The sequence below is a fragment of the Streptomyces sp. NPDC047453 genome (assembly GCF_040643155.1).
Lineage (GTDB): Bacteria > Actinomycetota > Actinomycetes > Streptomycetales > Streptomycetaceae > Streptomyces.
Genome location: NZ_JBEYTS010000015.1, coordinates 60,231 through 116,618, shown reverse-complemented (window position 1 = coordinate 116,618; position 56,388 = coordinate 60,231). Strand labels below are relative to the sequence as shown.

The following is a 56,388-nucleotide window of genomic DNA, read 5'->3' as shown; positions in this document are numbered from 1 at the left end:
CAACCTGCTCAGATGGCGCGGCGAGCTGTGGCTCATCGACCACGGCGCCACGATGATCTGGCACCACAACTGGCCCGGTGCGCAGGCCTCGGCCAGCCGGCCGTACGACGCCTCGGACCACGCCCTCGCGCCCTTCGGCCCGGACGTCGCCGCCGCCGCCCGACGGCTGGCTCCCCTGGTCACCGAGGACCTGCTCGCCGAGGTGACCGCCGAGATCCCGGACGCCTGGCTGACCGGCGAGCCCGGCTTCGACACGCCCGACGAGCTGCGACGGGCCTACGCACGACCGCTGCTCGCACGGGCCGCCGTGATCCACGAGCGCATCCACGGCATCGAGGAGGCCCAATGAGCGAGCGTCACCTCGCCGGAGGCGGCCGGGCGGGCGACCGCCACATCGTCCGGGCCGGCCGGACGGACGACCGCGACGTCTTCGAGTACGCCCTGCTGCGCGTCGTCCCGCGCGTCGAGCGCGGCGAGTGCATCAACGCGGGCGTCCTCGTCTACAGCCGCGCCCGGGCCTACGTCGGCGCCCGCACCCACCTGGACGAGTCCCGGCTGCTCGCCCTGGACCCGGACGCGGACGTCGCGGGCGTCCGCGCCGCGCTCGCCGCGATAGAGAGCGTGTGCGCCGGGGGAGCGGGGGCCGGGCAGGCCGCGGGCGACGACGCCGGGCGGCGCTTCCGCTGGCTGGTCGCGCCCCGCTCCACCGTCGTCCAGCCCGGTCCGGTGCACACCGGACTGACCACCGACCCGGCCGCGGAGCCGGAGCGGTTGCTGGACCTCCTGGTGAGGTAATGGATCACATGCACCCGGTGCGCCGTTGACACCGGGTGCCACGGCTTCTAGCGTCGCACCCACCAAAGGTACTAAGCGGTCGCTCACCGTAGATCAGGTTCTCTCAAGGGCGAGGAGAAGCAGCAATGTCCACCACTGAGCAGCGGGTCGCCGTCGTCACCGGTGCCGCGCGCGGCATCGGCGCCGCCACCGCCGTACGACTGGCCGCCGAGGGGCGTGCGGTCGCAGTGATCGACCTCGACGAGTCCGCCTGCAAGGACACCGTGGAGAAGATCACCGCGGCCGGCGGCAAGGCCATCGCGGTCGGCGCCGACGTCTCGGACGAGGCACAGGTCGAGGCGGCGATCGCGCGTGTCGTCGAGGAACTCGGCGCGCCCACCATCCTGGTCAACAACGCGGGCGTGCTCCGCGACAACCTGCTGTTCAAGATGAGCGTCTCGGACTGGGACACCGTCATGAACGTCCACCTGCGCGGCTCCTTCCTGATGAGCCGTGCCTGCCAGAAGCACATGGTGGACGCCGGCTTCGGCCGGATCGTCAACCTCTCCTCGTCCTCGGCGCTCGGCAACCGCGGCCAGGCCAACTACTCGGCCGCCAAGGCCGGTCTGCAGGGCTTCACCAAGACCCTCGCCAAGGAACTCGGCAAGTTCGGCATCACCGCCAACTCCGTGGCCCCGGGCTTCATCGCCACCGAGATGACCAAGGCCACCGCGGAACGCGTCGGCATGGGCTTCGAGGACTTCAAGGCCGTGGCCGCCACCCAGATCCCGGTGCAGCGCGTCGGCGAACCCGAGGACATCGCCAACGCCATCGCCTTCTTCACCGGTGACGCGGCCGGTTTCGTCTCCGGCCAGGTGCTGTACGTCGCCGGCGGGCCGCTCGACTAGGGATCACGGACATGACTGAACTTTCCGGCAAGGTAGCCCTTGTCACCGGCGCGAGCCGCGGCATCGGATACGGCATCGCCGAGGCGCTGGTCGCCCGGGGCGACCGGGTGTGCATCACCGGCCGCAACGAGGAGGCCCTGAAGGAGGCCGTGGAGAAGCTCGGCTCCGACCGGGTCGTCGCGGTCGCGGGCAAGGCCCACGACGAGGCCCACCGGGCCGAGGCCGTCGAGCGCGTCATGGAGGCGTTCGGCCGCGTGGACTTCCTGATCAACAACGCCGGTACCAACCCGGTGTTCGGACCGATCGCCGACCTCGACCTGAACGTGGCGCGCAAGGTCTTCGAGACCAACGTCGTCTCAGCGCTCGGCTTCGCCCAGCGCACCTGGCACGCCTGGCAGAAGGGCAACGGCGGCGCGATCGTGAACATCGCCTCGGTCGCGGGCCTGTCGGCCTCGCCGTTCGTCGGCGCCTACGGCGTCAGCAAGGCGGCCATGATCAACCTGACGCAGCAACTGGCGCACGAGTTCGCGCCGAAGGTGCGGGTCAACGCGATCGCGCCGGCCGTGGTGAAGACCAAGTTCGCCAAGGCGCTGTACGAGGGCCGGGAGGAGGAGGCGGCCGCCTCCTATCCGCTGGGTCGGCTCGGCGTGCCCTCCGACATCGGCGGCGCGGCGGCGTTCCTCACCTCCGCGCAGTCCGACTGGGTCACGGGACAGACGCTCGTCGTCGACGGCGGCATCTTCCTCAACGCCGGGGTGGGCTGACCCGCCGGCGGAACCCGGGCGCCGATACCGTCTCTTCGTCTCTTCGTCGACATACGGCTTCGTCGACGTTCAGTAGGCGGAATCGGCGCCCGCGCCGAAGGCCCGCGCACGCTCGGCGAGATGACAACGTCGTCATGTTCCGAACTGATCAAGAGCCCCTTCCGAAGCAGGTTCAACGGGCGGGGCTCTGCGGTATGGTCTGCCGACCCCTTGGTATGGCAGATCGAGGAGCGTGCGCGTGTTCAACCGGAACCGATGCCTGCGGCCGGCAGTCGCGACCGCGGCCCTGTCCCTGGTGGCCGGCTGCGGCGTCTTTTCCCATGGTGACTCGAATGGCAAGGGACCGATTCTCGTCGGGACCACGAGCGCCCCCAGCACTCTGGACCCGGCCGCTTCCTGGGACGGTTCCTGGGAGCTCTTCCGGAACATCTACCAGACCCTGCTGGCCTACCCGAACGGCGCGACCACGCCCCAGCCGGACGCCGCGGAGAGCTGCAAGTTCACCGACAACAGCTACCAGACCTACCGCTGCGAGCTGCGCCCGGACATGAAGTTCGCCGACGGGCACGTGCTGGACGCGCGTGCCGTCAAGTACTCGATCGACCGGATCAGGACCATCAACGTGGCCGGCGGTCCGGCGGGACTGCTCGGCAGCCTGGACCAGGTGCAGGTGGACGGTGACAGGGCCGTGGTCTTCAAGCTGAACAAGCCCGACGCCACCTTCCCGTTCGTGCTCGCCACGCCGGCCATGTCGATCGTGGACCCCGAGGACTACCCCGAGCGCTCGCTGCGCAAGGACAACAAGGTCGACGGGTCCGGACCGTACTCCCTGAAGACGTACGAGGAGGGGAAGAAGGCGGAACTGGTCGGGAACGACCACTACAAGGGGTTCGCCGATCGCAGAAACGACGCGGTGACCATACGCTACTTCCAGGACTCGGCCGCCATGGTCAAGGCGCTGCGGGACAAGCAGATCGACGTGACCTACCGAGGTCTGGGCGCCGACGACATCATCTCCCTCCAGCGCAGGGACACCAAGGACCTCCAGCTCGTCGAGGGCGCCGGCACCGACATCAGCTACCTGGTGTTCAACCCGAAGGACCCCTGGTCCGCCAAGCTGGCCGTGCGCCAGGCCATCGCCCAGGTCGTCGACCGCGCCGCCATCGCGCACAACGTCTACAAGGACACGGTCGACCCGCTGTACTCCATGGTCCCCAAGGGCCTCACCGGCCACACCACCGGATTCTTCGACGACTTCGGCGACCCCAGCGTCGCCAAGGCCCGCAAGATCCTCACCGACGCGGGCATCACCGGGAAGGTCCCGCTCACCTTCTGGTACACCACCGACCGCTACGGCTCGGAGACGGCCAAGGAGTTCGAGGAGCTCAAGCGGCAGCTCGACGACTCGGGCCTGTTCACGATCACCCTGAAGAGCCGGCCCTGGAAGACGTACGTCGTGGGCTACCAGAAGGGCGAGTACCCGGTCTTCGGGCGCGGCTGGTTCCCGGACTTCCCCGACGCCGACAACTTCATCGCCCCGTTCGTGGGCGAGCAGAACGCGCTCGGCACGCCCTACCCGGAGAAGCAGATCACCAAGGTGCTGTCCGAGTCGCGCCGCGAGGCCGACCGCGCGAACGTGGTCACGCAGTTCCAGCAGGCGCAGCAGATCCTGGTGGACGACGCGCGGCTGCTGCCGCTGTGGCAGGGCAAGGTGTACGTGGGCGCCAACGACGACATCTCCGGCGGTGAGCGGGCGCTCGACCCGTCGACGATCATGATGATGTGGGAGCTGTCCCGGAAGACCAGCTGGTAGGCGGGGCGTTCTTCGGGCCGTGAGCCCGTTGTCAGTGGTCGCCTGTAGGTTCTGAGACCTGGAAGTGACCGCACATCGTGAGGACGTTGACGTGACCGACATCGCCATGCTGCCCGAGTCCTGGCGCGGGGTTCTGGGTGACGAACTGCAGCAGCCCTACTTCAAGGAGCTGACCGAGTTCGTCGAGGAGGAGCGGGCGAAGGGCCCCGTCCACCCGCCGCGCGAGGAGGTCTTCGCGGCGCTGGACGCCACGCCGTACGACAAGGTGAAGGTCCTGATCCTCGGTCAGGACCCCTACCACGGCGAGGGCCAGGGCCACGGCCTGTGCTTCTCGGTCCGCCCCGGGGTGAAGGTCCCGCCGTCGCTGCGCAACATCTACAAGGAGATGCACGAGGAGCTGGGCACGCCGGTGCCGGACAACGGCTACCTGATGCCGTGGGCCCGGCAGGGCGTGCTCCTGCTGAACGCGGTGCTCACGGTGCGCGGTGGCGAGGCCAACTCCCACAAGGGCCGCGGCTGGGAGCGGTTCACCGACGCGGTGATCCGCTCGGTGGCCCGCCGGCCCGACCCCGCGGTCTTCGTCCTGTGGGGCAACTACGCGCAGAAGAAGCTCCCGCTGATCGACGACACCCGGCACGTGGTGATCAAGGGGGCGCACCCGTCGCCGCTGTCGGCGAAGAAGTTCTTCGGCTCCCGTCCGTTCACGCAGATCAACGAGGCGGTGGCGCGGCAGGGGCACGAGCCGATCGACTGGGCGATCCCGAACCTGGGGTGACGTGGGCGCGGGGGCGCCCGATCGGCGGTTGTCACGGTTAGCGTCGTAGGCGTCGGTCGGGACGGTCCTGGAGGGCGTGCGGTGGTGGAGCGACAGGAGCAGGCGTCGTCGGACGCCGTGCTGACGCGGATCGGGCAGGGTGTCCTGCTGCATCACGCCGGGGACCGCGAGGAGGCCCGGGGGCGCTTCCTGGCCCTGTGGGCGGAGATCGGCGAGGACGGCGATCCGCTGCACCGCTGCACGCTGGCCCACTACATGGCCGACACCCAGGACGACCCCGCGGACGAGCTGGCCTGGGATCTCAGGGCGCTCTCGGCGGCCCAGGAGCTCACGGGGGACCGGCTCGCCGGGCGCGAGGGCGCGCCCGCGGTCCGCGCCCTGTACCCGTCCCTGCATCTCAACCTGGCCGCCGACTACGCGAAACTCGACCACCGCGCGGCCGCCCGGGACCACCTACACCACGCCCGCACCGCGGCGGACGCCCTGGGCCCCGACCACTACGGCGACGGCGTCCGCTCGGCCATCCAGCGCCTCGCGCTGCGGCTGGGGGAGGGCGGCCCCGGCCCGGAGCCGGGGGGCCCGCCGCGGCAGCGGTCGTAGGACGGGCCACGGGCCCGCCGGGGCCGAGGTCGGGGAGGCGGGCGCGGGGAACAACAACCGCCCGGACGCTGTGCTCGCCGCGAGGTCAACGGCTCACTGCCCGCGCGGTGCCGTGCCGGTGACCCCGCGCGTGGTGCCGCGAGGCCGCACTCGTCGGCGATCGACGGGGGCGGGCGCCTCACCGGCCGCACCTCCGCCAGTGTGTGGTTCCTGCCGGGCCGGCGGCGTTGCTTCCGGGCTGCCGGCAGTTCGACGTCGTACCGCGCCGCACGCGGACGCCGGAGGCTGCGCCCGTGCGGGCTCCGCGCCGTGCCCATGGCGCAGGCCTGTCGTGTCTCAGCGGTTGTACGTCTGGCGGCAGATCCTGCTCTCCGGGCTGTCCGGTTTCCAGCCGCCGTAGTGCCTGCCGAGGGCGCAGACATCCGCGTTCGGTGGCAGGGCGTGCTTGGTGCCGGGGAGCTGGGCGCGCGGCGGGGACGCGGGCCGTGGGTGCCGGGGAGCCGCGTGCGCCGGTGCCCGGCCGGGGGAGTGCGCCGGTGCCGGGGGCTGCCGCTCGCCGGGCGGAGCTTCCGCGGACGGCGCCTGGGCCGGTCCGGCGGGGGTGGCGGAGTGGTTCGGATTCCCGACACGCTCGAGGGCCTCGCGGGCGGGGGCCTGCACGGCCGGGTGCCCGGCGCTGCCGTCCGGGCGCGGGACCGAGAGCGGGGTGGTGGCCGCCGCCGGGCCTGACGCCGGCGGCCGCTCGACCGTGACACAGCCGGAGAGGGCCGAGACGGCCACGGAGACCAGGAGCGTTGCGGTGGTCGTCGTACGATGCACCCGCGCAACTCTGCTGGGTACGGGCCATGATCGGAACCGCGGTCGGGCGGAGGATGCCACGGACGGGTGATCCTGGGCCCCGTAAGGGGTGTGCCACCGCGCCCGCGGTGACACGGGTGCCGCGGGCCGGCTTCAGTCTCCGGTCGTTCCGTCGATCCGCTCGCGGAGCAGGTCGGCGTGCCCGTTGTGCCGGGCGTACTCCTCGATCATGTGGGTGTAGATCCACCGCAGGTTGAACGGTTCGTCGGTGCGCCTGCTCTTGCGCTGCGACAGTTCGTCCAGGCCGAGACCCGCGGCGTTGCGGCGGGCGGTCTCGATCTCGGACTGCCAGGTGGCGTACGCCTCCGCCCAGGTGTCCGCCTCGGTGACGTGGAAGTCGCCGTCCGGGTCCTGCTCGTCGTAGTAGATCGGTCCGGGGTCGTCCATCACGAGCACATTGCGGAACCAGTGCCTCTCCACCTCGGCCATGTGCCGCACCAGACCCATCAGGGTCAGCTCGGACGGCGCCGCGGACGCGATCCGCAACTGCTCGTCGGTCAGGCCCTCGCACTTCTGCGCCAGCGTCTGCCGGTGGTACTCCAACCAGCCTTCCAGCATGGCGCGTTCGGAGGCGTTCTGGGCGGGCTCTTGTCGTCGCTCGGTCGTCATGCCCCGATCCTCGCCCACACCCGGCCCGTCACACCAAGGGTTTTCCGGCGCCGAACATCCCCTCCAGCAGTTCCCGCAATCCCGCCCGCAACTCCTCCAGTTCCGGCACCCGGTCATGGAACGATCCCGCCACGCAGGAGTACATGAGTCCGTCAGCCCAGGCGACCAGCGACAGCACGTGCCGCTCCGGGGCGGTCGAGCCCATCGCCGTGACCAGCGCGCCGAGTTGGTCACGGAAGCGGGCGCCCGCCGCGTCGAAGTAGGAGCGCAGTTCAGGGCGGCGGGTGGCCTCCAGGGCCAGTTCGTAGCGGGCGAGGGTCAGGGCCCGGTTGCGGGTCAGCGCGCGGTGGGTGGCCAGCGCCAGTCCCTCCACCAGCGAGTCGAGACCCCCGGTTCGCGGATCCGGCATCTCGTGCAGCGCCAGCACCCGTGCCTCCCGCTCGGCCAGCCGCCGCACCGCCAGTTCCAGCAGGGCCTGCCGGGTGCGGGCGAGGTTCGACGTCGAGCCCTGCGGCAACCCGGCCCTCTCGTCGACCGCCCGGTGCGTCAGACCGCGCATCCCGCGCTCGGCGAGCAGAGCGAGCGCGGTGTCGGCGACGAGATCGGCGCGCTGAGCGCTCTCGGGACGTGCGGACATGGAGATCAACCTACCCGGCGACTACACCCGTAGTGCGGCGCACTGCATCCGTAGTATCGTCGAGCCGCGTGTTCACTACAGATGTAGTCTCACTGTGCAGGAGGAGCCATGCCCCAGCAGCCACGCGCCGTCGTCATCGGCGGCGGCATCGCAGGACTCACCGCGGCCGCGGCCCTGCACCTCGGCGGCCGGCAGGTCACCGTGCTGGAACGGGCCCCCTCCCTGGAGCCCGTCGGCGCCGCCATCTCGCTCTCCCCGAACGCCCTGCGCGCCCTGGACGTCCTCGGCATCGGCGACCGGATCCGCGATCTCGCCGCCTGGCAGGGCGAGGGCGGACTGCGCAGCCCGTCCGGCCGCTGGATCACCAGGACGGACGCCGCCGCGGCGGCCGAGCGGTTCGGCGGTCCCCTCGTCCTGCTGCACCGCGCCACCCTGATCGACAGCCTGGCCGCCCTCCTCCCGCCCGGCACCGTCCGCACGGCCGCCGACGCGCGCCTCGCCGACCCGGGGGACGACCAGCGTCCGGCCCGCGTGAGCATCCCCGACGGTGAACTGGAGGCCGACCTGGTGGTGGCCGCCGACGGTGTCCACTCCGCCGTGCGCCGCACGCTGTTCCCGGCCCATCCCGGGGCCGTCTACGCCGGATTCACCACCTGGCGGGTCGTGATTCCCGTGCCCGGTGCCGAGTTCGCGTCCCACGAGACCTGGGGCAGAGGATGCCTGTGGGGCACGCATCCGCTCAAGGACGGCAGGGTCTACGCGTACGCCGCCGCCGTCACGCCTCCCGGACAGCGCGCGGCCGACGACGAGAAGGCCGAACTCCTGCGCCGCTTCGGCCACTGGCACGACCCGATCCCCGCCGTCATCGCCGCCGCCCGCCCCGAGGACGTGCTGCGCCACGACGTCCACCACATCGCGCAGCCGCTGCCCGCCCACCACCGCGGCCGGACCGTGCTCATCGGCGACGCCGCCCACGCCATGCCGCCGAACCTCGGGCAGGGCGGCAACCAGGCCATCGAGGACGCCATCGTCCTCGCCCACCACGCCGACGACCTCGCCGCCCACACCGCGGCCCGGCTGCCCCGCACGACCGCGATCGCCCGCCAGGCCGTCCGGACCGCGCGGCTCGACATGATGCGCAACCGCGCCGGGATCGCCCTGCGCGACAACGCGATCGCCGCGCTGTCCAGGATCAGCCCGAACCTGCTCCTGCGCGGATTCGACGGCATCGCCGACTGGCGTCCCCCGCAGCCCCCGTATGCTGCCGTGCAGTCAGGCACGGCGGAGCGGTGAAGGAGCTTACGTGAAGGTCGGCTGCATCGGACTCGGCGACATCGCGCAGAAGGCGTACCTGCCGGTGCTCGGCACCCAACCCGGAGTCGACCTGCACCTGCAGACCCGGACGCCCGAAACGCTCCAGCGGGTCGCGGACAGCCTGCACCTGCCCGCGGAGCGGCGCCACGCCGACCTGGACTCCCTGCTCTCCCAGGGCCTCGACGCCGCCTTCGTGCACGCCCCCACCGCCGTCCACCCGCAGATCGTCACCCGGCTCCTGGAAGCGGGCGTGTCGACGTACGTCGACAAGCCGCTCGCCTACGAACTCGCCGACTCCGCGCGCCTGGTCGGGCTCGCCGAGGAGCGGAACGTCTCGCTCATGGTCGGCTTCAACCGGCGCCACGCACCCGGCTACGTGCAGTGCGCCGACCACCCCCGCGAGCTGATCCTGATGCAGAAGAACCGCATCGGACTGCCCGAGGACCCGCGCACGATGATCCTCGACGACTTCATCCACGTCGTGGACACCCTGCGGTTCCTGGTCCCGGGCGAGGTCGACGACGTCACCGTACGCGCGCGTGTGCGTGACGGCCTGTTGCACCATGTCGTGCTGCAACTCGCCGGGGACGGATTCACCGCGCTCGGCGTGATGAACCGGCTCAGCGGTTCGACGGAGGAGGTCCTCGAGGTCTCCGGGCAGGACACCAAGCGGCAGGTGGTCAACCTCGCCGAGACCGTCGACCACAAGGGCCAGCCGACCGTGCGCCGGCGCGGCGACTGGGTGCCCGTCGCCCGGCAGCGCGGTATCGAACAGGCCGTGCTGTCCTTCCTCGACGCCGTACGCGCCGGGAAGGTGCTCAGCGCCCGTGACGCGCTGGAGACCCACGAACTGTGCGAACGGGTGGTACGGACGGTTCTGGAGCGTTCCGGCGCCGCCTGAGCGCCCGCAGCCCCTCCGTCGCGCCCAGCACGGCCAGCACCAGCAGCGCGCCGTGTGTCGGCCAGTCGCCGAAGCGGACGTACAGGGTGACGCCGTGCGCGGTCGGCACGTCGTACACGCGCGCGGTGCCGGTGCCCGTGCCCAGCCAGGAGCCGACGCGCTGCCCGCGCGGGCCGTACACGGCGGACACACCCGTCAGCGTGGCGTGCACCATCGGCCGCCCGGTCTCGGCGGCACGCAGCGCGGCCAGCGAGGCATGCTGCTCGGGGGCCCAGCTCTGCTGGAAGGTCGACGTCGAGGACTGCGCGAGCAGCACCTGCGCGCCGTCCTGCGCGAGATGCCGGCTCATGTCGGGGAACGCCGTCTCGAAGCAGATCATCGGGCCGACGCGCAGGCCGTGGCCGACGTTCATCACCTCCTGCTCGGTGCCCCGCCTGCGGTCCTCACCCGCGGCCCGGCCGACGGAGGTCGCCCAGCCGAGCACCGAGCGGGCCGGGATGTACTCGCCGAACGGGACGAGCCGCATCTTGTCGTAGCGCTCGCTGGTCGGGCCGTCCGGACCGACGAGGACCGAGCTCTTGTATATGCCGGGCTGGTCGGAGCGCCGGGCGTCCACGTTGACCAGCACGTCGGCGCCGGTCGCGCGGGACAGCGCCGCGATCCGCCGCGCCAGGTCCGGCCGGTGGCTCAGGTCGAAGCCGACGCTGCTCTCGCCCCAGACGATCAGGTCGGGGTGCTGCCCCACCAGCCGGCGGGTCAGCTGCTCCTCCAGGTCGAACCGTCGCTGCCCGCTCTCGATGCCGGCCACGACACCCGGCTGCACGACGGCGATCCGGACGTGGCCGTCGACGTCGGGGCGCGGCGCCCACATCCACACCGCCGAGGTCGCCGCGGCCGTGGCCACCAGCCCGGCCACCGCCGGTACCCGGGACGTGCGGACCGCGACGAGCAGCGCGACGGCGACATTGACGGCCATCACCAGGAAGCTCAGCAGCCACACCCCGCCCACGGAGGCCAGCCGCAGCGCCGGGGCGACCTGCCACTGGCTGGAGCCCAGCATGCCCCACGGCCCGCCCAGCCCCTGCCAGGACCGGACGAGCTCGACCACCAGCCACGCCGACGGCAGCACGACCAGCGCGGCCGCGGCCCGCCCCGGTGAGGGCGTCCCCGTCAGGAACCGCCGTACCAGCCAGCCCCAGGGCGCCCACAGCAGGCCCATGAGCGCGGCGAGCACGACGGTGAACACGTGCAGGTTCGGCAGCAGCCAGTGGAAGACGGCCAGCATGAAGCCCAGCCCGCCGAACCAGCCGTCGTACGCCGCCCGCTTCCCGGTCGGGGCGGAGCGGACCAGCAGGATCCACGGGACCAGGGCGACGTAGGCGAACCACCACAGCGACGGGGCGGGAAACGCGAACACGAACAGGGCACCCGCGAGCGCGGCGAGCACCGAACGCCGCCACGGGGAGGTGAGCCACCGGCCGAACGTCTTCATACGGTGCCCTCCTACCCCCACGGATGGCTCCAGTGTGCGCGCCCCGGAAGATCCCGCCCAGAGGGCCTTGGAGGGGCTCGGAATTCCCGCCTCCGCGCGCGGGCGGCCGGGGTCCTAGGATGATCACATGGGGTGTGGTCGCTCGGGGCTGCGGAGGTCCGAATGAAACGTCTCGTGACAGTCGTCACCGGCGGTGGCCGGGGCATCGGGGCCGCGATCTGCCGGCGGCTCGCGGCCGACGGGCACGACGTGGTCGTGGGGTACGTCGGCGACACCGCTGCCGCCGAGGCGGTGGCCGACGAGGTGCTCGAGGCCGGGGCGCGCGGGGTGACCGTGCGGATGGACACCTCGGTGGAGGCGGACGTCGAACGGCTCTTCGACATGGCGGAGGAACGGCTCGGGCCCGTCACCGGGCTGGTGAACAACGCCGGGGTGAGCGGACCGCTGGGCCGGCTCGCCGACACCGACACCGCCGACCTGCGACGCGTCGTGGACGTCAACCTCCTGGGCACCCTGCTGTGCTCGCGCCGTGCGGCCCAGCTGATGGCGCCCCGGAAGAACGGCGTGATCGTGAACGTCTCGTCCGCGGCCGCCACGCTCGGCAGCCCCGGGGAGTTCGTCCACTACGCCGCGACGAAGGCCGCCGTGGACGCCCTCACCCTGGGCCTGGCCAAGGAACTCGGCCCGGACGGCATCCGCGTCAACGCGGTCGCGCCCGGCATGATCGACACCGGGATGCACGCGGCGATGGGCGACCCGGACCGGGTGCGGCGGGCGGCCGGAAACATCCCGCTGGGCCGGGCCGGCCGGGCGGAGGAGATCGCCGCGGCCGTCGCATGGCTGATGTCACCGGACGCCTCCTACACGACGGGAGCGGTACTGCGGGTGTCGGGCGGACGCTGAGCTCGAACCGGGTCGCCGGAACGGGCCGGCCCTGGCCGGAGCGGCGACCACCCGTGGACCGGGGGCGTCAGGCGGCCGCGATGAGCTCGTCCCTCATCGCGGCGGCCCACTCGACCACCAGCAACTCGTACTCCTCGTGCTCCTGGGTCGACAGGGACCCGCCTGAGCGCAGCCACAGCGACCGGATCTGCTCGTTCAGCTCGGCGGCGGACCGCACGGAACCAGGGGCCACTGAATCGGGGAACATGGCCACAGCCTAGGGGCAAGGACTGACACTGCGCTACCGGACGGCTACAGCGGCCGTATGGACTCGGTCACCCGCGCCTGTCCCGGCCTCCGTACCGACCGGGTCGCCGAGCACGCGTACGCGTGCGGTGCCGTCAGCGGCTCCGCAGGTGGTGGCGCTTGCGCCAGGCGACCGCCGTGCCGAGCACGGCGGGTACCACGATGCAGGCCATCGCCAGGAGGAAGGCCGGAGAGGTCGGCGCGGAGGCGCGGGCGCCGGCGACGGCGTAGGCGGCGGTGTTGGGGATCGAGCCGAGGGCCGTGGCGAGGAGGAACGTCGTCCAGCCCATGCGGGAGACGGCGGCGCAGTAGTTGGCGGCCCAGAACGGGACTCCCGGGAAGAGCCGGGCCACCATCATCGAACGGAAGCCGTGCCGGCTGAGCTGACCGTCCGCCGCCTTCAGCAGCCGGCCGCGCAGCAGCGGTCGCAGCGCGTCCTGGCCCAGCACGCGGCCGAGGCCGAAGGCCGCCCCCGCGCCCAGCACCGTGCCGGCCAGCGCCGCCGCCAGCCCCAGCTGCGAGCCGAACAGCGCGCCCGCGGCCAGGTTCAGCAGCGGCCGCGGCACGAACGCCACCGTGCACAGGCCGTACGCCGCGGCGAACACCACCGCCGCGACGGCCCCGCCCAGCTGCGGCGGCCAGCCGTGCGCCAGCAGTCTCTGCGGCTCGAAGAGCAGCACGGACACTCCGGCCGCCGTGAGCAGGACGAGCAGGAGGGAGAGCCGCGCCCAGGGCGACAGCAGCACGCCCGCGCAGCGGGAGGCGAGGCCGGCCGGCGGGGCGGACGGAACGGCCGGGGCCGGCGGCGCCGTGGGGACGGCGACGGCCGGCTCGGTGGTGGCGGCCCGGGGAGAGGCCGTGGCGGTGCCCCCAGAGCGGGTGGTGGCATCGAGCATTCGGTGACATTAGCGGACGGATACGAGTGATCGCCGCATGGCCCTGCTCACGAGTGCGCCGAGTGCGCACGCCGCCGGCGTCCCGGCCAAGTCCCCAAGCCCCCGGCCCGCCTGTCCTGAGAACCGTTCGCCGCCCTAAAACCGTTCGACGGCCGGCCGGGGTGTCGTGAATGATCTGTCCCATGTTCCGGCACGCCTTCGTCCTCGCAGCATCCGCGGTCGCGGATGCCCCGGAGGCTGCCGTCCTCATCCTCGTCGCCGCAGTCGACGGCGCCCGAAGCTGACCCTCCCCGGACCGTCCGGCGGACCCCTCAGGGGGAGGGTCGGCCATCCCGTGGGGTCCCGCAGCATCTACCAGGCTTCGAGGTACAGCCATGCCCAAGACGGCGTACGTACGCACCAAACCGCACCTGAACATCGGCACGATGGGCCATGTCGACCACGGCAAGACCACGTTGACCGCCGCCATCACGAAGGTGCTCGCCGAGCGCGGCTCCGGCACCTTCGTCCCGTTCGACCGTATCGACCGGGCCCCGGAGGAGGCCGCGCGCGGCATCACCATCAACATCGCGCACGTCGAGTACGAGACCGACACCCGGCACTACGCGCACGTGGACATGCCGGGCCATGCCGACTACGTCAAGAACATGGTCACCGGGGCCGCGCAGCTCGACGGCGCGATCCTCGTCGTCTCCGCGCTCGACGGGATCATGCCGCAGACCGCCGAACACGTGCTGCTCGCCCGGCAGGTGGGCGTGAACCACATCGTCGTCGCCCTCAACAAGGCCGACGCCGGTGACGAGGAGCTCATCGACCTCGTCGAACTGGAGGTCCGCGACCTGCTCACCGAGAACGGCTTCGGCGGCGACGCGGTACCCGTCGTACGGGTCTCCGGGCTTCGCGCCCTGGAGGGCGACCCGCGCTGGACGGCGTCGATCGAGGCGCTGCTCGACGCGGTGGACACCTACGTGCCGATGCCCGAGCGGTACCTGGACGCGCCGTTCCTGCTGCCGGTGGAGAACGTGCTCACCATCACCGGCCGCGGAACCGTGGTGACGGGCGCGGTCGAGCGCGGCACGGTCCGCGTCGGCGACCGGGTCGAGGTGCTGGGTGCCGGCCTGGAGACGGTGGTCACCGGACTGGAGACCTTCGGCAAGCCCATGGAGGAGGCGCAGGCCGGGGACAACGTGGCGCTGCTGCTGCGCGGGGTGCCGCGTGACGCGGTCCGCCGCGGCCACGTCGTCGCGGCGCCGGGCAGCGTGGTCCCGCGCCGGCGCTTCACCGCGCGGGTGTACGTGCTGTCGGCGCGCGAGGGCGGCCGTACGACACCGGTGTCCACCGGCTACCGGCCGCAGTTCTACATCCGCACGGCGGACGTGGTGGGCGACGTCGACCTCGGCGAGGCGGCCGTCGCGCGGCCCGGCGACACGGTCACGATGACGGTGGACCTGGGGCGCGAGGTGCCCCTGGAGCCGGGGCTGGGGTTCGCCATCCGTGAGGGCGGCCGCACCGTCGGCGCGGGGACCGTGACCGCCGTCGTGTGAACGCCGTCGTGTGAAGGGGACCGCGGAGGCCGGGGACCGCCAGCCGGTGCTGGCCGGCCGCCGGCCGGCCGGCGGTCCCCTCGCTGCCCCTTGCATGGCGGAGGCGTCCGGTGCGTGACGGGGCCGTCCGGGGTGTGACGGACCGGCACAATGGACGCGTGAACGAGCCGATACCCGTGACCCGAGCCGTCGATCACGGGACCGCCAAACTGATGCCCGACGTCGACCGCGAGCGGGCCTGGCTGCTGACCGTGGACGGTGCGCCGCAGTCGTACGTCGACCTGGACGAGCCCGCCCACCTGGAGTTCGAGTACGCGCGGCGGCTCGGCCACGCCTTGGACACCGTCGCGCGGCCGGGCTCCCCGCTGGACGTGCTGCACCTCGGCGGGGGCGCCCTCACACTGCCGCGGTACGTGGCCGCGACCCGGCCCGGCTCACGGCAGGACGTCGTCGAGGCCGACCGCGGCCTGCTGGAGTTGGTCGTCGCCCACCTGCCGCTGCCGGACGGCGCCGACGTCTCGCTGCACACCGCCGACGCCCGCGCCTGGCTGGAGGCCGCCCCCGACGACTCGGCGGACGTACTGATCGCGGATGTCTTCGGCGGCTCCCGCGTCCCGGCCCACCTCACGTCCCTCGGCTACGTCCGCGAGGCGGAGCGCGTGCTGCGCCCCGACGGCGTCTACCTCGCCAACCTCGCCGACGCCGCCCCGTTCGCCTTCCTGCGTTCCCAACTCGCCACCCTCGCGGTGGTCTTCGAGGAGATCGCGCTGATCGCCGAACCCGCGGTCCTGCGCGGCCGCCGCTTCGGCAACGCGGTGCTGATCGCCGCGCACCGCCCGCTCGACGTGGCCGCGCTGACCCGGCGGACCGCCTCCGACGCGTTCCCCGCCCGCGTCGAACACGGCGCCGCGCTGAAGGAGTTCACCGAGAACGCCGAGCCGGTGCGGGACGACGAGGCCGTACCGTCGCCCGAGCCTCCGGACGGCGCGTTCGGCATCGGCTGACCAGGGACGCCCGGCGCCGCCACGGGGGCCGGTCAGCCGCCGGTCGGGGTTCCGTGCAGCCGGACCGTGCCGAGGATCTTCATGATGGTCGCGGTGGGGACCTCCTCGCCCACGCCCTTGGCACCGTAGAAGTTCCAGGACACGAAGTCCCCCGCGGAGTTCTTGAAGCCGAAGGAGAGCGCCTTGCCGTCGCTCGCGCACTTGCCCTTCTGGGGCGTGTTGTTCGACTGGGCCCAGGCGATGCTGCCCTCGATGCCCGACGTGGTCGTGTAGGGCTTGGCCTTCTGGTCGAACGTCAGGCTCTTCTTGTCGGGCTGGGTGTAGCCGCCGTAGACCCACCAGCCCACGGTGTTCACGGCCACCTCGTTGGTGTCCTTGGCGCCGTCGGCACCCTTGGTGCCCACCGCGGCGAGCGACGTGTCCTCGTCGCGGCCGTCCTTGTCGTCGTCGGACGTGCACCACTTCGACTTGTACTCGGCCACGCCGGACATGATGGTGATCAGCTTGCCGTTCTTGTGGTCCTCGAAGCCGATGCTCACCCCCGCCGACTCGACCTCCCAGTCGGCCGGGACGTCGAAGGCGATGCCCCGCTTGGGGTTCACGACGACCTTCCAGCCGGGGATCGTCGGCTTCTCGGTCTCGGTGCCGCGCGGATTGTCGTCCGAACCAGAGCCCGAGTCCGAGGCGCTCGGGTCGGCGGAGGCCGAAGTGGTGGGCGACGGGCTCGACTTGGCGTCGGCCTTGTCGTCCTTGTTCCCGCCGAGAACCAGGAAGCCGGTCACACCGGCGGTCAGAGCCACGGCCGTGACGCAGAGGATCGCGATGAGCTTCGTCCGGTTGCCGCCCCCGCCCGGCTGCTTCGGCGACTGGGGAGCGCCAATCTGTGTGGGCGTACCCCACTGCGGTTGCTGGGCATATGGGTTGGGCTGCTGGTAGCCGGGCTGCTGATAGGGATTCGGCTGTTGGTATCCCGGCTGCTGGTACGGGTTGTTCTGCGGGTTCTGCTCGCCCCCGGGCGGCTGCTGTCCTGGCCACATGGGCAGTAACCCTAGTGGCGCCAGGGACACGATTCGGTCACCGCCCTTTGTCAGGGACGTACCAGTGACGGGTGCGGACACCGGCCCGCCCGCTCTGGCCCGGACGGCCTACTGGTGAGTAACATTCCGGCATGAGCGCTGACCAGATGTCGATCGGCGAGATGCTCGCCGCCACCGTGCCGATGGCCCGGACCCTGAACCTCGAGTTCCTTCAGACCACGCCGGAGAAGGCGGTGGTGACCCTGCCGGACCAGGCCGACTACCACAACCACGTGGGCGGGCCGCACGCCGGCGCGATGTTCACGCTGGGGGAGTCCGCGAGCGGGGCCATCGTGCTGGCCGCGTTCGGCGACCAACTGTCCCGTGCCGTGCCGCTCGCCGTGCGGGCCGAGATCGCCTACCGGAAGCTGGCCATGGGAGCCGTCACCGCCACCGCGACCCTGGGCCGTCCCGCCGCCGACGTCGTCGCGGAACTGGACGCGGGACAGCGGCCCGAGTTCCCGGTGTCGGTCGAGATCCGGCGCGCGGACGGGGCCGTCACGGGAGAGATGACGGTGGTCTGGACCCTGCGGCCCAACGGCTGAGCGGCTGCCGCCGCCCTTCACGCGGCCGTGGAGCGCCGAGGCGGACATCGGGCGAGCTCCCGAGCAACAGGCGAGCCTTCGAGCAGACGCTCCCGTCCGTCCGATCGCGAGCGGGAGCGCCGGCACGGTCCGCGGGAGCTGTCCGGCCGGGCCGAACCGGTAGGCTTCCCGGGGGTGCGTCTTCATGGCGCTCCGCAGCACATGCACGCGAAACGGGGAGGAACCGGCGGTGCACGTCCAGGAATGGCTCGACACGGTACCCGCGGCCGCCGTCTACGCCGTGGTCGGCCTGGTCATCGGTCTGGAGAGCCTGGGCATCCCGCTGCCCGGCGAGATCGTCCTGGTCTCCGCGGCCCTGCTGTCCTCGCAGCACGCGGGGATCAACCCGGTCGTCCTCGGCGTGTGCGCCACCGTGGGCGCGGTCGTCGGCGACTCCATCGGCTACGCCATCGGCCGCAAGGGCGGCAGGCCGCTGCTCGCCTGGCTGGGGAAGAAGTTCCCCAAGCACTTCAGCGAGGGGCACATCGCGACCGCCGAGCGCTCCTTCGAGAAGTGGGGCATGTGGGCGGTGTTCTTCGGCCGCTTCGTCGCCCTGCTGCGCATCTTCGCCGGCCCCCTGGCGGGCGTGCTGCACATGCCGTACTGGAGGTTCCTCGTCGCCAACGTCCTTGGCGGCATCTGCTGGGCGGGCGGCACCACGGCGGTCATCTACTACGTGGGTGTCGTGGCCGAGTCCTGGCTGAAGAAGTTCTCCTGGCTCGGCCTGGTGGCGGCCGTGCTCTTCGGGCTCGGCTCGATGCTGGTGCTCAAGCGCAGGGCGAAGAAGGCGCAGTCGGGCGCGCAGAGCGAGACCGAGGAGCCGAAGCCGGTCCCCGCCGCGGAGTAGCCGGGCGCCCCCGAGGGGGCGCGGGCGCGGGTCCTAGGCGTGCACCTCTCGGTGCGCCTGCGCGAGCTGCGTGTACATCGTGCCGTTCAGGGTGATCCCCTCGCGTTCCTCCTGCGTCAGCTCCCGCCTGACCTTGGCGGGGACGCCCGCGACCAGCGACCCCGGTGGCACTCGCATGCCCTGCGGCACCAGCGCCTGCGCCGCCACCAGGGATCCCGCGCCGATCACCGCGCCGTTCAGCACGGTCGCCCCCATGCCGATCAGGCAGTCGTCCTCGACGGTCGCGCCGTGCACCACGGCGTTGTGCCCGATGGAGACGCGCTCGCCGACGCCGACCGGGAAGCCGGGGTCGGCGTGCAGCGTGCAGTTGTCCTGGACGTTGCTGCCCGCGCCGACGGCGATCCGCTCCACGTCGCCGCGCAGCACCGCGCCGTACCAGACGCTCGCGCCCGCGCCCAGGGCCACGTCACCGATCACGGTGGCCGTGGGCGCCACGAACGCCCCCTCGTCCACCTGCGGCTCGCGACCGCCGATGCCCGCGATCAGCGCCTTGTCCGTCATGCTCGTCTCCCTTTCACCGCATGGGTCCGACGGCACCGTACGTCATCCGGTGGGGCGAAGATCACAGACGTGTGGCGCCATGGGCGTGGCCCGGGCTGAGTACGGTGAGCGGGTGCCCACGCGTAGGAACACGTTCTCACCATGGTGGCGCCGCCTCGCGCAGCGCGCTGTCCACGCGGGCTGGGCCTGGGTGCAGCGCACGGGCTCCGTCACGGCCGAGCGGCCCGGACGCCTCCGCTTCGGCTCGATGGGAACAGGTACCAGGCTGGCCTTCCCGCTCGGCACCGTCTTCGGTGAACCGTGGATCCATCTCGGCGCGCACTGCATCGTCGGCGAGCAGGTCACGCTGACCGCCGGTCTGATGCCCGACCTGGACCTCGGCCCGGAGCCGATCCTGCGCATCGGGGACGGGGTGGTGCTCGGCCGCGGCAGCCACGTCATCGCCGACACCACGGTCACCATCGGCAGCGACTGCTACTTCGGCCCCTACGTCTACGTCACCTCCACCAACCACTCCTACGACGACCCGCACCAGCCCATCGGCAAGCAGTGGCCCCGGATGGAGCCGGTGGAGATCGGCCCCGGCTGCTGGATCGGCACCGGCGCGGTGATCCTGCCCGGGGCGCGGATCGGGCGGAACGTCGTGGTGGCGGCCGGCGCGGTGGTGCGCGGCGAGGTCCCCGACCACGCGGTGGTCGCGGGGGCGCCCGCCCGGGTCGTACGCCTCTGGACCGCCGCCGAGGGCTGGCAGCCGCCGTTGCGGACCCCGGCCCCGGTGCCGATACCGCAGGGCATCACCCCGGAGCAGTTGCTGGCGCTGGCGGAGCTGGACGAGGAGAGCGCTGCCCGGCTGGCCGAGTGGGGCCGGGAGCCCGGTTCCCGGCTGGCGGGGCTGGAGACCGAGGGCGGCTGATCCGGTCCCGGCCGTCCTCCGGCCGGCCCACTGCCTCAGCCCGTCGCCAGCAGCAGTGTCCCCACCAGGGCCAGGCCCGCTCCGGCCGCCTGGACGGCCCGCAGCCGTTCGCTGAGGAAGCCGCGGGCGGCGAGCGCGGTCACCACCGGGTAGAGGGAGGCGAGGACGGCGGCCACCGTGACCGGGCCGTGCTGGGCGGCGACGCAGTACGTGCCGTTGGCGGCGACGTCCGCGAGGCCGACGAAGCCGAGCGCGGGCAGGGAGCGCCAGGGGAATCCGGTCTCGGGCAGTACGGGCCCGCCGCGCCGCGCGGAGGCGTACAGCGCGGCCCCGCCCGCCGCCACGTTGGTCACACGCTGCACGAAGAGCGCGAGGAACAGGCCGGTGACGGTGGTGGAGGCCTCGGCGATCAGCGCGAACACCGTGCCGAAGCCGAGTGCCGCGACCAGGGTCAGCCCGATCGCCCGCCGCTGCACGGCGGCGCCTCCCAGGCGTGGCCCGCCCGCGAGCACGACACCGGTGACGGCGACCGCGATCCCCGCGACCTGGAGCAGTCCCGGCCGCTCGCCCAGCACCAGCCCGACGGAGATCGGCACGGCCACGCCGAGCGAGGCCAGCGGCGAGATCACGCCCATCGGGCCGAGGGCGAGCGCCTTGTAGAAGGAGAGCATCGCGACCGGGCCGACCAGGCCCGCGGCGAACGCGAACCACAGCCGCGGTCCGGCCTCGCTCCAGCCGCCGGTGGCGACGACGATCACGCCCAGCACCGCCGCCGCGACGGACTGGGAGACCACGACGACCGTCAGCGCGGGCATGCGCCGGGTGAGCAGTCCGCCGCCGAAGTCGGCCAGCCCCCACAGGAGGCTGGTGGCCAGGGCGAAGAATGCTGTCACGACGTGCCTCGCAGTACAGTTCGGTGAACGATCGGGTGCAACCCACCGTAGTTCAGCGAAGTAAACTCTGTCATCCAGAATATTGGACGGAATGTGTCGGACCTCGAACTGCTGACCCAGTCCCTGGCGCGCAACGTCAAACGCTGGCGTACCGAGCGGGGCTTCACCCTGGACACGCTCGCCGCACGCGCTGGAGTCAGCCGCGGCATGCTCATCCAGATCGAGCAGGCCCGCACCAACCCCAGCCTCGGCACCGTCGTCAAGATCGGTGACGCGCTCGGCGTCAGCATCACCACCCTGCTCGACTACGAGCAGGGCCCCCGGGTCCGCGTCGTACCGGCCGACCAGGCCGTCCGGCTGTGGCACACCGACGCCGGCAGCTACAACCGGCTCCTGGCGGGTGTCGAGGCGCCCGGTCCGCTGGAGATGTGGGAGTGGCGCCTGATGCCCGGCGAGGGCAGCCCCTCCGATCCGCACCCCGTCGGCACCGTCGAACTGGTGCACGTCACCGCGGGGGTGCTGACGCTCACCGTCGACGCGGTGGAGTACCGCGTGGCGGCGGGCGCGAGCGCCTCCTTCGAGGCCAACACCCCGCACACGTACGCCAACGACGGCGCCGAGCCGATGGACATGGTGATGGCCGTGTCGGTCCCGCCCGTGCACTGAGACGCCCCGCCGCACGGTCCGCCGCGGCTGTTAGCGTGCGGTCATGCGCGCACCCATCGGGAACTTCGACCAGGCCACCCCCGCCCCCGACTGCCTCGACGAGCTGACCCGCCCGGTCGCCGACGCCGTACGCCACTGGCACGGCGGTGTCCCGGCCGACCAGATCGTCTACGTCGAGACCGACCCGGAGTGGGCCGACACCGCCGTCTTCGTCGAGCACTACGGCCGGGACCTGCTGGAGGCCTCCGCGAACTGCGTGGTCGTGGCGGGACGGCGCGGCGGCGAGACCCGGCTGGCCGCCTGCCTGGCCCTGTCCACCACCCGCGTCGACGTCAACGGCGTCGTGCGCCGCCAACTCGACGCCCGCAAGGCCTCCTTCGCGCCGATGGAGGTGGCGACCGGGGAGACCGGCATGGAGTACGGCGGCATCACCCCCATCGGCCTCCCCGCCGACTGGCCCCTCCTGGTCGACTCCCGCGTCGTCGACCTGCCCTACGTCCTGGTCGGCAGCGGGCGGCGCCGCGGCAAGCTCCTGGTGCCGGGCAAGGCGTTCGCGCAGCTGCCCGGCGCGGTGGTGCTGGACGGGCTCGGCGTCTGATCCCGCCCGCCGCGCTCAGGCCGGCGCGTGGTGGGCGAGGCGCAGATGAGGGTCGGCCTCGCCCGGGGCCGGGGCCGGGTCCGCGTGGACCAGGGCCGCGGTGAGGCCGGGTACGGCGTGGAGCAGGGCGTGCTCGGCCTCCACGGCGGTGGCGTGGGCCTGGCGCGCGGTCGCCTCGCCGTCCACGACCACCGCGACCTCCGCGCGCAGCCGGTGGCCGATCCAGCGCAGCCGGAGCTCGCCGACCGCCCGTACGCCCGGTACCTCGCTCAGCGCCCGTTCGGCGCGGTCCACCAGGGCCGGGTCGACGGCGTCCATCATCCGCCGGAACACCTCGCGGGCCGCGTCGCGCAGCACCAGCGCGATGGCCGCCGTGATCGCCAGCCCCACGATCGGGTCGGCGGCCCGCAGTCCCAGGGCCGAGCCGGCGGCGCCCAGCAGGACGGCCAGTGAGGTGAATCCGTCCGTGCGCGCGTGCAGCCCGTCGGCGACCAGCGCGGCCGAGCCGATGGCGCGGCCCACGCGGATCCGGTGGCGGGCCACCCACTCGTTGCCCGCGAACCCGACCAGGGCCGCCAGGGCGACCGCGGGCAGGTGCTCGACGGGGCGCGGATCGAGAAGCCGCTGGAAGGCGGCCCAGGCGGAGAAGGCGGCGGACGCGGCGATCGTCACCACGATCACCAGGCCCGCCAGGTCCTCGGCACGTCCGTAGCCGTAGGTGAAGCGCCGGGTCGCCGCGCGGCGGCCCAGTACGAAGGCGATTCCCAGCGGTACGGCAGTCAGGGCGTCCGCCGTGTTGTGCACCGTGTCGCCGAGCAGCGCGACCGAGCCGGACGCGACCACCACCACCGCCTGCGCGAGCGCCGTGACGCCGAGCACGGCAAGCGAGACCCACAGCGCCCGCATGCCGCGGGCGGAGGATTCCAGCGCGCGGTCCAGCCGGTCGGCGGAGTCGTGGGAGTGGGGGGTGAGGAGGTGTGCGAGGCGGTGGCGGAAGCGCCCGTGCGCGGGATCGTGCTCGGGTCCGTGGTGGTGCCCGTGGTGGTGCCGGTCGGTCACGTGGATCCCCTTCCGTGCGCGCGGAGGTGGACGCGCGGCGCCCACGACGCCATTATGTGCGTATGAGCGCACGCATGCACCTGTCATCTGCGCATGATGCGCACCCGCGCACTCCCGGCGAGGAGCAGTTGGCGCTGGCCGCCGAGCTCCTCGCCCTGCTCGGCGACCGCACCCGGCTCGCCCTGCTGCACGCGCTGACGTCCGGGGAGGCCGACGTCACCACGCTCACCGAGGCGTGCGGGGCGGCCCGTCCGGCGGTCAGCCAGCATCTGGCCAGGCTCCGGCTGGCCGGGCTGGTGAACACGCGCAAGGAGGGCCGCCGGGTCGTCTACTCCCTGCGCGACGGCCACCTGCGCCGGCTGGTCGACGAGGCCTTGAACGTCGCCGACCACCGGCTCGGCGACCGGCCCCTCCACGACTGAGGCCCCCACGGGCGAGGACGGCCGGTTCCGGAAAGAGGCGGCGAGGGTCAGCCCAGACGGGGGATCTCGATGGCCGGGCAGCGGTCCATGACCATGTCGAGGCCCACCGCACGGGTGCGCTCGAGGGCGGCCTCGTCGACCACCCCGAGCTGGAACCAGACGGCCTTCGCGCCCTTGGCGACCGCCTCGTCGGCGACCTGGCCGGCGAGATCGCTGTTGACGAACACGTCGACCACGTCCACCTCGAACGGGATGTCCGCGAGGGAGGCGTACCCCTGTTCGCCGTGCACCGTCTCCGCCTTCGGGTGGACCGGGACGACACGCTTGCCGAAGCGGCGCAGCACCTCGGCGACGCCGTACGCGGCCCGGCCGCGGTTCGAGGACAGGCCCACGACCGCCCAGGTGTCACCGTGTTCGGTCAGGATCTTCCGGATGGTCGCAGCGTCGCCGTACACCAGGGGTCTCCTCGTCTCGGGAAGGGTTGCCGTCCGGGCAACGACGGGCGCCGCCCGGCGATTCCCGGCCGGCGCGGAACCCGCCGTCCCGTCCGGAACGTGCGCCGCCGGCCTGCGCGCAGGCGTCCGGCGGCCTACGCTCGGGCCGTGCTACGCATCATCGACGCCCGAACCGGCGAGCCCGTGGACGCCGCCCCCGCCCGCCGCGGGCTGACCCGTGTCGAGGCGCACGCGTCGGGCTGCGACGCGTCGGGCCTGCGCGTGCTGCTGGTCGCCGACATCCTGGTCCGCGCCCTCGAACTGAGCGGCACGCCCGTGTGGTCGCTGCTGTCCGGCGGCCGGGAACAGGCGCAGGAACTGCGGACGGCCGCAGCCGCCCTCGGCATCCGGCCCTTCGAGGACGGCCGCGGCGCCGGTACCGCCCTGGGTGAGGCCCAGATCGTCCATGTGGCCGTCGAGGGCGCCGATACCGCGACCGGCGGCGTCCGCATCGCCGTCGCGCCCGTCGACGCGACGGTACCCGCCGTTCCCGCACGCGACGACGACCCCGCCGCCTGGCGTCTGGCACTGCTCTCCCGCCGCCACACCCGGCACGTACGGCTGGACGAGGCCGCGCTGGACGACGCCCAAAGGACTCTGGCGCGATGGCGCGCGGCGGTCGCCGACTGGGCACGGCAGCCCTCCCGGCCGGTCCCCGACGAGGTGCGCGGACGGCTGCGCGGCGCCTGGGAGGACGACCTGGACGTGCCGGCGGTCCTGCGGGTGCTGGAGTGGGTCGGGACCGATCCGGACCTGGCGGACGGCGCGCGCTTCGAGACGTACGCGTACGCGGACCGGCTACTCGGCCTCGAACTCACGCGCGACCTGGGGCGTGCGGCGTGACCGCCCGCGCGGGAGCCGGCCCGCTGCGCCGCCTGGTGGTCCTGCGGCACGCCAAGTCCGCCTGGCCCGAGGGCGTCGCCGACCACGACCGCCCGCTCGCGACCCGCGGCCGCCGGGACGCGCCCGCGGCGGGCCGCGCGCTCGCCGAGTCCGACTGCCTCCCCGACTTCGCGCTGTGCTCCACCGCGCTGCGCGCCCGGCAGACCTGGGAACTGGCCTCCGCCCAGTGGGGCACCCCGCCGCCGGTGCGCTACGACCGCCGGTTGTACGCCGCCGACGCCCCCGACCTGCTCGCCGCCGTGCGCGAGGCGCCGCCCGAGGTCGGGACGCTGCTCCTGCTCGGCCACAACCCGGGGCTGGAGGAACTGGTCCTGGAACTGGCCGGGGACGGTCTGGACGACACGCTGGACCGGCTCCGGACGAAGTTCCCCACCTCCGCGATCGCCATCCTGTCCTGGCACGGCCCCGGCTGGCCGTCCCTCACCGCGGGCGCCGCCCTCCTGACGGACCTGACCGTGCCGCGGGGCGCCAAGAAACGGCGGTGAACCGCGCGCGTGCCCGGCGGCCGGTTCTCCCGCCGGCCGGCCTGAGCGAACCCTCGTGCGGCACCCGCGCGGGCGCCGCATAGGCTGGACCGATGCAGGACGAGTACCGCACAGTCGCACGCGCGGGCGTGCACGAGACCGAGGTCAACCGCTCGCGCTTCCTGTGCGCTCTCGCCCCGGCGGCCACCGAGCGGGAGGCCCAGGACTTCGTCGCCGCCGTCCGCAAGGAGCACGCCGACGCCACGCACAACTGCTGGGCGTACGTCATCGGCGCCGACGCCGGGATCCAGAAGGCGAGCGACGACGGCGAACCGGGCGGTACCGCCGGCGTCCCCATGCTCCAGATGCTGCTGCGCCGCGACATGCGGTACGTCGTGGCCGTCGTCACCCGTTACTACGGCGGCGTCAAGCTCGGCGCGGGCGGGCTCATCCGGGCCTACGGCGGAGCCGTCGGCGAGGCGCTGGACACGCTCGGGACCCGGACCCGCCGCAGGTTCCGCATCGCCACCGTGACCGTGGACCACCAGCGGGCCGGCAAGGTGCAGAACGACCTCAGGGCCACCGGGCGCGAGGTGCGGGACGTGCGCTACGGCGAGGCCGTCACCATCGAGATCGGCCTGCCGGACGCCGACGTGGACGCCTTCCGGGGATGGCTCGCGGACGCCACGGCCGGGACCGCCGGGTTCGAACTGGGCGGCGAGGCCTACGGAGATGCGTGACACATCGGGCATATCACGCCAATCGGCCTGCCTGGTGCCGTGCATGACGGCCGATACGGGAGTAACCGCCCGTGATGTCAGACCCGGCCGTTAGTCTTCGAGGATCATGAGGCTCCTGCACACTTCCGACTGGCACCTGGGCCGGGCGTTCCACCGCGTGAACATGCTCGACGCCCAGGCCGAGTTCATCGCGCACCTCGTCACGACGGTGCGCGAGCGCGACGTCGACGCGGTGGTCGTGTCGGGAGACGTGTACGACCGCGCGGTGCCCCCGCTGGCCGCGGTCGAGCTCTTCGACGACGCGCTGCACCGGCTCGCCGGCCTCGGCGTGCCCACGGTGATGATCTCCGGGAACCACGACTCGGCCCGCCGCCTCGGCGTCGGCGCGGGGCTGATCGACCGTGCGGGCATCCACCTGCGCACCGAGCCGTCGGCGTGCGGGATCCCGGTGGTCCTCGCGGACACGCACGGCGAGGTGGCCTTCTACGGTCTTCCCTACCTCGAACCGGCTTTGGTCAAGGACGAGTTCGAGGTCGACAGCGCGGGCCACGAAGCGGTGCTGGCCGCCGCCATGGACCGGGTCCGCGCCGACCTCGCCGCACGCGCGCGCGGCACCCGCTCCGTCGTCCTCGCGCACGCCTTCGTCACCGGCGGGGAGCCCAGCGACAGCGAACGGGACATCACCGTCGGCGGGGTCGCCGCCGTCCCCGCGGGCGTCTTCGCCGGAGTCGACTACACCGCCCTGGGCCATCTGCACGGCTGCCAGACCATCACCGAGCGCGTGCGCTACTCCGGCTCCCCGCTGCCGTACTCCTTCTCCGAGGCCGCCCACCGCAAGAGCATGTGGCTCGTCGACCTGGACGCCGACGGCTTCGCCGGCGCCGAGCGGGTCGACTGCCCGGTCCCGCGCGCGCTGGCCCGCATCCGGGGCACGCTGGAGGACCTGCTCGCCGACCCGGACCTCGCCCTCCACCGCGAGGCGTGGGTCGAGGCGACGCTCACGGATCCGGTCCGCCCCGCCGAACCCATGGCCCGCCTCACCGAGCGCTTCCCGCACACCCTCAGCCTCGTCTTCGAGCCCGAACGCGCCCCCGGCGAGCCGGACGTGTCCTACGCCCGCCGGCTCGCCGGCCGCGCCGACCAGCAGATCGCGGAGGACTTCGTGGCCCACGTGCGCGGCGCCGCACCCGACGAGCACGAACGGACGGTGCTGCGCGAGACGTTCGACGCGGTGCGCGCGGACGCGGCGGTACGGGAGGTGGCGCGGTGAGGCTGCACCGGCTCGACATCACCGCCTTCGGCCCCTTCGGCGGCTCGCAGACGGTCGACTTCGGCGCGCTGTCGGCCGCCGGGCTGTTCCTGCTGCACGGCCCCACCGGCGCCGGAAAGACCTCCGTGCTGGACGCCGTGTGCTACGCGCTGTACGGTGCGGTCCCCGGCGCCCGGCAGAGCGGGCAGGGCACGACCCTGCGCAGCGACCACGCCGCCGCGGGCACCCGCACCCAGGTCACCCTCGACCTCACCGTCGCCGGACGCCGACTGGAGGTCACCCGCCTGCCGCCCTGGGAGCGCCCCAAGAAGCGCGGCACGGGCACGACGCTCGACAAGGCCCAGAGCCTGCTCCGCGAGTACGACGCGACGACCGGTGCCTGGAAGGACCTCAGCCGCTCCCACCAGGAGATAGGCGAGGAGATCACCCAGCTGCTCGGGATGAGCCGCGAGCAGTTCTGCCAGGTGGTGCTGCTGCCGCAGGGCGACTTCGCGCGGTTCCTGCGCGCCGACGCCGAGGCCCGGGGCAAGCTGCTCGGCCGGCTGTTCGACACACACCGTTTCGCCGAGGTGGAGAAGCGTCTCGCCGAGCGCAGGCGCGCCACCGAGGCCCGGGTGCGCGAGGGCGACGCCGCGCTGCTGGCCGACGCGCACCGTATGCAGCAGGCGGCGGGCGACACCATGGAGCTGCCGGAACTCGCACCCGGCGAGCCCGGCCTGGCCCAGGCCGTCCTGACCGCGGCCGCCGTCGCCCGCGCCACCGCGCGCGAGCAACTGACCGTCGCCCGCTGCCGGCTCACGGCCGCCGAGTCCGCCCACGCCGCCGCCGAGGCGTCGCTGCACCGGGTACGCGAAGTGGCCCGGCTGCAACAGCGGTCCGCCGAGGCGCGGGAGCGCGCCGAGCGCCTGGCGGAGCGGGCCGGCGCCCACCAGGAGGCACATGCGCGGATGGAGGGGGGGCGCAAGGCCGGGACGGTGGCACCGGCGCTGGAACTGCGCGAGGCCGCCGACGCCGCGCACCGCCGTGCGGCCGCCGCCGAGGCACGCGCGCGTGCGGTGCTCCCGGCGGAGTTCGCCGGCGCCGGCGCCGCCGGACTGGCCGCCGACGCGCGCCGCGCCGCCGAGGAGCTGGGCGGACTGGAGTCGGCCCGCCGCGCCGAGCGGCGCCTGGCCGACGTCGTCGCCGAGCGCGGCGCGGCGGACCGGCAGGAGCGTGCCGACGACGACGTCCTCCAGGAGGCCGAGGCCTGGCTCGCCGGATGGGGGACGGCCCGGCCGGCACTGCAGACGCGCATCGACACGGCCCAGGAGGCGGCCGCACTGGCCGAGCGGCTCGCCCTGCGGCTGGAACCCGCGCGACAGCGGCTCGCCGCCGCCCGGATGCGCGACTCACTGGCCGCGGACACCGAAGAGGCGCGGCGGCGGGCCCTCGCCTCCGCCGAAGCCGCCGCACGCGCCAAGGACCACTGGCTGGCCCTGAAGGAGCAGCGCCTGAACGGCATCGCGGCCGAACTGGCCGCGAGCCTCGCCGACGGAGAGCCCTGCGCCGTCTGCGGCGCCACCGAACACCCCGCGCCCGCGCGCAAGGTCGCCGGGCACGTCGACCGCGAGGCGGAGGAGCGTGCGCTCGGCGACCACCAGGCCGCCGAGGAGCGGCGCGTCCGGGACGAGCGCCGCCTCGGCGCCGTCCGCGAGGAGCTGGCCGCAGCCACCGCCGAGGCGGGCGACACCCCCACCGCACAACTCGCCGACGAGGCCGGGGACCTGGAGGCCGAGCTGGCCCGGGCCCGCCGGGACGCCTCCGCCCTGCACGCGGCACAGCAGGACCTGCACCGCGCCGAGCAGGAGCGCGAGCGGCGGCTGTCCGACCGCCGGGAGGCCGAACTCCGAGCCACCTCCCGGCTGGCCCAGCGGGACAACCTGGACCGCCAGAAGGCCGCCCTGGAGGCGGAGTTGGCCGAGGCCAGGGGAAACGCCGGGAGTGTCGCCGCGCGCGCCGCCCAACTGGAGCGGCGCGCGGCACTGCTCACCGAGGCAGCCGACGCCGCACGCGCCGCAGAGGACAGCGCCGAACGGCTCAAGGACGCCGACGGACGGCTCGCCGAGGCCGCCTTCCGGGCCGGCTTCGACACCCCCGAGGCCGCGTCCGCCGCCCTCCTCGACGACGCCGCCCACCGCGAACTGCAACGGCGCCTGGACGCCTGGCACACGGAGGAGGCCGCGGTGCGCGCGGTCCTCGCCGAGGCCGACACCACGGCCGCCGCCGGGCAGCCGCCCGCCGACCTCACCGCCGCGGAGGCCGCAGAGGCCGCCGCGGACCGGCGGCTGCGGGAGGCCGCCTCCGCGCGGGACGCCGCCGACCGCCGCTGCGCCGAACTCGACCGGCTCTCCGCGAGCGCGACGACCGGCATGCGCCAACTGGCGCCGCTGCGCGAGGAGTACGACCGCGTGGCCCGCCTCGCCACGCTCACCGCGGGCACCTCGGCCGACAACGAGCGCAAGATGCGCCTGGAGTCCTACGTCCTCGCGGCCCGCCTGGAACAGGTGGCCGCCGCCGCGACCGTACGCCTGCAGCGCATGTCGTCCGGCCGCTACACCCTCGTCCACTCCGACGACCGGGCCGGCCGCGGCCGCAGCGGTCTGGGACTGCACGTCGTCGACGCCTGGACGGGTCGGGAACGGGACACGGCGACCCTGTCGGGCGGCGAGACGTTCTTCGCCTCGCTCGCCCTCGCCCTCGGTCTCGCGGACGTCGTCACGGACGAGGCCGGAGGGGTGCGCCTGGACACGCTCTTCATCGACGAGGGCTTCGGCAGCCTCGACGACCAGACCCTGGACGAGGTCCTCGACGTCCTCGACTCCCTGCGTGAACGCGACCGCAGCGTCGGGATCGTCAGCCACGTCGCCGACCTGCGGCGGCGCGTCCACGCCCAACTCGAGGTCGTCAAGGGCAGGTCGGGATCTGCCGTACGGCTGCGCGGAGCGGGCTGAGGGACCCGGAGTGGCGGTTCAGCACCGCCGGGACGGCGCTCGCACGCGGGACGGGCGGGGGACGCGGGACCAGCGGTGAACGTGGGATCGGCGCGAGAGTGGGACCAGCGCCGGACGCGGGACCGGCGTGGGGCGCGGGACCGGCGGGGGAACGGAACCAGCGCCCTACGCGAGACCGGCGTGGGGCGCGGGACCGGCCCTGGGGCGGCCGGAGACCGGCCGCCCCAGGGGCTCACAGTTGGGCGAGCTCGTCCACCAGGTCGTCCAGGCCCAGCGAGCCCTGCGACAGGGCCGCCATGTGCCAGGCCTTCGCGTCGAACGCGGCACCGTGGCGCTGCCTGGCCTTCTCACGGCCCAGCAGCCAGGCCCGCTCGCCCAGCTTGTAGCCGATCGCCTGGCCGGGCATCGACAGATAGCGGATCAGCTCGCTCGCCACGAAGTCCCTCGGGCGGCTGCTGTGCGCGCCGAAGAACTCCCGCGCCAGCTCCGGCGTCCAGCGCTCACCCGGGTGGAACGGCGAGTCCGCCGGAATCTCCAGCTCCAGGTGCATGCCGATGTCGATGATGACGCGGACCGCGCGCATCATCTGCGCGTCCAGATAGCCGAGCCGCCGCTCCGGGTCGGTGAGGAAGCCGAGTTCGTCCATCAGACGTTCCGCGTACAGCGCCCAGCCCTCGGCGTTCGCGCTGACCCCGCCGACGGTGGCCTGGTAGCGCGAGAGGTTCTCGGCCACGTGCACCCACTGGGCGAGCTGGAGATGGTGGCCGGGGACGCCCTCGTGGTACCAGGTCGAGACCAGGTCGTAGACCGGGAAGCGGGTCTGCCCCATGGTCGGCAGCCAGGTCCGGCCCGGCCGGGAGAAGTCTGCGGACGGCGCCGTGTAGTAGGGGGCCGCGGCACCTCCGGGCGGCGCGATGCACGACTCCACCTTCCGCACTCGCTCGGCCAGTTCGAAGTGCGTGCCGTCGAGCGCCTCGATCGCCTCGTCCATCAGGTCCTGCAACCACTGGCGGACCTCGTCGACGCCCTCGATGTGCGTGCCGTGCTCGTCGAGGTGCGCGAGGGCCACCCACGGGGTCTCGGCGCCGGGCAGGACCTTCTCGGCCTCCTGCCTCATCTCGCCGAGGAGACGGTGGAACTCCGACCAGCCGTACGCGTACGCCTCGTCGAGGTCCAGGTCCGTGCCGTTGAAGTAGCGCGAGAAGCGGGCGTAGCGCTCGCGGCCGACCGTGTCCGGGGCGTCGCCGATCGTCGGCGCGTACACGTCGAGCATCCAGTCCCGCAGCTCCACGACGGCCGCGGTCGCCGCGCGGGCGGCCTCGTCCAGCTCCGCGCGCAGGGACTCGGGGCCCTCGGAGGCGAAGTCCTCGAACCAGCCGCGGCCGTTGCCGTCGGTGTCCGACCACTCGGTGAGCTGTTCGATGAAGATCGCGGTCGGCTGCGGGCCGCCGTACAGCTTGCGGTCCAGGCCGAGGGCGAGGGACTCGCGGTAGCCGCTCAGCGCGGCCGGCACGGCCCGCAGGCGCTCGGCGATCGCGGCCCAGTCCTCGTCGGTGGCGCTGGGCGTGATCGTGAACACCTCGCGCACCGAGTGCACCGGGCTGTGGATGTTGCTCACCGTGCGCAGGCCCTCGTCGGCGTCGTGCACCCCGAGTTCCGCGGTCAGGCGTTCGCGCAGCAGGCGTGCGCAGCGGCGCTCGATGTCACTGTCCGCGCCGGGCTGCCGCTCGGCCTCGTCCAGCCGGGCGAGGGTGGTGCGCGCGAGGTCGGCGAGCGCCTGCTGGCCGGCGGGCGAGGTGTCGGGCAGCAGGCTCGAACTCTCCTTCACGCCGAGATAGGTACCGGTGATCGGGTCGAGGGCGATGAGTTCGTCGACGTAGGCGTCGGCGACCTGACGGGGCAGGGGGCTCTTGGTCTGTGACATGCCGACCATCCTCGTATGGACGGGCGGCTCGCGTCAGCCCGGTTTACCCGGCATCGGGCCGTGTTCGGTCCGATTTCGCCGAGGGCGTGCCCTGCTGCGCGCCGGGCGGCAGCAGGGGGCCGCAGTCCCACTGCTGGAAGATCAGCCGGGTCTCCACCCGGGCCACTTCCCGCCGGGCCGTGAACTCGTCCAGGACCAGGCGCTGGAGATCGGCCATGTCCGCGACCGCGACATGGACCAGGTAGTCGTCCGGGCCGGTCAGATGGAACACGGTCAGCGATTCCGGCAGGGCCCGGATCCGCTCCACGAACGGCCCCACCAGCTCCCGCCGGTGCGGCCTGACCTGCACCGACAGCAGCGCCTGAAGACCCCTGCCCAGCTTGGCGGGGTCGAGCCGCAACCGGTGGCCGAGAATGAGCCCCGAGCGGCGCAGCCGGGTCACCCGGTCCAGACAGGTGGACGGAGCGACCCCGACCTGCGCGGCGAGGTCGCGGTAGGTGGTCCGGGCGTCGTTCTGCAACAGCCTCAGCAGATGCAGATCCACCGGATCCAGTACGACGGATTCGGCCATGTGGCGAACGTAGCACGGCCCTCGGCCGAGTGATCCCGGCCGCTGTTCACTCTTCGGTCATGGACACGCCCTTGGACTCCGCGAGCACGCCCGCGTACGACGACGTACGCACCGCACCCAGAGCACTGGCCACCGAGGCGGTGCACGCCGGCCGTGACGACCTCGCCCGGCAGGGACTGCACGCCCCGCCGATCGACCTGTCCACCACCTACCCGTCCTACGACAGCCGCGCCGAGGCCGCCCGCATCGACGCCTTCGCCACCGACGGCGCCGAACTCGACGGCACCCCGGTCTACGGACGGCTCGGCAACCCCACCGTCGCCCGCTTCGAGACCGCCCTGGCCCGGCTGGAGGGCACCGAGTCCGCGGTGGCGTTCGCCAGCGGCATGGCCGCGCTGAGCGCGGTCCTCCTCGTCCGGTCCGCCATGGGCCTGCGGCACGTCGTCGCCGTGCGCCCGCTGTACGGCTGCAGCGACCACCTGCTCACCGCCGGGCTGCTCGGCACCGAGGTGACCTGGACCGACCCGGCCGGGATCACCGACGCGCTGCGCCCGGACACCGGCCTGGTCATGGTCGAGACACCGGCGAACCCGACGCTGGCCGAGGTGGACCTGCGGGCCGTCGCCCACGCCTGCGGCTCCGTGCCGCTCCTCGTCGACAACACCTTCGCCACCCCCGTACTGCAACGCCCGACCGAGCAGGGCGCGCGCCTGGTGCTGCACAGCGCCACCAAGTACCTGGGCGGCCACGGCGACGTGATGGCGGGCGTGGTGGCCTGCGACGAGGAACTCGCCGGACGGCTGCGGCAGGTGCGGTTCGCCACCGGCGGGGTGCTGCACCCTCTCGCCGGCTATCTGCTGCTGCGCGGGCTGTCCACGCTTCCGGTCCGGGTGCGGGCCGCCTCCGCCACCGCCGCGGACCTGGCCGCCCGCCTGGCGGCCGACCCGCGCGTCGAGCGGGTGCACTACCCGTCCATCGGCGGTGCCATGGTCTCCTTCGAGGTGCACGGCGACCCGCACGCCGTCATCGGCGGCGTCGGCCTGATCACGCCGGCCGTGAGCCTCGGCAGCGTCGACACCCTGATCCAGCACCCGGCGTCCATCAGCCACCGCATCGTCGACGCGGACGACCGGCGGGGCGCCGGGGTCGGCGACCGGCTGCTGCGGATGTCGGTGGGCCTGGAGGACGTCGAGGACCTGTGGGCCGACCTGGACCGGGCGCTGGGGGCGCGGCCGGGTCAGCCGCAGGTGAAGGGGCTGCATCAGGCGATGAGCTGAGCGGGACCGTCCGGAGGGCGCGCGGCCGGGCAGTGCCGGGCCGCGCGCCCTCCGGGGCCGCTGCTCAGTCCCGCGGGCGTGACGCCCCGTACTGTGCCTCCTCGGCCTGCGCCTGCTCGGCGTCGTACGGCAGCCGGGAGGCCACCGGGGTGGCGTCCAGCCGGGCCGTAATGACCACGGTGCCCTCCTCGATCTGGAAGTCGAGCGGCAGGCCCAGGCCCCGCATGGCGGCGACCATGCCGGTGTTGGCCGCCTGCGTCACGGCGTACACGCTCGCGCAGCCCGCCTCGACGGCCATCGCCACCAGCCGGCCCAGCAGTTCGCCGCCGACGCCGCGGCGCTGCCAGGCGTCCTCGACGAGCAGCGCGACCTCCGTCTCGTCGCCGTCCCACAGCAGATGTCCGAGGCCGACGATCCGCCCGGAGGCGGTCCGCGCGGCCAGTGTGCGGCCGAACCGTGGGCTCAGCAGGTGGTCGAGATAGCGGTCGGCGTCGCCGACCGGCCCGTGGTAGCGCAGGCCGAGGGTGCGCGCCGAGCAGCGCGCCTGCATCGCCCTGGCCGCCGCGAGGTCGCCGGTGTCGGCCCTGCGTACGGTGATCGCCTCGCCCTCGGGCAGCGTCAGCACGTCCTGGCCGCGCGGAACGCGCGGTCCGAGCCGGGTGTCCAGCTCCACCAGGGCGCGCGCCCGCGCGAACTCGGTGGGCGTGAAGGGCAGATACGGCCGTTCCACGGTGATCGTCCCGCCCTCCGGCGCCCTCAGCCGCATCACCGTGTCCTCCAGCACCCCCTCGGCCGGCACCTCCTGCGGGTCCCTGGCCGCCGCCGGCCGGTCAGGCAGTGAACGGATGGTGCACCGCCCCAGCAACTGCCGTAGCGCCAGCGGGAGTTCCGCCGCGTCGAGCGCTGTGCGCGCGGCCAGGCCCAGGACCCGTGTCGGCGCGTCCACCAGGTCGTGCGCGTCCGCCCGCTCGATCCACGTGTCGGCACCGCCGGCCAGCGCGACCGCCCGGGTGATGCCGGACGCCTCGAGCCCGCCGGGAGCGCGCAGCAGGAACTCGTCCACCGTGCCCTCGGCCAGTGGATGCGTCTGCAGGCTCAGGATGTCCACGTGCCGGGCCGCCAGCGCCGCGCAGAGCGAGGCCAGCGAACCGGGCGCGTCCCGCACGGTCGTCCGCATCCGCCACAGCGTGCGGTCGCCCGGCGCCGCTTCGGCCGCCGCGGGACCGGCGGCGGACGGCCCGGCCTGCTGGGCGGCGAGCGGCCGGGCGCCGGTATCGTCCGCGGGCGGTGCGTGACCGTGGCGCCGTGCCCACCAGGTGTGGAAGGCCGCTGTGGCCACCAGCGCGAACGCCGAGATCACCAGCAGGGCCGGACCGTCGGGGCCGTGACCGATCAGGTTCGCCACCCCGTCGGCCACGGCGACGGCCGTGAAGAGCGCAGCCAGTTCGACCAGGTCCCGCCGCCAGTGATGCGCCCGGCGACTGTGCTTCGCCCACGTCGTGTTCGACACTTCTCGAGTCATACGGCCACTGTGCCGGAACGGTGTTGCGTGATCACGAACGCGCTGTGACCGATGAGTAAAGCGATGTTCGCACCTTTCGTAGCTGTTTCTCGGGGTTGTCTCCTGTTCCAGCGGGCGGGCCGGGTGGGCGCCGGGTCAGGCGGCCACCTCCGGAGCCAGCGCGCCGCGCAGCCGGCGGGCCTCCGCGACCAGGCGCGACGAGCCACGCCGGTCCGCCGCCCGTGCCAGGTGCGGCAGGTCGCCCCGCGCACCGGACCGCTCGGCGCACTCGGCCGCGACGGCCAGCAGATCACCGAGCCCCCGCACCGGACCGGCCGGTCCGTCGGCGGCGAGGTCGGAGAGCAGCGGCGGCAGCGCGTGGCCGAGCAGACCCCATACGGTGGCGTACGCCCCGGTGGATGCGGCCGTGCGCAGGGACTCCGCCAGCCGCAGCGGCTTCACCGCACCATGCTGCACCAGCTCGCCGAGGTCCGCGCCGAGGCGGGCGGCGTCCAGCTCACCGCGCGCGGCGAGGACGAGCAGCGCGTCCACGGCGGCCAGCCGGTCCTCGGGGTGCCGGGCGCCCAGTCCGTACGCCACGCACAGGTGCGTCGCCTCGCCCGCCTCGCCGCCTGACTCGGCGAGCAGCGGCAGGACGGAGGCCGCGCCCCGGCTGTCGTCCACGGCCACGGCGGACAGGTCCCGCAGGATCCGCACGGCCACCAGTTCACGCAGTTCGGGCAGCACGGCCAGCCAGTGGGGGTGCGCGGAACCGCTCCAGTGGGCGCAGTACCGGCTCTCCGCGAAGGCGCCGGCCGGCCTGCCCAGTGCGCGGAAGGCGTCGGGGAAGCCCTCTTGCAGCTCGGGAAGTTCGCCGGACTCCGCCAGTATGCGCGGCCCCGATGTGCGGCGCCGGATCGCCGGCAGTACGGGAGCGCCGGCGGTCAGCCAGTGGGCGAGTCGCTTCCCTTCCGCCGTACCGAGGGCCGCCGCCCGCTCCGCGGCGGCCGCTGCCGCTGCCGCCGGACGGTCCCCGCGCCGCACCCGCAGCAGCGCCTGTGCGAAGTCGGCCGCCGACACGCGCGTCCCCAGACGCCGGTACGTGTCGAGCCGCTCCACCAGCTCGTCCGGCTCCAGCAGGCCCGTGCTCCAGGTGGGCGTCGAGAGCAGGAACGGCAGGGGATCGGTGCGCATCCGGTACGCCACCTCCCACAGGCGGGCGTCGAAGGGCTGGGAGAGCGCGCCGTGCGCGCAGGTCCGGTGCGGTGCCCCCGGCCGGATAGCGGCGTTCAGCCTGGTGGTGCTCAGCTTTCCCCGCAGCGTGATGAGCAGCAGATCCAGGCCTGCGAACCCGTCGAAGCCGCCCCGGGCGTCGCCGAATTGATGTTCCAGCCGCAGGTCGTAGAACGGATCGGCGCCGTCCCACCATCGGCGGGAGATCACCGGTTCCAGCGCCTCCAGCAGGGCGTCCCGGTCGCGGTGGGCGTGGCGCACCAGCCCGTCCAGGGCGCGTTCGAAGCCGGTCACATCGGTGTCGGACGCCAGCGCGGCCCCCACCTCCTCGGCGAGCTCGACGACCGAGCCCGCCGCGGGGACGAGACGTGTCGGCTCGGGAACCAGGGGGAGCACCTCCTCGTACACCGGGGCCACCTCCGCCGGTGCCGCGCCCAGCGGCCCCACCGCCTGGGCGCGCAGCGGAGGAATCAACTCATCAGCCGCCGAAGCGAGTTCGGCGCGCACCTCGGCGGAGCGGACCTTCTTCACATGCCGCTGGGCGAGCTTGAGCGCCCGCTCCTGCACGCCGGGGTCCTCGTGTCCGAAGGCCTGCGCGACGGCGGGCAGCAACTCGTCCGCCGCCGCGGCGTCCCGGGCGAGCACCTTACCCAGCAGTACGAGCTGCGCCCGCACCAGCTTGCGCTCCGGCCGGAACAGCACCGCCTCCGACACCTCGACCAGGCGACGGTACGTCAACTGGCCGTCCAGGGCCAGCGTCCCCAGCACCGACTGGGCGTGCGAGGCCACCGGAGACACCGCGTCCGACGCCAGCGCCACCCAGTCGGCCACCCGCTCCCGCTGCTCCTCGCGCGTGAGCGCCAGGGATGTCAGTACCCGCAGGAACGCCCGGTGGTCGGCGCTCGTACCGCCCCGCAGCAGGCGGGCCACGCAGGCATCGACCGTGGCCCTCCGGTCGAGCGGGCCCTCCGCGGTGAGCTGCGCGAGGGCGCCGTGCCAGCTGGCGGGTCCTTCGTCGGCCGCCCATTCCAGCAGGCCGCCGATGTCGTTCACCTCGAAGAGCGCGGCCACGAGCGGCGCGAGGTGCGGGTCCGTGCGCAGCCGGTCCAGCAAGGTGTTGCCTCGCCGCCAGTTGCCGCCGACCTGCTGCACCCAGCCCCGCACATAGGCGTCGGTCGTCGGCACCGGACAGCCCGCCAGGCGCACCAGGGCGGACATCAGATCGTAGGGCACCTGCGCGGTGGCGGGCCGCTGGGCGAGCCGGTTCGCCAGATCGGCGAGCCAGCCGGCCTCCCGGTCGGCGAGGACACGGAGCAGCACCGCGGGGGAGACCCCCGGCCAGCGCATGTCGGCGGCCGCGATCCAGCTCGCCACGCCGGCCGCGCCCGTCTGGCACGCCACCCCTGCCACGTACAGCGCCGGATACGCGCGGCGGGACGGCCCGTCCCAGCGCGTCGCTCTCAGCTCCTTGCGCAGAGCCTTCAACTCCGGGAAGGAAGCTCGGCGTTCGGTGTCGGCCATGTCGTCCAGCAGACCGACCACCTCGGCCGTCCGCCCGGCCCGCACCGCCTCCGTCAGCGTCGTCATCGCGCACCCCCGTCGACTCGTGCCATGTCCTGCTCCATCGCGGCGGCGCCCCGTCGCGCCATCCGCACCGCCAGCGCGTGCTTGCACGGCCCGCGCCCGCCCCGGTACTTCGCCCACCACTGGCAACTGCAACTGAGCACGCCCTTCTCCTCGCGCACCCGGTGCGCGTGGCCGTCCTCGGCCGTCACCGTCGCCAGGGCACCGTCCAGGACGACCGCTCCCGCGGCGACGAGGGCACGGGCAGTCCGCAGGCGCGGGTTGTGCCGCTCGGCGCGATCCGCGTCGTAGGGCAGCTCCCGGTGGAAGTACGCCGCCTCCGCGGTGTCGTATCCGACCCGGCCCGAGGTGCCGAGCCGGACCAGCGCCGCGCGGACCCGCTCCGGGGCGAGCCCGGAGGCGGCGGCGAGGTCGGCGACGTCGACGCGGGGCTCCCAGGCCAGCAGCACCGCGATCAGCTCCGCGTCCTCGGCCGCCTCGTCGGTGGCGAGCGCGTCCAGCACCCCGCCCTCGCCGGAGAACCCGCGCGAGGCGTCGGGCGACAGCGTCAGCGTGAGCCGCATGCCCGGCAGGACCGCCTCCCAGGCACTGGCCGTGGCGCCGGCACCTGCGACCGCCGGGCCGTACACGCGCAGGGCGGTCGCATGCCGCAGCACCCGCTGGAGCGCGGCGAGCCGCTCGGGCCCGGGCAGGCAGACCGCGCCCGGCACGGGCCGGGTGGTCGGCCGCAGGGCACGTCCTGCCGGGACCACCCACCGCGGACCGCCCGCACCCCGCGGTCCGCTCCGCGGCAGCGACCGCAGGAACCGCACGGCCTCGGCAGCCGGCAGCTCGGCCCGCAGATCGAAGCCGGCGGCTATGACCTGGGCCTCCGCGAATCCGCGCAGCCACCGGTCCGGCAGCGGCACCTTCTTCTCCACCACGGGACCGTCCACGGTGGTCACGGCCAGCTCCTCCGGACCCACCCGCATGTGGAGCGGATCGTCCGAGCCGATCCGTGACAGCGCCTCGCGCAGCGGGTTGTTGACGTCGACGTTCGTCGTGCCGTGCCCCACCTCGCCGCCGTCCAGGCCCGGGCGCAGCACGTCCAGGCGCGCGTACACTCCGCAGCAGCCGGAGAAGGACTCGAAGCGCAGCCGGTCGCCGTTCCCCGTCACCACCGGGTCGAGGGAGGCGCGCAACTGCGGCTGGTAGTAGCGGGCGGCCGCCACGTCCGCCACCGCCAGCAGTCCTGCGGAGGCCACCTGAGGGGACGTCAGGAAGCCTGTGAAGAACCGTGGATGGTCCTGGATTCCCGAGGGGGTCGCACCCCGGGACGTCTCGAGCCCCAGGCGCTGTCCGCCCGCGGCGGGCTCCAGCGCGGAGGGTCGGGAATAGGCCACGGCCTGCAAGGATCGCGTCATGGAAAAACCGTAGGGGCGACCACTGACAACCGGCCTCGACCTGCGAAAACACCCTTCGCGGGGCGGGAGTTGCCGACCTGCTCGCGGCACCCTTTTCCGCAGCGGGCGGCGGGCCGCCGAGGCGGGGTGGGTCCGCCGGGCCCGGCACGCATCTCCCAGTGCGGCGGAGTTCCGACGCCGGCCGCCTCCGCCACCAGCCGCGCCCCCGCGCGGATGCGGACAGGTGACAGGGGACGGGGGACAGGGGCAGATGGGCATAACCGAGGACGAGGCGCACGCCCTCGTGGCCGGAGTCGGCGGCCACCGCCTGCCGGTACGCCGAGAGGGCACGCACCGCGACGTGGGCCTCACTCATGCGAACGGCCCCGAGGGACAGGGACGTTGCGACCGGACGGACGCCGGCGGTGGTCAGCGGCTGCCGTCCAGGATGACGCGCGCGACCAGTGCCGGGTCGTCGTTCATCGGGACGTGACCGCAGCCGGGCAGGCGCACGAGCCGGGCCCGGGGGATGACCTGCTTGGCGCGCACTCCCTGGCGGCGCACCAGCAGCCGGTCCTTGGTGCCCCAGGCGACGGTGACGGGGATTCCGGGCAGGACGTCGGTGAAGCGGACGCCGACGCCTGCCCGGAGGGTCTCCTCGAATCCGTCCGCCTGCGCCAGGGCGAGCGTCTCGGCCACCACGGCCTCGGGCGAACGGCGGGCCGGGTGGGCGTAGATGGTGCTGGTCAGGGCGGTGCGGCCGGCCGCCGTCCGCGAGAGTCGCTCGACCAGCGGCAGTGGCATCCGCCGGGCGAGCGTACGCATCGTCCGCAGCACGCCGAAGGCGTAACGCCGCTCGGCCTGCGTCCAGAACCCCGCCGGGGCCAGGGCGGTGACGGACCGTACGAGCTTCTCCCGGCCCAGTTCCAGGGCCAGCAGGCCGCCCAGGGAGTTGCCGGCCACATGGGGCCGTTCTATCTCCAGCGCCTCGCACAGGGCGCCCAGCACCACGTTCATCGTGGGCAGGTCGTGCCGGAGCCCTTCGGGCAGTGCGGGGGACGCCCCGAAGCCCGGCAGGTCGACGGTGATCACCTCGCGTTCGGCGGCGAGCAGGTGGACCACCGGGTCCCAGGCCTGGCGGTGGTGTCCGATGCCGTGCAGCAGGAGCAGCGGCTCGCCGCCGCCCACGCGCGCGTAGGAGAGGGTCACGGTCCGCGGACCGCGCGCGGAGGGGACCTCGAAGGAGACAGTGGCGGACATGGGCGCTCCTCGTGGGGGAATCGGCGACAACGATGGTAGACAGACTGTCAGCAATTGCTACCGACGGGTAGCCCCCGATCTCCGGGGATCGCGCCGGCCCCGAGACCCACACGCCGCTCCGCGGCCATGGCCCCCAACCCGGCGCACCTGGACACGAATGCCGAACGTCGGCTGGGATGAGGGCGTGACCACCGATAGCGGGACCGAAGTCTTCGAAGAGCACCGCCCCGTCCTCATGGGTGTCGCCTACCGCATGCTCGGGCGCGTGGCGGACGCCGAGGACGTGCTTCAGGAAGCCTGGTTGCGCTGGTCCACCGCCGACCGGGACGCCGTGCGCGAACCGCGCGGCTACCTGGTGCGGGTCACCACCCGGCTCGCCATCGACCGGCTCCGCCGGATCCAGGCGCGCGGCGAGTCCTACGTCGGCCCCTGGCTGCCGGAACCACTGGTCACGGATCTCGCGGGGACCGTTCCGGACGCGGAGGAGCGGGCCGTCCTCGCCGACTCCGTGTCGCTCGCCGTGCTGGTCGTCCTGGAGACGCTGTCACCGCTCGAACGCGCGGTGTTCGTCCTGAGAGAGGCCTTCGGTTATCCGTACGCGGAGATCGCCGCCCTGCTCGACCGCGGCGAGCCCGCGGTGCGCCAACTGGCCGGCCGGGCCCGCAGGCACGTAGGCGAACGGCGGCCGCGCTACGAGGTCGACACCGCCCACCGGCGCGACCTCACCGAGCGGTTCCTCGCCGCCGCGGCGGGCGGCGACCTGGACGGTTGATGTCGCTCCTCGCGCCCGACGCCCGCCTGGTGGGGGACAGCGGCGGCAAGGCCAGGGCGCCGCTGCGGGTCCTGGAGAGCGCCGACAAGGTGGGCCGCTTCCTGGTCGGCGTGGCGCACAAGGGCATCCCGGATCCGTCCGTCCGCTTCCTGGAGGTCAACGGCGGCCCCGCCGTGCTGATCCTGTCCGGGGGCAAGCCCGACAGCGTCTTCCAACTGGACGTGGCCGACGGACGCGTCCAGGCCGTCTACATCGTCCGCAACCCCGACAAGCTGCGGTCCCTGACCGTCTGAGCCTCCCGGCCCCGATGCGCACGGCCGCCGCGACCTCCGGTCCCAGACGTCTGCGCGGCTGCCGAGGCCTCCGGTCCCAGGCGCCCGCACGGCTGCCGCAGCCCCGACCCGGATGGCGGGGGCTGCGGCGTAGTGCCCGGGAATCCGGCCCCGTGCGAACGGGTCGTGAACACCGTGCGACAGGCTCCTGTGCGCTGTCCGAGGGAACGAGGATTGGTCTTGACCAAGGGTGGGGGCCGCTTTATCGTCGCAGATAAGTACAACAACCTTTAATAAACAAGGGCGCTAAAACGCGGCCGGATCACGGCGATTGCGGAGGACAGGGTGGGGACCACGCAGCTGGAATCGGTGCCGGAGCCGAAGTACTGGCATCTCAAGACCGTGCTCAGCGAGGCACTGGACTCCGAGTTCTCGGTGGGCGAGATCCTGCCCAACGAACGGGAGCTCGCCGCCCGCTTCGGCGTGGCCCGTGCCACGCTGCGCCAGGCACTGGAGCAGCTGGAGCTGGAGGGTCGGCTGCAGCGCCGCCGCGGCGTGGGTACGACCGTCGCGCCGCCACGCGTGGGTGTGGCCGTCGGCACCGAGCAGCACGCCTGGCCGGGGGCGGCCGGCGACGCCTGGCAGAGCGTCGACTGCACCCGGGCCGTCCCGCCGGCCGCGATCGCCGACGCCCTGGAGATCGGCCACGAGGAGCCCGTGCACACCGTGCGCCGGTCCCGGATGAGCCACGGTCAGCCGGTCGCCGCCGAACTGCTCTACGTTGCGGACGGCTCGGTGCCCGACCTGAGCGCGATCGACGCGCCCTCCGGGCCCGCACGCGCGCGTGCCGTGCTGCGCGAGCTGCACCGCCTCGAGCTGGAGGGCCAGGACCGCTCGGTCGAGCTGGGCTCGGCCCGCGCGGACGACGCCAAGGAACTCGACCGGCTCCCCGGCGCCCCCGTCCTCGTCGTCACCACCCGCTTCGTCGTCCGGGGACGCACCGCCGCGATCTCCCTCGCCACCTACCGCGCCGACACCTGCCGGCTGACCTTCGGCGACTCGGGCGGCGTGGAGATACACCACGGACCCCACCAGCAGGCCTCCTAGCCGGCAGGCCTCCTGGCCGACGGGACCCGCCCTCGGCGGCGGGCCGTCACCAGAACGGCGGGCCCTCACCGGAACAGCGGGCCGTCACCAGAACGGCGGGCGCTGACTGGGAACGGCGGGCCCTCGCGGGCAACGCCTGGCCGTCACTGGGAGCGGCGCGCCGTCACCGTGCCCTCCACCGCGAACAGCTGCTCCTCGACGTGGTCGAGGGCCAGCCGGAGCGCGCCCGTCGCCACGGCCGCCTCACCGAGCATCGACAGGGTGACCTTGGGCGGCCGCAGGCAGTAGCGGTCCAGTTCGCGCCGCAGCGGCTCCAGCACACCGTCCAGCCCGGCCGCCCAGCCGCCGATGACGACCAGTTCCGGGTCCAGGGCCAGCACCAGCGCCGCCACATCGTGGACGAGCCGCTGAATGAACCGCTCGACGGCCGCGCCGGCCCGCCGGTCACCCCGTCGGGCCAGTGCGAAGACCTCGGCCACCGCCCGCTCGTCCAGCGGGTGCAGCGGCTGGTCCGTCGTCGACAGCAGGGTCTCGGGGGTCGCCTCCCGGCCCAGCAGGTGCAGCGCGCCGATCTCCCCGGCGGCCCCGCCGAACCCGCGGTGCAGCCGCCCGCCGATCAGCGAACCGGCGCCCGGGCTCAGCCCCGCCAGTACGAAGACCATGTCGTCGGACTCGGTGGCGGCGCCCTTCCAGTGCTCGGCCACCGCCGCCGCGTTCGCGTCGTTCTCGACGAGCACCGGGCACTTGAACGAACGGCTCAGCCGTTCGCCCAGGTGCAGGCCGGTCCACCCGGGCAGCGCGGTGCCCAGCCGTACCGTGCCGTCCGCCTCGACGATCCCGGGCGTGCCGACCCCGACGGCCCGCAGCGAACTGCGCGGAACACCGGCCCTGCGCAGCAGTTCGGCGACCGCGCCGCGCAGCCGCTCCAGCCGCTCGTCCGCCTCGGCGGTCTCCTCCACGTCCTTGGCCTGGGCACCCACCACGCGGCCGTCCAGGTCGGCCAGCAGCGCGGCGACCCGGTGTGCGCCGATCTCCAGGCCGAGCAGGTACCCGGCCTCGGCCCGGAACCGGAACCGGCGCGCGGGCCGCCCCTGCCGTCGTGCGGCACCCTCCTCGGCCGCCGTCTCGACGACGAGTCCGGCCTCGATCAGGCCCTCCACGACGCCCTCGACCGTCGGCCGGGACAGCCCCGTCACCCGGGTGATCTCCGTGAGCGTCGCACAGTCGGTGGCACGCAGCGCGTGCAGCACCACCGCGGAGTTGATCCTTCGCAGCAGCGAGGGATCCCCGCCGGTCAGCCGCCCCACCGTCCGTCCTCCCAGCTCGTGCGCGTGTTGGGCGGATCGTACTCGGCACGAGCCAGGGCGGCGAGCGCCGGGGACGGCCCGAGCGGGCGCCGGCGGAGCGCCGCCCGCCCTGGGCGCGGTCGCTGACGCCCCGCCAGTTGTCAGTGGGGGCCGCTTTACTGGAGCACATGGACATCGCGAAGGCTCTCGCCGTCATCGACCGGCTGCGCCGCGGGGAGTATCCCGCCCAGCGCACCAGGACGGACGTCGGCACGGCCGGACCCGGTTACCGGATAGCCGAGTTGGAGACGAGCGACGACTTCTGGGAGGACGACGGCAGCCGGCGGGAGGCGACGGCGGAGCAGTACGAACTCGATCGGGACGGACTGGGGGAGCGGCTCACCGGGCGCTGGGGCCCGCCGCAGGTGTTCAGCCTGTACAGCGTGCTCGAACGGACCCTGTCGGGTGAGGACGTGCCCGAGCCGTGGGCTTCGCTCAGCGGGCGCGTACCGGACGTCCAGTTGTGGAGGGCGCAGGAGACCGGCCCGTGGATAGCGCTCGCGGTCTCCCAGTGGGACAAGGAGCTGCCGTTCCAGCTCCTGGCCGTCGTCACCGACGTGGATCCACCGTGACCGGTCCGCTAGGACGCCTCCGTGGCCACCCTCAGCCGTGCGAACTCCTCGGCCATCGTCTCGGCCGTCCAATGTGTGTTCAGCCCGCTCGGATTGGGCAGTACCCACACTCGCGTTTCGCCGAACGTCCGTTCCTGCGGCCCCACTTGGGCCGTGCGGTCGCCGAACGCCGCCCGGTACGCGGTGACGCCCACCACGGCCAGCCACCTCGGCCGCAGCCGCGCCACCTTCAGCGCCAGGAGCCGTCCGCCCTCCCGGTACTCCTGGGGCGTCAGCTCCTGCGCCCGGGCCGTCGGCCGCGCCACGACGTTCGTGATGCCCAGCCCGTACGACGGCAACTCGCCCTGCTCCGCGGGCTTCATCAGCCTCGGGGTGAACCTCGACCGGTGCAGCACCGGCCAGAACCGGTTGCGCGGCCGGGCGAAGTGGTGGCCGGTCGCGGCCGTCATCAGACCGGGGTTGATGCCGCAGAACAGCACCCTCAGGCCGTCCGCGACGACATCCGGGACCGGACGGTCGCGGGCGGCCTGGAGCTCCGCCGGGGTGAAACGGGTCAGAGGATCGCCCCCGGCGCGTAGGCCGCGGCCTCCGGGCGCTGCTTCACGATCTCCTCGATCCGGCCCACGACCGCGCCGACCTGGTCGGCCGCCGCGCCGGTGAAGGACAGCTTGTCGGCCATCAGTGCGTCCAGCCCCGCGCGGTCGAGCGGGAGGCGGTCGTCGGCGGCCAGCTTGTCGAGCAGGTCGTTGCGCTCGGCGCCCTGCTCGCGCATGGCGAGCGCGGTGGCGACGGCGTTCTCCTTGATCGCCTCGTGGGCGACCTCGCGGCCGACCCCGGCCCGCACGGCGCCCATCAGCACCTTGGTCGTGGCCAGGAACGGCAGGTAGCGGTCCAGCTCGCGGGCGATCACCGCGGGGAAGGCGCCGAACTCGTCGAGCACCGTCAGGAACGTCTCCAGCAGGCCGTCCAGCGCGAAGAACGCGTCCGGCAGCGCGACCCGGCGCACCACCGAGCAGGACACGTCGCCCTCGTTCCACTGGTCGCCCGCCAGCTCGCCGGTCATCGAGGCGTAGCCGCGCAGGATCACCATCAGGCCGTTGACGCGCTCGCAGGAGCGGGTGTTCATCTTGTGCGGCATCGCGGAGGAGCCGACCTGGCCCGGCTTGAAGCCCTCGGTGACCAGCTCGTGCCCGGCCATGAGCCGGATCGTCTTCGCCAGCGAGGAGGGTCCTGCCGCCAGCTGCACCAGCGCGGTGACGACCTCGTAGTCCAGCGAGCGCGGGTAGACCTGGCCGACCGACGTGAACGCCCGCGAGAAGCCGAGGTGCCCGGCGACGCGCCGCTCCAGCTCCGCGAGCTTCGACGCGTCGCCCCCGAGAAGGTCCAGCATGTCCTGGGCCGTGCCCACCGGGCCCTTGACGCCGCGCAGCGGGTAGCGGCCCAGCAGCTCCTCGACCCGCCCGTGCGCCACCAGCAGCTCGTCCGCCGCGGTCGCGAAACGCTTGCCGAGGGTGGTCGCCTGCGCCGCGACGTTGTGCGAGCGGCCGGCCATGACCAGCTCGCCGTACTCGGCGGCCAGCCTGCCCAGCCGGGCGAGGACGGCGACCGTGCGGTCCCGCATCAGCTCCAGCGAGAGCCGGATCTGCAGCTGCTCGACGTTCTCGGTCAGGTCGCGGGAGGTCATGCCCTTGTGCACGTGCTCGTGCCCGGCGAGGTCGTTGAACTCCTCGATCCGCGCCTTCACATCGTGCCGGGTGACCTTCTCGCGCTCCGCGATCGAGGCCAGGTCGACCTGGTCGAGGACCCGCTCGTAGTCGGCGATCGCCTCGTCCGGCACCTCGATGCCGAGGTCCTTCTGGGCGCGCAGCACGGCGAGCCAGAGCTGCCGCTCCAGCCTCACCTTCTGCTCGGGCGACCAGAGCGTGGCGAGCTCGGCGGAGGCGTAACGTCCGGCGAGGACGTTCGGGATGCGGGGCTTGGCGGGCGCTGAAGTCACGTAGACGGATTCTACTGGCGATTCGTGCAGGCCAGCGCCACGGGGGTGTTCGTGGGAAGCTACGAGAGCTCCGCGTCGGCCGCCGTCGGCGGTTGCGCCGGGTCCTCGTAGGGCAGCAGCTCGGGCCGCTTCGCGGGGCGGCCGTCGCCCGAGGAACGGCCGGTCAGGCGCCGTCCTATCCACGGCAGCAGATGCTGCCGGGCGAAACGGGCGTCCGCCACCCTGCGGGCGCGCCAGTCCGGACGCGCGGTCGTCGGCATGGGCGTGCGCCACTCGGAGTCCTCGGGCTCGTGGCCGAGCGTCTGCCACACCGCCTCCGCGACCCGGCGGTGGCCCTCGGCGGTCAGGTGCAGCCGGTCCACGTCCCACAGCCGGGGGTCGGCGAGCGACGGCGCCCCGTACAGGTCGACGACGAGCGCGCCGTGCCGTTCGGCGAGCTCGTCGACGCAGGCGAACAACTCCTCCATACGGGGCCGGAAGCGCTCCAGGACGGGGCCCTGCCGGCCGGGGCTGCGCATCAGCACCAGCCGCTCGCACGACGGTGCCAGCCGCTCCACGGCCTCGGTGAGCAGCCCCGTGACCCTGCCCATGTCGCACTTGGGCCGCAGCGTGTCGTTGAGGCCGCCCACCAGCGTCACGACGTCGGCCCGCATGGCCGCCGCCGTCTCCACCTGCTCGTCGACGATCTGTCCGATGAGCTTGCCGCGTACGGCGAGGTTGGCGTACCGGAAACCGGGTGTGCGGGCGGCCATCCGCGCCGCGAGGAGGTCCGCCCAGCCGCGGTACGAACCGTCGGGCAGCCGGTCCGACATGCCCTCGGTAAAGGAGTCGCCGACCGCGACCAGGCTGGTGTACGTGGGATTCGTCTGCATGGCGTGAGTGATGGTATCCCTGTGGCCCAGCGCCATACCACGCGGTCGGTCCGCCGGGGTCAGGCCGTCCCCGTCACTCCCGCCGGTCCGAACAGCTCCCGCAGCACGTCCTCCATCGTCACCAGGCCCGCCAGCCGGTCGTCGGCACCCAGGACTGCCGCCAGATGCGCACGACCGCCGCGCATCGCGGTGAGCACGTCGTCCAGCGGTGTGCCCTCGCGGACCCGGGCGATCGGGCGCATGTCCCGCAGCCGGAACGGCTCTCCTCGCGGTGAGGCGTCCAGAGCGTCCTTCACGTGGAGGTAGCCGACGATGTGGCGCTCCTCGTCGACCACGGGGAAGCGCGAGAAACCGGATTCGGCCGACAGTGCCTCCAACTGCTCGGGGGTGACGCCCAGACGCGCGTGGACGACCCGCTCCAGCGGGAGCACCACGTCGCGCACGGGCCGGCTGCCGAGCTCCAGCGCGTCGTGCAGCCTCTCCTGCGCCCGGTCGTCGATGAGGCCGGCCGCGCTGGCGTCCTTGACGATCTGGGCCAGTTCCGAGTCCGTGAAGGTCGAGGAGACCTCGCCCTTGGTCTCCACCCGCAACAGCTTGAGCAGGGTGTTCGCGAACGTGTTCACCGTGAAGATCACCGGACGCAGCGCCCGGGACAGCGCGACCAGCGGCGGCCCGAGCAGCAGCGCGCTGCGCACGGGCTCCGCGAGCGCGACGTTCTTCGGCACCATCTCGCCGAGCAGCATGTGCAGATACGTCGCCAGGGCCAGCGCGATCACGAACGACACCGCGTGGCCCGCCCCTGGCGGTACGCCCACCGCGTGGAACACCGGCTCCAGCAGGTGCGCGATCGCCGGCTCGGCGACCACACCGAGGACCAGGGTGCACAGGGTGATGCCCAGCTGCGCCGCGGCCAGCAGCGCGGACACGTGCTCCAGGCCCCACAGCACGCTTCTGGCGCGCCGGTCGCCCTCCTCGGCGTACGGCTCGACCTGGCTGCGGCGCACCGAGATCAGCGCGAACTCGGCGCCCACGAAGAAGGCGTTGACGACCAGGGACGCCAGGCCGATCAGGATCTGTACGGCGGTCACCGGCCGGCCCTCCTCTCGTCGTGCGCGTCACCGCGCGGATGATCGGTCCGCCCTGCGGGTCCCTCGCGGTCCTCGCGGCCGTCGCCGCCCTCGTCGTCGAGCGGCGCGTGCAGCAGCACGCGCGCGGCCCGGCGGCCGCTCGCGTCCACCACGTCCAGCCGCCAGCCGGCGACCTGGAGGATGTCGCCGGTCTCGGGGATCCGGCCCAGCTCGTTAGCGATCAGGCCGGCCAGCGTCTCGTACGGGCCCTCCGGCACCCGCAGCCCGACCCGCGCGAGCTGGTCCACCCGCGCGGAGCCGTCGGCCGAGTACAGGCCGCGGCCCTCCTCGTCGGCCCCGGCCGGGGCGAGGTCGGGTGTCTCGTGCGGGTCGTGCTCGTCACGCACCTCGCCGACCACCTCCTCGACGATGTCCTCCAGCGTCGCCACGCCCGCGGTGCCGCCGTACTCGTCGATGACGACCGCCATCGTGCGTTTGCCGGAGAGCCGGTCCAGCAGCCGGTCGACGGTCAGCGACTCGGGGACCAGGAGCGGCTCGCGCATGATCTCGGAGACCCGTGTGCGGGTGCGGCGCTCGGTGGGCACCGCCAGCACGTCCTTGATGTGGGCGGTGCCCACGACCGAGTCGAGGCCGCCCTGGTACACGGGGAACCGCGACAGCCCGGTCGCCCGGGTCGCGTTCGCCACGTCCTCGCAGGTCGCCTGGGCGTCGAGGGCCACGACCTGGACGCGCGGGGTCATCACGTTCTCCGCGGTCAGGTCGGCCAGGTTGAGGGTCCGCACGAACAGCTCGGCGGTGTCCGCCTCCAGGGCGCCCTCCCTGGCGGAGTGCCGGGCCAGGGCGGCGAGCTCCTGGGGGCCGCGCGCGGAGGCGAGTTCCTCGGCGGGCTCCACGCCGAGCCGGCGCACCACGTGGTTCGCCGTGTTGTTCAGGTGGGTGATGAAGGGGCGGAAGGCGGCGCTGAACCAGCGCTGCGGACTGCCCACCCGCCTGGCCACCGCGAGCGGCGAGGAGATCGCCCAGTTCTTGGGCACAAGCTCGCCGACGACCATCAGGAACACCGTGGACAGGGCCGTGCCCAGGACCAGCGCCACCGTGGTCGCGGCGGACCGGGACAGGCCGAGCGCCTGAATAGGGCCCGCGATCAGCTTGGCGATCGACGGTTCGGCGAGCATGCCGACCACCAGATTGGTGACGGTGATGCCGAGCTGCGCGCCGGAGAGCTGGAAGGTCAGGTTCCGTACGGCCTTCAGCGCGCCGGCCGCGCCGCGTTCACCGCGCTCGGCCGCCCGCTCCAGGGCACCGCGCTCGACGGTCGTCAGCGAGAACTCGGCCGCGACGAAGGCGCCGCAGGCGAGACTCAGCAGCACCGCCACCAGCAACAGGAGCACTTCGGTCATCGGGTCACCCCCGACCTATGGTCGGGCAGGACGGGGACAGGCGCGCTATGTCGCGCTCGGGGAGGCTCGCCCATGGGCGGACGCTCACAACCTTTCATGGAGGACCGTGTGTCCTCCAAGAGTAAAGGAAGGGCAAAGTGGAGTCGGGGGTCAGTCCGTCAGGACCTCACGGGTCAGTCCGCAAGGGGTTTCACCCAGCGCCGCCAGCGCTCCTCGGGCGCGTAGCCGGCCGCCCGCCAGGCGCGGTGCGCGGTCTCGTTGCGGGTGAGCACCATGGCGTCCCCGCGCCGCCCGCCGAGCCGCACGAGCCGCTCCTCGGCGGCCGCCAGCAGGGCCGAGCCGGTGCCCCGGCGCCGCCGGTCCGGGTGCACGGCCAGCCGGTACAGGTGGCAGCGCCAGCCGTCGAAGCCCGCGATGACCGTGCCGGCCAGCTCGCCGTCCTGCTCCGCCAGCAGCAGGGCCTCCGGGTCGCGGGCGAGCAGGCGGGCCATGCCGTCCCGGTCGTCGCTGATGCTCGTGCCCTCCGCGGCCGTCGTCCAGAAGGCCAGCACGGTGTCGAGGTCGTCGGCGGTCGCGGCGCGTATGTGCAGATCGCTCATGCGGTGATCAGACCACGCACCGCCGCCCGCCGGGCCCTATTCCAGCATCCGGACGCTGGTGCCGCGACCGGGTCACTCGTGCGCGATCGCCGCCAGCACGTTCATCCGGGAGGCGCGCAGCGCGGGCAGCAGGGCCGCGACGACGCCCACGAGCGCCGAGCCGACCACCACCGCCACGATCGTGGGCCATGGGATGGCCAGCGCCTTCATGCCCTGGAGGGCCAGCACCCGCTGGGTGCACAGGCCCCACACCAGGCCCAGTGCCAGCCCCAGGACCGCGCCGAAGACCGCGATCACCACCGACTCCAGCCGGATCATCCGCCGCAGCTGCCGACGGGCCAGCCCGATGGCCCGCAGCAGACCGATCTCCCGGGTGCGCTCCACCACCGACAGGGCGAGGGTGTTGACCACGCCGAGGACCGCGATGACGATCGCGAGGCCGAGCAGCGCGTAGACGAGGTAGAGCAGGACCGCGATCTGGTCGTGGACCAGCTTCTTGTAGTCCGCCTGGTCGCGCACCTCCACATTGGGGTACGGAGTCAGGGCCTTCTCCAGGTGGGAGCGCAACTGGTCGGCGCCCGTGCCGGGCGCGGCGTTCACGTACAGGACCGCGTCCGGAGTGCCCGGCACGTACTTCTCCAGGGTCCCCATGCCGAAGTACACGTCGCCCTCGATGCCGAACCCCTCGGCCGCGTCCTGGTTGGTGAGCGCGGCCACGGTCAGCCGGGCCAGCCGTCCGCCCTGGAACTCGACGGGCAGCACGCTTCCGGCCCGCACCCCGTGCTTCCCGGCGAAGCGGGCGTCCATGGAGATGTGCCCGTCGGCGAGGGCCGCCGCCGTGTCGCCGTGGACGTACTTGATGTGGGCGACCGAGTCGAGCCGCGGGTCGTACCCGGATGCGGTGGTCTCGACGCGCTTGCCGTCCGGCATCCGCAGGGCGACGGCCGCCAGCCGCTGCCGTACGACGGTGCCGGCGCCCCGGGTGCCGCGCACCGCGTCCGTGACCTCCGCGGAGAACGGCAGGAAGCTGCGGTTCTGCACCAGGTAGTCGGCGCCCAGCACCTTGTCGATCTGACGGTCCAGGGAGCTGGTCATGGAGGCACTGGCCACGGACAGCCCGCCGACCAGGGCCAAGCCCACCATCAGGGCGGCCGCGGTGGCACCGGTCCGGCGCGGGTTGCGCAGCGCGTTGCGCTGGCTCATCCGCCCGATGGACCCGAACAGGGCCGGGAAGGCCCCGCCCAGCACCCGGATCAGCGGGCGCACAAGCAGCGGCCCCGCGACGACGGCGGCGACCAGGGTGAGGACGATGCCCACGCCAAGCAGCGAGGCGGCGGTCGCGGTCCGGTGCGCGGCGGCGCAGCCCGCGAGCGCGGCCGCGCCGGCCGCTCCCACGCCCGCGCCCGCCAACGCGCGTACCCGCAGCGGCCGCCCCACCCCGGTCACCTCGGCGTCCGCCAGGGCCGCCATGGGCGAGACGGTCGCGGCGCGGCGGGCCGGGAGGTAGGCGGCCAGGAAGGTGACGCCGATGCCGACGGCGTACGCGGCGACGGGCGTGATCCACCGGACGACCATCGCCGCGGTCGTCAGGTTCATGCCGAAGGCGCTCATCAGCCGGATCAGCCCGGCCGCGAGGCCGATCCCGGTCGCCAGCCCCACCGTGGAGCCGATCACGCCGAGCAGCACCGCCTCGGCCAGCACCGAGCGGCGAACCTGCCGCCGGTCGGCGCCCAGGGCGCGCAGCAGGCCCAGTTCGCGGGTGCGCTGGGCGATCAGCATGGAGAAGGTGTTGACGATCAGGAAGATGCCGACGAGGACCGCGATCCCGGCGAATCCGACCATGACGTACTTGATGATCTTGACGAATCCACCGAGCCGGGCGGCGGCGGACTTGGCCTGCTCACTGGCCGTCCTGAGGTCGTAGCCGGTGGTACCGACGGCCCGGCCGACGCGCTGCTTGAGCTCGGCGTCGGTGACGCCCTTGGCCGCGTCGACCGAGATGCTCGTCGCGCGGGCCGTGGAGCCGAGCAGCCTGGATTGGGCGGTGGGGGTGTCCAGGAAGAGCCTGGCCGCACCCGGGTTGGTGGTGGTGAACGTGGCGATGCCGACGACCCGGACGCGGAACGAGCCGGGCTGCGCCTGGACCGCGAGCACGTCGCCGATCCGCACGCCGTTGTGCCGGGCGGTGTCGGCGTCCAGCAGGGTCTCGGCGTCGCCGTGCGGGGCGTGGCCGGAGGTCAGCCGCACCGGGCTGCGGTCGGTGACCTGCCAGTTGGAGACGATCGTCGGGGCGCCCGTGGTCGGGCCGACCGGGTTGTTGCGGCTGTCGACGACCATGGCGTTCTGGACGGCCACGTCCACGTGCGTCGCGGCGACGCCGTCGACCCCGGCCACCCGCTGGGCGAGGGACGCCGGCACGGTCTGCACGACCCCGGTGGGCAGCGCGGACTGCAGCTCCTGCTTCGGGGCCACCGTCACATCGGCTGCGGTGGAGGCGAAGAGCCGGTCGAAGGTGCGGGCGACGGTGTCGGAGAAGATCAGGCTGCCCGTGACGAAGGCCACGGACAGGATGACGGCCAGGGCCGAGAGCAGCAGCCGCCCCCTGTGGGCCAGGAAGCTGCGCAGTGTCGCCTTGAGCACGGGGTCAGGCCTCCTCGACGGCGACGCCGTCCCCGTCGAACCGGTCGTGGACCACGCCGAAGCCGGGGGTGAGGCTGGGGGCGGGGCCGGGAGTGGGAACGGCCCCTCCGGCGAACAGGCGCATGCGCTCCAGAACGGCCTCCGCGGTCGGGTGCTCCATCGTGTCCACGATCCGGCCGTCCGCGAGGTACAGCACCAGGTCGGAGTGGGCGGCGGCGTTCGGGTCGTGGGTCACCATGACGACGGTCTGCCCAAGGCTGTCGACGGCGTCGCGCAGGAAGCCGAGCACCTCCAGACCGGCCCGCGAGTCGAGATTGCCGGTCGGTTCGTCGGCGAAGATCAGCTCCGGCCGCGAGGCCAGGGCCCGCGCGCAGGCCACGCGTTGCTGCTGGCCGCCGGACAGCTGGGACGGCCGGTGCCTGAGCCGGTTGCGCAGCCCCAGCGTGTCGATGACCTCGTCCAGCCACTTCTCGTCGGGCTTCCGGCCCGCGATGTCCATCGGGAGGGTGATGTTCTCCAGCGCGTTCAGGGTGGGGATGAGGTTGAACGACTGGAACATGAAGCCGATCCGGTCCCGGCGCAGCCGGGTCAGTTCGCGGTCCTTCAGTCCGGTGATCTCGGTGTCGCCGACCCAGACATGACCGGCCGAGACGGTGTCGAGCCCGGCCAGGCAATGCATCAGCGTGGACTTCCCGGAGCCGGAGGGGCCCATGACCGTGGTGAAACGGCCGCGCTCGATGTCGACGTCCACCGAGTCCAGCGCGAGCACGGTGGTCTCGTCCGATCCGTACGACTTGGTCAGTCCGCGGGCGCGGGCGGCGATCCCGTCGACCGACGCCTGGGCCGGCGGCGCAGCAGGTGTGGACACGGGGGCCTCCTTGGGGGTCCTTCGACCCGTTACGTCCTGGCTCATGACAGGTTTGTCCCCGGACGAGCGTAATGTGATCGGGCCCACGGTCGGTATCCTCCGTTGGGCCCAGAAGCGGTCTCCCCCTTCAGGACGGGGCCCTGATACCCCTGTAAGGGGCATGCGGGCTCCACCCTGTGCCTGTGCCCGCGCGGCCGAGGCGCGAGTGAGCACCTGATGGGCTGATCAGGTGGCCGGCCGCTCACCGAGGCCGGTGGAGACCGGTCGCCAGGCGGTGCCCAGCGCGCAGTACGAGGAGGGCAGGACCGGACCCTGCTCCGGAACCAGCATCCGCCGGTAGGGGCCGAGCTCGAACCCGGCGTCGCGCAGGGCGGAGACCGGATCGCGGGACAGACGGCAGCCGCCGCTCAGCAATGGCCACACCGTGAGGTCCAGGGCACGCTGGGTCAGGGTCATCGCCCGGCCACCGCCCCTGCCGTGCTCGAAGAACCGCACCTCGCCGCCGGGCTTCAGCACGCGCCGCGCCTCGGCGAGCGCGCGCGGCACGTCGCGCACGCTGCACAGCACCTGCGCGAGCACCACCGCGTCGAACGCCTCGCTCTTCACGGGCAGCGCCTCCGCGCAGCCCGGCACCACGTCGACCGGGAGCTCGGCGCGCACGGCGGCCTCGAGCGCCCACTGCCGCAGCAGCCGCTCCGGTTCGATCGCGACGACCTCCGCGACGGAGCCCGGATAGCGCGCGAAGTTCAGCCCGTTGCCCGCGCCGATCTCGATCACCCGCCCGGACAGCCCGGCCAGCAGCCTCTGGCGCAACCCGGCGATGCCCATGCTGGTCTCCGCGGCCACGCTGGCGCGGGCGTAGTAACGGGCGAACACCGGATGACGCACGGCATCCCGTGCCGCCTTCCCGGAGCCGACGGACCGCAAGAACATGGCACCCTCCCCGACCACTACGGGCCTACGGTGAGTGTCCCCCACGCCTGCCCACCGCACGCCCGCCCATGCCGATCCCCAACCCCGCCCGCACGTCCCGGCCGAGCCTGCGGCACGTGCGCTGGAGCCGTGCGCCGTCCCCCGCCGCCCGGTCCGCTCCCCGGTGTGCGCGGCGCACGTACGCGGGGGCTCGTCGTACGTGCCGCACATGCGCAGGGCTGGGGTTGCCTCCGGGTGTCACCGGGAGCTGCCTGGCGCGCTCGTCCGCAGGACAGCGACGCGCCTCCGCGCCGGGAGGCCGTTGCAGCCGGCTGCGCGTGGAATGGCGCCAGCCGTATCCGTCCGCGGTGTGCCCGCCTGCGTCGTCGGCCGTGCGCTGGTCCGGGTTGGTCCGACGAGCCTGCCGGCACGGGCGATGGCCCGGTGCCCCTTGTGCCGGCCTGTCGTGGTCGGTCGCCTGGCCGTCGTGGTCCGAGGGCTGCCCGATCCGTGCTGGGTGGCCGTGGCGGCCGACCGCGTCGGGTGGCGCAAGGCCTGGCCGTCCGCGGTGTGCCCGCCTGCGTCGTCGGCCGTGCGCTGGTCCGGGTTGGTCCGACGAGCCTGCCGGCACGGGCGATGGCCCGGTGCCCCTTGT

General features: G+C 73.4%; 53 protein-coding genes and 1 pseudogene (1 of these 54 cut by a window edge). 27 read left to right on the top strand and 27 right to left on the bottom strand.

The features are described 5' to 3' along the window. The 7 genes from ABZ818_RS16615 to ABZ818_RS16585 form a co-directional block, all read left to right on the top strand. Positions 1–349, top strand: the 3' end of a protein-coding gene (locus ABZ818_RS16615; protein WP_361414837.1) for a HipA family kinase. The gene continues 416 nt to the left of window position 1, outside the view; 349 of the gene's 765 nt are visible here — the last part of the coding sequence; its start codon lies off the left edge, out of view; it ends in the stop codon at positions 347–349. Next, positions 346–795 carry a DUF3037 domain-containing protein gene (locus ABZ818_RS16610; protein WP_361414835.1) on the top strand — a complete coding sequence of 150 codons (450 nt, stop codon included), beginning with the start codon at positions 346–348 and terminating at the stop codon, positions 793–795. The genes ABZ818_RS16615 and ABZ818_RS16610 overlap by 4 nt, the downstream gene beginning before the upstream one ends. A gap of 125 nt (positions 796–920) precedes the next feature. Beyond that, positions 921–1,682: a 3-oxoacyl-ACP reductase FabG gene (fabG, locus tag ABZ818_RS16605; RefSeq protein WP_361414833.1), complete on the top strand. Its 762-nt coding sequence runs from the start codon at positions 921–923 to the stop codon at positions 1,680–1,682. A gap of 11 nt (positions 1,683–1,693) precedes the next feature. Next, on the top strand, positions 1,694–2,446 hold the full coding sequence (locus ABZ818_RS16600) for an SDR family oxidoreductase (protein WP_361414831.1): 753 nt from the start codon (positions 1,694–1,696) through the stop codon (positions 2,444–2,446). A gap of 238 nt (positions 2,447–2,684) precedes the next feature. Then, positions 2,685–4,259 (top strand): ABC transporter substrate-binding protein, encoded by a 1,575-nt coding sequence (locus tag ABZ818_RS16595; RefSeq protein WP_361414829.1) that lies wholly within the window; start codon positions 2,685–2,687, stop codon positions 4,257–4,259. A 91-nt stretch (positions 4,260–4,350) separates the two neighbouring features. Continuing rightward, on the top strand, positions 4,351–5,034 hold the full coding sequence (gene ung, locus ABZ818_RS16590; RefSeq protein WP_361414827.1) for a uracil-DNA glycosylase: 684 nt from the start codon (positions 4,351–4,353) through the stop codon (positions 5,032–5,034). Positions 5,035–5,115: 81 nt separating this feature from the next. Further along, positions 5,116–5,634 (top strand): hypothetical protein, encoded by a 519-nt coding sequence (locus ABZ818_RS16585; protein WP_361414825.1) that lies wholly within the window; start codon positions 5,116–5,118, stop codon positions 5,632–5,634. A 336-nt stretch (positions 5,635–5,970) separates the two neighbouring features. On the opposite strand, the gene ABZ818_RS16580 is transcribed toward ABZ818_RS16585, so the two are convergent. The 3 genes from ABZ818_RS16580 to ABZ818_RS16570 all read right to left on the bottom strand — a co-directional run bounded on the left by ABZ818_RS16580 (position 5,971) and on the right by ABZ818_RS16570 (position 7,738). After that, positions 5,971–6,453 carry a hypothetical protein gene (locus ABZ818_RS16580; RefSeq protein ID WP_361414823.1) on the bottom strand — a complete coding sequence of 161 codons (483 nt, stop codon included), beginning with the start codon at positions 6,451–6,453 and terminating at the stop codon, positions 5,971–5,973. A gap of 132 nt (positions 6,454–6,585) precedes the next feature. Next, positions 6,586–7,101, bottom strand: coding sequence for a DinB family protein (locus ABZ818_RS16575; RefSeq protein WP_361414821.1), 516 nt, complete (start codon positions 7,099–7,101; stop codon positions 6,586–6,588). A 28-nt stretch (positions 7,102–7,129) separates the two neighbouring features. Next, on the bottom strand, positions 7,130–7,738 hold the full coding sequence (locus ABZ818_RS16570; protein ID WP_361414819.1) for a TetR/AcrR family transcriptional regulator: 609 nt from the start codon (positions 7,736–7,738) through the stop codon (positions 7,130–7,132). A 108-nt stretch (positions 7,739–7,846) separates the two neighbouring features. Here ABZ818_RS16570 and ABZ818_RS16565 point away from each other — a divergent pair, with 108 nt between their 5' ends. Together ABZ818_RS16565 and ABZ818_RS16560 are read left to right on the top strand one after the other, a co-directional pair. Next, positions 7,847–9,031, top strand: a complete 1,185-nt coding sequence (locus tag ABZ818_RS16565) for an FAD-dependent monooxygenase (RefSeq protein ID WP_361414817.1) — start codon at positions 7,847–7,849, stop codon at positions 9,029–9,031. A gap of 10 nt (positions 9,032–9,041) precedes the next feature. Then, positions 9,042–9,953 carry a Gfo/Idh/MocA family oxidoreductase gene (locus tag ABZ818_RS16560; RefSeq protein WP_361414815.1) on the top strand — a complete coding sequence of 304 codons (912 nt, stop codon included), beginning with the start codon at positions 9,042–9,044 and terminating at the stop codon, positions 9,951–9,953. Here ABZ818_RS16560 and lnt read toward each other — a convergent pair. Then, on the bottom strand, positions 9,871–11,445 hold the full coding sequence (gene lnt, locus ABZ818_RS16555) for an apolipoprotein N-acyltransferase (RefSeq protein WP_361414813.1): 1,575 nt from the start codon (positions 11,443–11,445) through the stop codon (positions 9,871–9,873). The genes ABZ818_RS16560 and lnt overlap by 83 nt on opposite strands. Positions 11,446–11,607: 162 nt before the next feature. Between lnt and ABZ818_RS16550 the strand changes: the two genes are divergently transcribed. Then, positions 11,608–12,348 (top strand): glucose 1-dehydrogenase, encoded by a 741-nt coding sequence (locus tag ABZ818_RS16550; RefSeq protein WP_361414811.1) that lies wholly within the window; start codon positions 11,608–11,610, stop codon positions 12,346–12,348. 67 nt (positions 12,349–12,415) lie between these two features. Here the strand turns inward: ABZ818_RS16550 and ABZ818_RS16545 are convergent, their stop codons facing one another. Continuing rightward, on the bottom strand, positions 12,416–12,595 hold the full coding sequence (locus ABZ818_RS16545) for a hypothetical protein (RefSeq protein ID WP_361414810.1): 180 nt from the start codon (positions 12,593–12,595) through the stop codon (positions 12,416–12,418). A 133-nt stretch (positions 12,596–12,728) separates the two neighbouring features. Continuing rightward, positions 12,729–13,529, bottom strand: coding sequence for a VTT domain-containing protein (locus tag ABZ818_RS16540; protein ID WP_361414808.1), 801 nt, complete (start codon positions 13,527–13,529; stop codon positions 12,729–12,731). Positions 13,530–13,903: 374 nt separating this feature from the next. On the opposite strand from ABZ818_RS16540, the gene tuf reads away from it, so the two are divergent. Together tuf and ABZ818_RS16530 are read left to right on the top strand one after the other, a co-directional pair. Beyond that, complete coding sequence (gene tuf, locus ABZ818_RS16535) at positions 13,904–15,073, top strand: elongation factor Tu (RefSeq protein WP_361414806.1); 1,170 nt, start codon at positions 13,904–13,906, stop codon at positions 15,071–15,073. Positions 15,074–15,231: 158 nt separating this feature from the next. Continuing rightward, positions 15,232–16,077, top strand: a complete 846-nt coding sequence (locus tag ABZ818_RS16530; protein WP_361414804.1) for a fused MFS/spermidine synthase — start codon at positions 15,232–15,234, stop codon at positions 16,075–16,077. 32 nt (positions 16,078–16,109) lie between these two features. Here the strand turns inward: ABZ818_RS16530 and ABZ818_RS16525 are convergent, their stop codons facing one another. Beyond that, positions 16,110–17,114, bottom strand: coding sequence for a hypothetical protein (locus ABZ818_RS16525; protein ID WP_361414802.1), 1,005 nt, complete (start codon positions 17,112–17,114; stop codon positions 16,110–16,112). Between the two features lie 146 nt (positions 17,115–17,260). On the opposite strand from ABZ818_RS16525, the gene ABZ818_RS16520 reads away from it, so the two are divergent. Beyond that, positions 17,261–17,698 carry a DUF4442 domain-containing protein gene (locus ABZ818_RS16520; RefSeq protein ID WP_361414909.1) on the top strand — a complete coding sequence of 146 codons (438 nt, stop codon included), beginning with the start codon at positions 17,261–17,263 and terminating at the stop codon, positions 17,696–17,698. Positions 17,699–17,927: 229 nt separating this feature from the next. Next, a complete protein-coding gene (locus ABZ818_RS16515; RefSeq protein WP_361414800.1) occupies positions 17,928–18,584 on the top strand; it encodes a DedA family protein in 657 nt (218 codons plus the stop codon). A 33-nt stretch (positions 18,585–18,617) separates the two neighbouring features. Here ABZ818_RS16515 and ABZ818_RS16510 read toward each other — a convergent pair whose 3' ends face one another. After that, on the bottom strand, positions 18,618–19,145 hold the full coding sequence (locus ABZ818_RS16510; protein WP_361414798.1) for a gamma carbonic anhydrase family protein: 528 nt from the start codon (positions 19,143–19,145) through the stop codon (positions 18,618–18,620). A 79-nt stretch (positions 19,146–19,224) separates the two neighbouring features. On the opposite strand from ABZ818_RS16510, the gene ABZ818_RS16505 reads away from it, so the two are divergent. Next, entirely contained in the window at positions 19,225–20,058 is an 834-nt protein-coding gene (locus ABZ818_RS16505) for an acyltransferase (RefSeq protein WP_361414796.1), read from the top strand. Positions 20,059–20,093: 35 nt separating this feature from the next. Here the strand turns inward: ABZ818_RS16505 and ABZ818_RS16500 are convergent, their stop codons facing one another. Then, a complete protein-coding gene (locus ABZ818_RS16500) occupies positions 20,094–20,951 on the bottom strand; it encodes a DMT family transporter (RefSeq protein WP_361414794.1) in 858 nt (285 codons plus the stop codon). Positions 20,952–21,044: 93 nt separating this feature from the next. Here ABZ818_RS16500 and ABZ818_RS16495 point away from each other — a divergent pair, with 93 nt between their 5' ends. Together ABZ818_RS16495 and ABZ818_RS16490 are read left to right on the top strand one after the other, a co-directional pair. Then, complete coding sequence (locus ABZ818_RS16495; RefSeq protein ID WP_361414792.1) at positions 21,045–21,617, top strand: XRE family transcriptional regulator; 573 nt, start codon at positions 21,045–21,047, stop codon at positions 21,615–21,617. A gap of 43 nt (positions 21,618–21,660) precedes the next feature. Continuing rightward, entirely contained in the window at positions 21,661–22,215 is a 555-nt protein-coding gene (locus tag ABZ818_RS16490; protein ID WP_361414790.1) for a YbaK/EbsC family protein, read from the top strand. A 15-nt stretch (positions 22,216–22,230) separates the two neighbouring features. On the opposite strand, the gene ABZ818_RS16485 is transcribed toward ABZ818_RS16490, so the two are convergent. Beyond that, positions 22,231–23,274: a cation diffusion facilitator family transporter gene (locus ABZ818_RS16485; protein ID WP_361414788.1), complete on the bottom strand. Its 1,044-nt coding sequence runs from the start codon at positions 23,272–23,274 to the stop codon at positions 22,231–22,233. Between the two features lie 62 nt (positions 23,275–23,336). Here ABZ818_RS16485 and ABZ818_RS16480 point away from each other — a divergent pair, with 62 nt between their 5' ends. Then, positions 23,337–23,696 carry a metalloregulator ArsR/SmtB family transcription factor gene (locus tag ABZ818_RS16480; RefSeq protein ID WP_172633041.1) on the top strand — a complete coding sequence of 120 codons (360 nt, stop codon included), beginning with the start codon at positions 23,337–23,339 and terminating at the stop codon, positions 23,694–23,696. Positions 23,697–23,743: 47 nt separating this feature from the next. Here the strand turns inward: ABZ818_RS16480 and ABZ818_RS16475 are convergent, their stop codons facing one another. Beyond that, the gene (locus tag ABZ818_RS16475; protein WP_361414786.1) at positions 23,744–24,151 is read right to left on the bottom strand and encodes a CoA-binding protein; all 408 of its coding nucleotides are present in this window, start codon (positions 24,149–24,151) and stop codon (positions 23,744–23,746) included. 147 nt (positions 24,152–24,298) lie between these two features. Between ABZ818_RS16475 and ABZ818_RS16470 the strand changes: the two genes are divergently transcribed. From ABZ818_RS16470 to ABZ818_RS16450, 5 genes are all read left to right on the top strand, one after another. Beyond that, a complete protein-coding gene (locus ABZ818_RS16470; protein WP_361414784.1) occupies positions 24,299–25,033 on the top strand; it encodes a hypothetical protein in 735 nt (244 codons plus the stop codon). Beyond that, entirely contained in the window at positions 25,030–25,578 is a 549-nt protein-coding gene (locus ABZ818_RS16465; protein ID WP_361414782.1) for a histidine phosphatase family protein, read from the top strand. Before ABZ818_RS16470 ends, ABZ818_RS16465 begins: the two co-directional genes overlap by 4 nt. A 92-nt stretch (positions 25,579–25,670) precedes the next feature. Then, a complete protein-coding gene (locus ABZ818_RS16460) occupies positions 25,671–26,297 on the top strand; it encodes a YigZ family protein (protein ID WP_361414780.1) in 627 nt (208 codons plus the stop codon). 106 nt (positions 26,298–26,403) lie between these two features. Then, positions 26,404–27,567, top strand: coding sequence for an exonuclease SbcCD subunit D (locus tag ABZ818_RS16455; protein ID WP_361414778.1), 1,164 nt, complete (start codon positions 26,404–26,406; stop codon positions 27,565–27,567). After that, a complete protein-coding gene (locus ABZ818_RS16450) occupies positions 27,564–30,557 on the top strand; it encodes an SMC family ATPase (protein ID WP_361414776.1) in 2,994 nt (997 codons plus the stop codon). Before ABZ818_RS16455 ends, ABZ818_RS16450 begins: the two co-directional genes overlap by 4 nt. A gap of 232 nt (positions 30,558–30,789) precedes the next feature. On the opposite strand, the gene ABZ818_RS16445 is transcribed toward ABZ818_RS16450, so the two are convergent. Beyond that, the gene (locus tag ABZ818_RS16445; RefSeq protein ID WP_361414774.1) at positions 30,790–32,481 is read right to left on the bottom strand and encodes a DUF885 domain-containing protein; all 1,692 of its coding nucleotides are present in this window, start codon (positions 32,479–32,481) and stop codon (positions 30,790–30,792) included. A 43-nt stretch (positions 32,482–32,524) separates the two neighbouring features. Further along, a complete protein-coding gene (locus tag ABZ818_RS16440) occupies positions 32,525–33,052 on the bottom strand; it encodes an Lrp/AsnC family transcriptional regulator (RefSeq protein WP_361414772.1) in 528 nt (175 codons plus the stop codon). Positions 33,053–33,111: 59 nt separating this feature from the next. Here ABZ818_RS16440 and ABZ818_RS16435 point away from each other — a divergent pair, with 59 nt between their 5' ends. Further along, a complete protein-coding gene (locus ABZ818_RS16435) occupies positions 33,112–34,329 on the top strand; it encodes a PLP-dependent transferase (protein ID WP_361414770.1) in 1,218 nt (405 codons plus the stop codon). Positions 34,330–34,393: 64 nt separating this feature from the next. Here ABZ818_RS16435 and ABZ818_RS16430 read toward each other — a convergent pair whose 3' ends face one another. The 4 genes from ABZ818_RS16430 to ABZ818_RS16415 all read right to left on the bottom strand — a co-directional run bounded on the left by ABZ818_RS16430 (position 34,394) and on the right by ABZ818_RS16415 (position 41,289). Further along, the gene (locus tag ABZ818_RS16430) at positions 34,394–35,851 is read right to left on the bottom strand and encodes a GNAT family N-acetyltransferase (protein ID WP_361414768.1); all 1,458 of its coding nucleotides are present in this window, start codon (positions 35,849–35,851) and stop codon (positions 34,394–34,396) included. 135 nt (positions 35,852–35,986) lie between these two features. Next, on the bottom strand, positions 35,987–38,650 hold the full coding sequence (locus ABZ818_RS16425) for a DUF6493 family protein (protein WP_361414766.1): 2,664 nt from the start codon (positions 38,648–38,650) through the stop codon (positions 35,987–35,989). After that, positions 38,647–40,050, bottom strand: coding sequence for an SWIM zinc finger domain-containing protein (locus ABZ818_RS16420; protein WP_361414764.1), 1,404 nt, complete (start codon positions 40,048–40,050; stop codon positions 38,647–38,649). Before ABZ818_RS16420 ends, ABZ818_RS16425 begins: the two co-directional genes overlap by 4 nt. Before the next feature lie 408 nt (positions 40,051–40,458). Then, positions 40,459–41,289: an alpha/beta fold hydrolase gene (locus ABZ818_RS16415; protein ID WP_361414762.1), complete on the bottom strand. Its 831-nt coding sequence runs from the start codon at positions 41,287–41,289 to the stop codon at positions 40,459–40,461. Positions 41,290–41,473: 184 nt separating this feature from the next. Here ABZ818_RS16415 and ABZ818_RS16410 point away from each other — a divergent pair. After that, positions 41,474–42,354: pseudogene (locus ABZ818_RS16410) on the top strand (RNA polymerase sigma-70 factor). Positions 42,355–42,678: 324 nt separating this feature from the next. Continuing rightward, on the top strand, positions 42,679–43,440 hold the full coding sequence (locus ABZ818_RS16405) for a GntR family transcriptional regulator (protein WP_361414760.1): 762 nt from the start codon (positions 42,679–42,681) through the stop codon (positions 43,438–43,440). Between the two features lie 143 nt (positions 43,441–43,583). Here the strand turns inward: ABZ818_RS16405 and ABZ818_RS16400 are convergent, their stop codons facing one another. Then, on the bottom strand, positions 43,584–44,747 hold the full coding sequence (locus ABZ818_RS16400; RefSeq protein ID WP_361414758.1) for an ROK family transcriptional regulator: 1,164 nt from the start codon (positions 44,745–44,747) through the stop codon (positions 43,584–43,586). Positions 44,748–44,914: 167 nt separating this feature from the next. Between ABZ818_RS16400 and ABZ818_RS16395 the strand changes: the two genes are divergently transcribed. Further along, positions 44,915–45,358 carry a hypothetical protein gene (locus tag ABZ818_RS16395; protein ID WP_361414756.1) on the top strand — a complete coding sequence of 148 codons (444 nt, stop codon included), beginning with the start codon at positions 44,915–44,917 and terminating at the stop codon, positions 45,356–45,358. Positions 45,359–45,366: 8 nt separating this feature from the next. On the opposite strand, the gene mug is transcribed toward ABZ818_RS16395, so the two are convergent. The 9 genes from mug to ABZ818_RS16350 all read right to left on the bottom strand — a co-directional run bounded on the left by mug (position 45,367) and on the right by ABZ818_RS16350 (position 55,754). Further along, on the bottom strand, positions 45,367–45,915 hold the full coding sequence (gene mug / locus ABZ818_RS16390; protein ID WP_361414907.1) for a G/U mismatch-specific DNA glycosylase: 549 nt from the start codon (positions 45,913–45,915) through the stop codon (positions 45,367–45,369). After that, the gene (purB, locus tag ABZ818_RS16385) at positions 45,912–47,354 is read right to left on the bottom strand and encodes an adenylosuccinate lyase (RefSeq protein ID WP_361414754.1); all 1,443 of its coding nucleotides are present in this window, start codon (positions 47,352–47,354) and stop codon (positions 45,912–45,914) included. The genes mug and purB overlap by 4 nt, the downstream gene beginning before the upstream one ends. Before the next feature lie 59 nt (positions 47,355–47,413). Beyond that, the gene (locus tag ABZ818_RS16380) at positions 47,414–48,226 is read right to left on the bottom strand and encodes an SGNH/GDSL hydrolase family protein (protein ID WP_361414752.1); all 813 of its coding nucleotides are present in this window, start codon (positions 48,224–48,226) and stop codon (positions 47,414–47,416) included. Between the two features lie 59 nt (positions 48,227–48,285). Beyond that, entirely contained in the window at positions 48,286–49,314 is a 1,029-nt protein-coding gene (locus ABZ818_RS16375; protein WP_361414750.1) for a hemolysin family protein, read from the bottom strand. Further along, positions 49,311–50,714, bottom strand: a complete 1,404-nt coding sequence (locus ABZ818_RS16370) for a hemolysin family protein (RefSeq protein ID WP_361414748.1) — start codon at positions 50,712–50,714, stop codon at positions 49,311–49,313. The genes ABZ818_RS16375 and ABZ818_RS16370 overlap by 4 nt, the downstream gene beginning before the upstream one ends. Before the next feature lie 173 nt (positions 50,715–50,887). Next, positions 50,888–51,313, bottom strand: coding sequence for a GNAT family N-acetyltransferase (locus ABZ818_RS16365; protein ID WP_361414746.1), 426 nt, complete (start codon positions 51,311–51,313; stop codon positions 50,888–50,890). 72 nt (positions 51,314–51,385) lie between these two features. Then, positions 51,386–53,953 carry an ABC transporter permease gene (locus tag ABZ818_RS16360; protein ID WP_361414744.1) on the bottom strand — a complete coding sequence of 856 codons (2,568 nt, stop codon included), beginning with the start codon at positions 53,951–53,953 and terminating at the stop codon, positions 51,386–51,388. A 4-nt stretch (positions 53,954–53,957) separates the two neighbouring features. Continuing rightward, positions 53,958–54,821 carry an ABC transporter ATP-binding protein gene (locus ABZ818_RS16355; RefSeq protein ID WP_361414742.1) on the bottom strand — a complete coding sequence of 288 codons (864 nt, stop codon included), beginning with the start codon at positions 54,819–54,821 and terminating at the stop codon, positions 53,958–53,960. A gap of 225 nt (positions 54,822–55,046) precedes the next feature. Next, entirely contained in the window at positions 55,047–55,754 is a 708-nt protein-coding gene (locus ABZ818_RS16350; RefSeq protein ID WP_361414740.1) for a class I SAM-dependent methyltransferase, read from the bottom strand. Between the last annotated feature and the right edge of the window lie 634 nt (positions 55,755–56,388).

Excerpts from the sequence above, each read along its gene's own strand:
- ABZ818_RS16610 (WP_361414835.1), top strand. The coding sequence starts at position 346 with ATGAGCGAGCGTCACCTCGCCGGAGGCGGCCGGGCGGGCGACCGCCAC.
- fabG (WP_361414833.1), top strand. The coding sequence starts at position 921 with ATGTCCACCACTGAGCAGCGGGTCGCCGTCGTCACCGGTGCCGCGCGC.
- ABZ818_RS16600 (WP_361414831.1), top strand. The coding sequence starts at position 1,694 with ATGACTGAACTTTCCGGCAAGGTAGCCCTTGTCACCGGCGCGAGCCGC.
- ABZ818_RS16575 (WP_361414821.1), bottom strand. The coding sequence starts at position 7,101 with ATGACGACCGAGCGACGACAAGAGCCCGCCCAGAACGCCTCCGAACGC.
- ABZ818_RS16570 (WP_361414819.1), bottom strand. The coding sequence starts at position 7,738 with ATGTCCGCACGTCCCGAGAGCGCTCAGCGCGCCGATCTCGTCGCCGAC.
- ABZ818_RS16565 (WP_361414817.1), top strand. The coding sequence starts at position 7,847 with ATGCCCCAGCAGCCACGCGCCGTCGTCATCGGCGGCGGCATCGCAGGA.
- lnt (WP_361414813.1), bottom strand. The coding sequence starts at position 11,445 with ATGAAGACGTTCGGCCGGTGGCTCACCTCCCCGTGGCGGCGTTCGGTG.
- ABZ818_RS16550 (WP_361414811.1), top strand. The coding sequence starts at position 11,608 with ATGAAACGTCTCGTGACAGTCGTCACCGGCGGTGGCCGGGGCATCGGG.
- ABZ818_RS16545 (WP_361414810.1), bottom strand. The coding sequence starts at position 12,595 with ATGTTCCCCGATTCAGTGGCCCCTGGTTCCGTGCGGTCCGCCGCCGAG.
- ABZ818_RS16540 (WP_361414808.1), bottom strand. The coding sequence starts at position 13,529 with ATGCTCGATGCCACCACCCGCTCTGGGGGCACCGCCACGGCCTCTCCC.
- tuf (WP_361414806.1), top strand. The coding sequence starts at position 13,904 with ATGCCCAAGACGGCGTACGTACGCACCAAACCGCACCTGAACATCGGC.
- ABZ818_RS16525 (WP_361414802.1), bottom strand. The coding sequence starts at position 17,114 with ATGTGGCCAGGACAGCAGCCGCCCGGGGGCGAGCAGAACCCGCAGAAC.
- ABZ818_RS16520 (WP_361414909.1), top strand. The coding sequence starts at position 17,261 with ATGTCGATCGGCGAGATGCTCGCCGCCACCGTGCCGATGGCCCGGACC.
- ABZ818_RS16510 (WP_361414798.1), bottom strand. The coding sequence starts at position 19,145 with ATGACGGACAAGGCGCTGATCGCGGGCATCGGCGGTCGCGAGCCGCAG.
- ABZ818_RS16505 (WP_361414796.1), top strand. The coding sequence starts at position 19,225 with ATGGGCGTGGCCCGGGCTGAGTACGGTGAGCGGGTGCCCACGCGTAGG.
- ABZ818_RS16490 (WP_361414790.1), top strand. The coding sequence starts at position 21,661 with ATGCGCGCACCCATCGGGAACTTCGACCAGGCCACCCCCGCCCCCGAC.
- ABZ818_RS16480 (WP_172633041.1), top strand. The coding sequence starts at position 23,337 with ATGAGCGCACGCATGCACCTGTCATCTGCGCATGATGCGCACCCGCGC.
- ABZ818_RS16460 (WP_361414780.1), top strand. The coding sequence starts at position 25,671 with ATGCAGGACGAGTACCGCACAGTCGCACGCGCGGGCGTGCACGAGACC.
- ABZ818_RS16455 (WP_361414778.1), top strand. The coding sequence starts at position 26,404 with ATGAGGCTCCTGCACACTTCCGACTGGCACCTGGGCCGGGCGTTCCAC.
- ABZ818_RS16445 (WP_361414774.1), bottom strand. The coding sequence starts at position 32,481 with ATGTCACAGACCAAGAGCCCCCTGCCCCGTCAGGTCGCCGACGCCTAC.
- ABZ818_RS16440 (WP_361414772.1), bottom strand. The coding sequence starts at position 33,052 with ATGGCCGAATCCGTCGTACTGGATCCGGTGGATCTGCATCTGCTGAGG.
- ABZ818_RS16435 (WP_361414770.1), top strand. The coding sequence starts at position 33,112 with ATGGACACGCCCTTGGACTCCGCGAGCACGCCCGCGTACGACGACGTA.
- ABZ818_RS16430 (WP_361414768.1), bottom strand. The coding sequence starts at position 35,851 with ATGACTCGAGAAGTGTCGAACACGACGTGGGCGAAGCACAGTCGCCGG.
- ABZ818_RS16425 (WP_361414766.1), bottom strand. The coding sequence starts at position 38,650 with ATGACGACGCTGACGGAGGCGGTGCGGGCCGGGCGGACGGCCGAGGTG.
- ABZ818_RS16420 (WP_361414764.1), bottom strand. The coding sequence starts at position 40,050 with ATGACGCGATCCTTGCAGGCCGTGGCCTATTCCCGACCCTCCGCGCTG.
- ABZ818_RS16415 (WP_361414762.1), bottom strand. The coding sequence starts at position 41,289 with ATGTCCGCCACTGTCTCCTTCGAGGTCCCCTCCGCGCGCGGTCCGCGG.
- ABZ818_RS16395 (WP_361414756.1), top strand. The coding sequence starts at position 44,915 with ATGGACATCGCGAAGGCTCTCGCCGTCATCGACCGGCTGCGCCGCGGG.
- ABZ818_RS16380 (WP_361414752.1), bottom strand. The coding sequence starts at position 48,226 with ATGCAGACGAATCCCACGTACACCAGCCTGGTCGCGGTCGGCGACTCC.
- ABZ818_RS16370 (WP_361414748.1), bottom strand. The coding sequence starts at position 50,714 with ATGACCGAAGTGCTCCTGTTGCTGGTGGCGGTGCTGCTGAGTCTCGCC.
- ABZ818_RS16365 (WP_361414746.1), bottom strand. The coding sequence starts at position 51,313 with ATGAGCGATCTGCACATACGCGCCGCGACCGCCGACGACCTCGACACC.
- ABZ818_RS16350 (WP_361414740.1), bottom strand. The coding sequence starts at position 55,754 with ATGTTCTTGCGGTCCGTCGGCTCCGGGAAGGCGGCACGGGATGCCGTG.